The 56,912-nt window shown below is 61.8% G+C and carries 51 protein-coding genes and 1 tRNA gene (1 of these 52 only partly in view); 21 read left to right on the top strand and 31 right to left on the bottom strand.

Going from position 1 to position 56,912, the window contains the following annotated elements; genetic code table 11:
* Positions 1–6: 6 nt before the first annotated feature.
* Positions 7–2,322: an NADP-dependent malic enzyme gene (locus M2360_RS21680; RefSeq protein ID WP_280777470.1), complete on the bottom strand. Its 2,316-nt coding sequence runs from the start codon at positions 2,320–2,322 to the stop codon at positions 7–9.
* 318 nt (positions 2,323–2,640) lie between these two features.
* Between M2360_RS21680 and M2360_RS21675 the strand changes: the two genes are divergently transcribed.
* Positions 2,641–3,267 (top strand): LuxR C-terminal-related transcriptional regulator, encoded by a 627-nt coding sequence (locus tag M2360_RS21675; RefSeq protein ID WP_280777469.1) that lies wholly within the window; start codon positions 2,641–2,643, stop codon positions 3,265–3,267.
* Between the two features lie 26 nt (positions 3,268–3,293).
* Here the strand turns inward: M2360_RS21675 and M2360_RS21670 are convergent, their stop codons facing one another.
* Positions 3,294–7,070, bottom strand: a complete 3,777-nt coding sequence (locus tag M2360_RS21670; protein ID WP_280777468.1) for a PAS domain S-box protein — start codon at positions 7,068–7,070, stop codon at positions 3,294–3,296.
* A 349-nt stretch (positions 7,071–7,419) separates the two neighbouring features.
* Between M2360_RS21670 and M2360_RS21665 the strand changes: the two genes are divergently transcribed.
* Both M2360_RS21665 and M2360_RS21660 read left to right on the top strand, forming a co-directional pair.
* Complete coding sequence (locus M2360_RS21665; RefSeq protein ID WP_280777467.1) at positions 7,420–7,593, top strand: hypothetical protein; 174 nt, start codon at positions 7,420–7,422, stop codon at positions 7,591–7,593.
* 25 nt (positions 7,594–7,618) lie between these two features.
* A complete protein-coding gene (locus M2360_RS21660; protein ID WP_280777466.1) occupies positions 7,619–8,101 on the top strand; it encodes a BON domain-containing protein in 483 nt (160 codons plus the stop codon).
* A gap of 77 nt (positions 8,102–8,178) precedes the next feature.
* Here the strand turns inward: M2360_RS21660 and M2360_RS21655 are convergent, their stop codons facing one another.
* The gene (locus tag M2360_RS21655; protein WP_280777465.1) at positions 8,179–8,814 is read right to left on the bottom strand and encodes a LysE family translocator; all 636 of its coding nucleotides are present in this window, start codon (positions 8,812–8,814) and stop codon (positions 8,179–8,181) included.
* 121 nt (positions 8,815–8,935) lie between these two features.
* Between M2360_RS21655 and M2360_RS21650 the strand changes: the two genes are divergently transcribed.
* Positions 8,936–9,634, top strand: coding sequence for a YafY family protein (locus M2360_RS21650; RefSeq protein WP_280777464.1), 699 nt, complete (start codon positions 8,936–8,938; stop codon positions 9,632–9,634).
* 54 nt (positions 9,635–9,688) lie between these two features.
* Here M2360_RS21650 and glgX read toward each other — a convergent pair whose 3' ends face one another.
* Positions 9,689–11,767, bottom strand: a complete 2,079-nt coding sequence (gene glgX, locus M2360_RS21645) for a glycogen debranching protein GlgX (protein WP_280777463.1) — start codon at positions 11,765–11,767, stop codon at positions 9,689–9,691.
* A 128-nt stretch (positions 11,768–11,895) separates the two neighbouring features.
* On the opposite strand from glgX, the gene M2360_RS21640 reads away from it, so the two are divergent.
* Positions 11,896–12,117 carry a hypothetical protein gene (locus M2360_RS21640; RefSeq protein WP_280777462.1) on the top strand — a complete coding sequence of 74 codons (222 nt, stop codon included), beginning with the start codon at positions 11,896–11,898 and terminating at the stop codon, positions 12,115–12,117.
* 5 nt (positions 12,118–12,122) lie between these two features.
* Here M2360_RS21640 and treZ read toward each other — a convergent pair whose 3' ends face one another.
* Positions 12,123–13,970, bottom strand: coding sequence for a malto-oligosyltrehalose trehalohydrolase (gene treZ, locus M2360_RS21635; protein WP_280777461.1), 1,848 nt, complete (start codon positions 13,968–13,970; stop codon positions 12,123–12,125).
* A gap of 185 nt (positions 13,971–14,155) precedes the next feature.
* Positions 14,156–14,656, bottom strand: a complete 501-nt coding sequence (locus M2360_RS21630) for a ferritin-like domain-containing protein (RefSeq protein WP_280777460.1) — start codon at positions 14,654–14,656, stop codon at positions 14,156–14,158.
* Between the two features lie 407 nt (positions 14,657–15,063).
* Between M2360_RS21630 and M2360_RS21625 the strand changes: the two genes are divergently transcribed.
* Together M2360_RS21625 and M2360_RS21620 are read left to right on the top strand one after the other, a co-directional pair.
* A complete protein-coding gene (locus M2360_RS21625) occupies positions 15,064–16,104 on the top strand; it encodes a PRC-barrel domain-containing protein (RefSeq protein WP_280777459.1) in 1,041 nt (346 codons plus the stop codon).
* Between the two features lie 137 nt (positions 16,105–16,241).
* Positions 16,242–16,991 (top strand): SDR family oxidoreductase, encoded by a 750-nt coding sequence (locus M2360_RS21620; protein WP_280777458.1) that lies wholly within the window; start codon positions 16,242–16,244, stop codon positions 16,989–16,991.
* Between the two features lie 171 nt (positions 16,992–17,162).
* Here the strand turns inward: M2360_RS21620 and bioB are convergent, their stop codons facing one another.
* From bioB to glgA, 4 genes are all read right to left on the bottom strand, one after another.
* Positions 17,163–18,149, bottom strand: a complete 987-nt coding sequence (gene bioB, locus M2360_RS21615; protein ID WP_280777457.1) for a biotin synthase BioB — start codon at positions 18,147–18,149, stop codon at positions 17,163–17,165.
* Complete coding sequence (locus M2360_RS21610) at positions 18,146–18,721, bottom strand: biotin transporter BioY (RefSeq protein ID WP_280777456.1); 576 nt, start codon at positions 18,719–18,721, stop codon at positions 18,146–18,148. The genes bioB and M2360_RS21610 overlap by 4 nt, the downstream gene beginning before the upstream one ends.
* 135 nt (positions 18,722–18,856) lie before the next feature.
* A complete protein-coding gene (locus M2360_RS21605; protein WP_280777455.1) occupies positions 18,857–19,483 on the bottom strand; it encodes a GntR family transcriptional regulator in 627 nt (208 codons plus the stop codon).
* A 65-nt stretch (positions 19,484–19,548) separates the two neighbouring features.
* Entirely contained in the window at positions 19,549–21,021 is a 1,473-nt protein-coding gene (gene glgA / locus M2360_RS21600) for a glycogen synthase GlgA (RefSeq protein ID WP_280777454.1), read from the bottom strand.
* A gap of 374 nt (positions 21,022–21,395) precedes the next feature.
* Between glgA and M2360_RS21595 the strand changes: the two genes are divergently transcribed.
* Positions 21,396–21,956 carry a DNA-3-methyladenine glycosylase gene (locus M2360_RS21595; protein ID WP_280777453.1) on the top strand — a complete coding sequence of 187 codons (561 nt, stop codon included), beginning with the start codon at positions 21,396–21,398 and terminating at the stop codon, positions 21,954–21,956.
* Positions 21,957–22,109: 153 nt separating this feature from the next.
* Here the strand turns inward: M2360_RS21595 and M2360_RS21590 are convergent, their stop codons facing one another.
* Positions 22,110–22,394, bottom strand: coding sequence for a BON domain-containing protein (locus M2360_RS21590; protein WP_280777452.1), 285 nt, complete (start codon positions 22,392–22,394; stop codon positions 22,110–22,112).
* Between the two features lie 132 nt (positions 22,395–22,526).
* Here M2360_RS21590 and M2360_RS21585 point away from each other — a divergent pair, with 132 nt between their 5' ends.
* The gene (locus tag M2360_RS21585) at positions 22,527–22,757 is read left to right on the top strand and encodes a hypothetical protein (RefSeq protein ID WP_280777451.1); all 231 of its coding nucleotides are present in this window, start codon (positions 22,527–22,529) and stop codon (positions 22,755–22,757) included.
* Positions 22,758–22,870: 113 nt separating this feature from the next.
* Here the strand turns inward: M2360_RS21585 and M2360_RS21580 are convergent, their stop codons facing one another.
* From M2360_RS21580 to M2360_RS21570, 3 genes are all read right to left on the bottom strand, one after another.
* The gene (locus M2360_RS21580) at positions 22,871–23,059 is read right to left on the bottom strand and encodes a hypothetical protein (protein WP_280777450.1); all 189 of its coding nucleotides are present in this window, start codon (positions 23,057–23,059) and stop codon (positions 22,871–22,873) included.
* 69 nt (positions 23,060–23,128) lie between these two features.
* Entirely contained in the window at positions 23,129–23,374 is a 246-nt protein-coding gene (locus M2360_RS21575) for a hypothetical protein (RefSeq protein WP_280777449.1), read from the bottom strand.
* Between the two features lie 40 nt (positions 23,375–23,414).
* On the bottom strand, positions 23,415–23,729 hold the full coding sequence (locus M2360_RS21570) for a hypothetical protein (protein ID WP_280777448.1): 315 nt from the start codon (positions 23,727–23,729) through the stop codon (positions 23,415–23,417).
* A gap of 166 nt (positions 23,730–23,895) precedes the next feature.
* On the opposite strand from M2360_RS21570, the gene M2360_RS21565 reads away from it, so the two are divergent.
* Positions 23,896–24,615: a hypothetical protein gene (locus tag M2360_RS21565; protein ID WP_280777447.1), complete on the top strand. Its 720-nt coding sequence runs from the start codon at positions 23,896–23,898 to the stop codon at positions 24,613–24,615.
* 38 nt (positions 24,616–24,653) lie between these two features.
* On the opposite strand, the gene M2360_RS21560 is transcribed toward M2360_RS21565, so the two are convergent.
* Complete coding sequence (locus M2360_RS21560) at positions 24,654–24,887, bottom strand: hypothetical protein (protein ID WP_280777446.1); 234 nt, start codon at positions 24,885–24,887, stop codon at positions 24,654–24,656.
* Between the two features lie 551 nt (positions 24,888–25,438).
* Between M2360_RS21560 and M2360_RS21555 the strand changes: the two genes are divergently transcribed.
* The 3 genes from M2360_RS21555 to M2360_RS21545 all read left to right on the top strand — a co-directional run bounded on the left by M2360_RS21555 (position 25,439) and on the right by M2360_RS21545 (position 28,553).
* A complete protein-coding gene (locus M2360_RS21555; protein WP_280777445.1) occupies positions 25,439–25,948 on the top strand; it encodes a sigma-70 family RNA polymerase sigma factor in 510 nt (169 codons plus the stop codon).
* A 51-nt stretch (positions 25,949–25,999) separates the two neighbouring features.
* Positions 26,000–28,345, top strand: a complete 2,346-nt coding sequence (locus M2360_RS21550; RefSeq protein WP_280777479.1) for a glucose/quinate/shikimate family membrane-bound PQQ-dependent dehydrogenase — start codon at positions 26,000–26,002, stop codon at positions 28,343–28,345.
* Positions 28,346–28,415: 70 nt separating this feature from the next.
* On the top strand, positions 28,416–28,553 hold the full coding sequence (locus M2360_RS21545; protein ID WP_280777444.1) for a hypothetical protein: 138 nt from the start codon (positions 28,416–28,418) through the stop codon (positions 28,551–28,553).
* A 6-nt stretch (positions 28,554–28,559) separates the two neighbouring features.
* On the opposite strand, the gene M2360_RS21540 is transcribed toward M2360_RS21545, so the two are convergent.
* Positions 28,560–28,940, bottom strand: coding sequence for a hypothetical protein (locus M2360_RS21540; RefSeq protein ID WP_280777443.1), 381 nt, complete (start codon positions 28,938–28,940; stop codon positions 28,560–28,562).
* Positions 28,941–29,273: 333 nt separating this feature from the next.
* Here M2360_RS21540 and M2360_RS21535 point away from each other — a divergent pair, with 333 nt between their 5' ends.
* The 8 genes from M2360_RS21535 (at position 29,274) to M2360_RS21500 (ending at position 37,843) form a co-directional block, all read left to right on the top strand.
* Positions 29,274–30,440: a transporter substrate-binding protein gene (locus M2360_RS21535; protein WP_280777442.1), complete on the top strand. Its 1,167-nt coding sequence runs from the start codon at positions 29,274–29,276 to the stop codon at positions 30,438–30,440.
* Positions 30,437–31,027: an ANTAR domain-containing protein gene (locus tag M2360_RS21530; protein WP_280777441.1), complete on the top strand. Its 591-nt coding sequence runs from the start codon at positions 30,437–30,439 to the stop codon at positions 31,025–31,027. Before M2360_RS21535 ends, M2360_RS21530 begins: the two co-directional genes overlap by 4 nt.
* Before the next feature lie 36 nt (positions 31,028–31,063).
* Positions 31,064–31,957: a proline iminopeptidase-family hydrolase gene (locus M2360_RS21525; protein ID WP_280777440.1), complete on the top strand. Its 894-nt coding sequence runs from the start codon at positions 31,064–31,066 to the stop codon at positions 31,955–31,957.
* A 75-nt stretch (positions 31,958–32,032) separates the two neighbouring features.
* Positions 32,033–33,733, top strand: a complete 1,701-nt coding sequence (locus M2360_RS21520; RefSeq protein WP_280777439.1) for an ABC transporter substrate-binding protein — start codon at positions 32,033–32,035, stop codon at positions 33,731–33,733.
* Between the two features lie 94 nt (positions 33,734–33,827).
* Positions 33,828–34,859, top strand: a complete 1,032-nt coding sequence (locus M2360_RS21515; RefSeq protein ID WP_280777438.1) for an ABC transporter permease — start codon at positions 33,828–33,830, stop codon at positions 34,857–34,859.
* A gap of 10 nt (positions 34,860–34,869) precedes the next feature.
* Positions 34,870–35,841, top strand: coding sequence for an ABC transporter permease (locus tag M2360_RS21510; protein WP_280777437.1), 972 nt, complete (start codon positions 34,870–34,872; stop codon positions 35,839–35,841).
* A 2-nt stretch (positions 35,842–35,843) separates the two neighbouring features.
* Positions 35,844–36,860 (top strand): ABC transporter ATP-binding protein, encoded by a 1,017-nt coding sequence (locus M2360_RS21505; RefSeq protein WP_280777436.1) that lies wholly within the window; start codon positions 35,844–35,846, stop codon positions 36,858–36,860.
* Entirely contained in the window at positions 36,860–37,843 is a 984-nt protein-coding gene (locus M2360_RS21500; RefSeq protein ID WP_280777435.1) for an oligopeptide/dipeptide ABC transporter ATP-binding protein, read from the top strand. The genes M2360_RS21505 and M2360_RS21500 overlap by 1 nt, the downstream gene beginning before the upstream one ends.
* A 63-nt stretch (positions 37,844–37,906) precedes the next feature.
* On the opposite strand, the gene M2360_RS21495 is transcribed toward M2360_RS21500, so the two are convergent.
* The 15 genes from M2360_RS21495 to M2360_RS21425 all read right to left on the bottom strand — a co-directional run.
* Positions 37,907–38,596 carry a response regulator gene (locus M2360_RS21495; protein WP_280777434.1) on the bottom strand — a complete coding sequence of 230 codons (690 nt, stop codon included), beginning with the start codon at positions 38,594–38,596 and terminating at the stop codon, positions 37,907–37,909.
* A complete protein-coding gene (locus M2360_RS21490; protein WP_280777433.1) occupies positions 38,593–41,286 on the bottom strand; it encodes a sensor histidine kinase KdpD in 2,694 nt (897 codons plus the stop codon). Before M2360_RS21490 ends, M2360_RS21495 begins: the two co-directional genes overlap by 4 nt.
* Before the next feature lie 7 nt (positions 41,287–41,293).
* Entirely contained in the window at positions 41,294–41,863 is a 570-nt protein-coding gene (gene kdpC, locus M2360_RS21485; protein ID WP_280777432.1) for a potassium-transporting ATPase subunit KdpC, read from the bottom strand.
* Positions 41,864–41,865: 2 nt separating this feature from the next.
* Entirely contained in the window at positions 41,866–43,902 is a 2,037-nt protein-coding gene (kdpB, locus tag M2360_RS21480; protein ID WP_280777431.1) for a potassium-transporting ATPase subunit KdpB, read from the bottom strand.
* A 9-nt stretch (positions 43,903–43,911) separates the two neighbouring features.
* The gene (gene kdpA, locus M2360_RS21475; protein WP_280777430.1) at positions 43,912–45,621 is read right to left on the bottom strand and encodes a potassium-transporting ATPase subunit KdpA; all 1,710 of its coding nucleotides are present in this window, start codon (positions 45,619–45,621) and stop codon (positions 43,912–43,914) included.
* A 348-nt stretch (positions 45,622–45,969) separates the two neighbouring features.
* Positions 45,970–46,125: a hypothetical protein gene (locus tag M2360_RS21470; protein ID WP_280777429.1), complete on the bottom strand. Its 156-nt coding sequence runs from the start codon at positions 46,123–46,125 to the stop codon at positions 45,970–45,972.
* A gap of 106 nt (positions 46,126–46,231) precedes the next feature.
* Positions 46,232–46,306: transfer RNA gene (locus M2360_RS21465), tRNA-Val, on the bottom strand.
* A gap of 93 nt (positions 46,307–46,399) precedes the next feature.
* A complete protein-coding gene (amt, locus tag M2360_RS21460) occupies positions 46,400–49,639 on the bottom strand; it encodes an ammonium transporter (protein ID WP_280777428.1) in 3,240 nt (1,079 codons plus the stop codon).
* A gap of 150 nt (positions 49,640–49,789) precedes the next feature.
* Entirely contained in the window at positions 49,790–50,821 is a 1,032-nt protein-coding gene (locus tag M2360_RS21455) for a histone deacetylase family protein (protein WP_280777427.1), read from the bottom strand.
* Between the two features lie 69 nt (positions 50,822–50,890).
* Entirely contained in the window at positions 50,891–51,925 is a 1,035-nt protein-coding gene (locus tag M2360_RS21450; RefSeq protein WP_280777426.1) for an extracellular solute-binding protein, read from the bottom strand.
* Between the two features lie 15 nt (positions 51,926–51,940).
* Positions 51,941–52,747, bottom strand: a complete 807-nt coding sequence (locus tag M2360_RS21445; protein ID WP_280777425.1) for an ABC transporter permease — start codon at positions 52,745–52,747, stop codon at positions 51,941–51,943.
* Positions 52,740–53,660, bottom strand: coding sequence for an ABC transporter permease (locus M2360_RS21440; RefSeq protein ID WP_280777424.1), 921 nt, complete (start codon positions 53,658–53,660; stop codon positions 52,740–52,742). Before M2360_RS21440 ends, M2360_RS21445 begins: the two co-directional genes overlap by 8 nt.
* A gap of 4 nt (positions 53,661–53,664) precedes the next feature.
* Positions 53,665–54,750, bottom strand: a complete 1,086-nt coding sequence (locus M2360_RS21435; protein WP_280777423.1) for an ABC transporter ATP-binding protein — start codon at positions 54,748–54,750, stop codon at positions 53,665–53,667.
* A 247-nt stretch (positions 54,751–54,997) separates the two neighbouring features.
* Positions 54,998–56,665 (bottom strand): amidohydrolase, encoded by a 1,668-nt coding sequence (locus M2360_RS21430; protein ID WP_280777422.1) that lies wholly within the window; start codon positions 56,663–56,665, stop codon positions 54,998–55,000.
* A 109-nt stretch (positions 56,666–56,774) separates the two neighbouring features.
* On the bottom strand, positions 56,775–56,912 hold the 3' portion of the coding sequence (locus tag M2360_RS21425; RefSeq protein ID WP_280777421.1) for a glutamine synthetase family protein. The gene runs 1,221 nt beyond the window's last position; the window shows 138 of its 1,359 coding nt (coding positions 1,222–1,359); its start codon lies off the right edge, out of view; its stop codon occupies positions 56,775–56,777.

The raw sequence follows: 56,912 nt of genomic DNA, 5'->3' as shown, positions 1-56,912 counted from the left end.
AGTCCATCAAGCCTTGTTCGTCGCCTCGACCACTGCCAGCGCAGCCATATTGACCACGCCGCGCGAGGTCACCGAGCTCGACAGAATATGGGCGGGAAGCGCCGCGCCCAAAAGGATCGGGCCGACATGAAGCGCGTCCATCATGGTGCGGACGATGCCGAGCGAGATGTTGGCGGCGTCGAGATTGGGGAAGACCAGGAGATTGGCTTCGCCCGTCAGGGTCGAATTCGGCATGGCGCGCTTGCGCAGCGCCTCATTGAGCGCCGAGCCGCCCTGCATTTCGCCGTCCACTTCCAGATCTGGGGCGCGTTCGCGCACCAGGGCCAGCGCCTGGCGCATCTTGCTGGCGCTTTCGGAATCACGCGAGCCGAAATTGGAATGCGCCAGAAGCGCCGCCTTGGGCGCGATGTTGAAGCGCCGCATTTCCTCGGCCGCCAGAATCGTCATCTCGGCGACTTCGGCCGCGGTCGGATTATGCGTCACGAACGTGTCGGCGAAGAACAGCGCGCCGCTCTGGGCGGTGATGAGCAGGCTGAGGCCCGAGAAGGCGCAGGCGCCCGGCTTGCGGCCAATGATCTGCTCGACATCGCGCAGATGCCGGTCGAACTGGCCTTCGAGCCCGCAGATGAGCGCATCGGCGTCGCCGCGCTTGACGGCCAGCGCGCCGATGACGGTGTTGTTGGTGCGCACCATGGTGCGCGCAGCTTCCGGATTGACGCCCTGGCGACCGACCAGCGAGAAATAGAGATCGGCATAGTCGCGGAAACGCGGATCGTTTTCCGGATTGACGATGTCGAAATCCTCGCCCGGCTGAATGCGCAGACCATAGCGCTTGAGACGGGTCTCGATGACCTGCGGACGGCCGACCAGCACCGAACGGGAGATGTTTTCTTCCTTCATCACCTGGGCGGCGCGCAGCACGCGCTCGTCTTCGCCTTCGGCGAAGATCACCCGCTTCTGCGGCGCGGCTTTGGCGGCGGCGAAAACAGGCTTCATGACGAAGCCGGAGCGGAAGACGAAGCGGTTCAACTGATCGAGATAGGCTTCGTAATCCTGGATCGGCCGGGCGGCGACGCCGGTTTCCTCGGCTGCCTTGGCGACAGCGGGGGCAATGCGCAGGATGAGGCGCTGATCAAAGGGCGACGGGATCAGATAGTCAGGCCCGAAGATCGGCGTTTCGCCGGAATAGGCGCGGGCGGCGACATCTGAGGGCTCTTCGCGGGCCAGCCCGGCGATCGCCTTCACCGCCGCCATCTTCATGGCTTCATTGATGGTGCGCGCGCCGCAATCCAGCGCGCCGCGGAAGATATAGGGGAAGCAGAGGACGTTGTTGACCTGATTGGGGAAATCCGACCGACCCGTGCAGATCATCGCGTCGGGACGCACGGCGCGCGCCTCTTCCGGCATGATCTCGGGATTGGGATTGGCCAGCGCCATGATCAGCGGCTTTTCCGCCATCTGGCTCAACAGTTCCGGCTTCAACACGCCAGCGGCGGACAGGCCGAGGAACACATCGGCGCCGCCGATGGAATCGGCCAGCACCCGCTTGTCGCTGTCCTGCTCATAGACAGACTTCCACGGATCCATCAGCACCGGGCGGCCTTTGTAGACGAGGCCTTCAAGGTCGTGAACCCAGATGTTTTCGCGCTTGGCGCCGAGTTCGACCAGCAGGTTGAGGCAGGCGAGCGCGGCCGCGCCCGCACCGGAAGCGACGATCTTGACCTTGGAAATATCCTTGCCAGCGAGCTCCAGCCCGTTGAGAATGGCGGCGGCGACGATAATGGCGGTGCCGTGCTGGTCGTCATGGAACACGGGAATGTTCATCTTGGCGCGCAGCTGGCGCTCGACTTCGAAACATTCCGGCGCCTTGATATCCTCGAGATTGATGCCGCCGAAGGTCGGCTCGAGTGAGGAGATCACCTGCACCATTTCGTCGATCTCAGGCGCTTCGATCTCGATGTCGAACACGTCGATGCCGGCGAATTTCTTGAACAGGACCGCCTTGCCCTCCATCACCGGCTTGGATGCGAGCGGGCCGATATTGCCCAGTCCCAACACGGCCGTGCCGTTGGAGATCACCGCCACCAGATTGGCCCGCGAGGTGTAATCGGCGGCAGCCGCCGGATTGTCCTTGATCGCGAGGCAGGGGGCCGCGACGCCCGGCGAATAAGCGAGCGCGAGGTCGCGCTGATTGCCGAGCGGCTTGATCGCCTGGATCTCGAGCTTGCCCGGGCGCGGATAGCGGTGGAAGAACAGCGCCTGTTCGGCAAGATCGGCCGAGGCAGGAAGCTGCTGCGGCGTGGTGGGGTTGTTGTCGCTCATCAAATTCGAATCCCGTCTGTGACGCACAGACCTTTAGAGCATGACGCAAACAAATGGAAATATTTCGCATCAGGTAATCGCAAGCTATGGTCCGCTTTCAGGTGACCGCGAATATCATGATATTTCCGGTGTTTATCCGCCAAGATGTCCCACAAGACGCTTTAACCGGAGATTGAACTCCTATAATGAACCTAGTCATTGCTAGGAAAATTTCTGCACTTATTTTTAGAAGTAGAATTTCCTAAATTGATAAAAGCCAATTCCAAGTGGGCGGGAATGATAAGGGACGTTTTTTTCCGAGACATCAGCCGGCGACTGATGGATCGATGGGTTGAAATCCATCCTTCCGAAACGAACGATCCCGAAGGCCTTCTTTTCGGGATCGACACGCATATGACGCTGAAAATGCGTTTATTCGCGCTCACCCTGGAGGCGCACGAACCGCTTGAATGGAGTGTTGAGATCGTCCGCGGAGCCGGGCCTTTCTCGTCCCTGCTGCGCGAGGCGGATTTTCCTCGGAACGGCCCCCTTCGCGCCTTCGACGACCATGTCTATTTGCGCGAATATCTCGTTCCCTCATTTGAAAAAAGTAGAAATTCCCGACAACCCATCATTGAGAGCAGCATTGCATTCCTGCGGGGATTTCGACTTTCTCTCGATCGGATCGTCATGCCGCAAAGAAGTACGGGCTCGCCGAATTGGGCCGTGTGTCTGGAAAACGTGCGCTCGGTCAGGCAGCCCGCGCCACAAGTGGAAAATCTGAGCGTGGAGGAATCCATTATCAGCCAGATGCTGAGGGAAGGCCTGACAGCCAAGGAGATCGCCCGTGAAATGGATGTATCGCACCGCACCGTGGAGCATCGCATCAGCCAGCTGAAGGAGCGCTACAAGGCGCGCAATGTCGCGCATCTCACGGCTATCCTTTGCCAGGACGTCTTAGACTGACAACACCGGTCGCGCCGCAGCCCTGATCACGCCGTCACAGCCTCCTTGACGGCGCGCGCGAGATCGCGGGGATCATAGGGCTTGCGCAGCAGCACCGGCGAACGCCCCGTGTCGAGCGGCGGGGCGGCATTGTTGCCGGTGGCAAACACCACGCCGATATCAGGATCGATTTCCCGAACGCGCCGGGCGAGTTCGTCGCCGCTCATGCCCGGCAGTCCGAGATCGGTGAGCAGCACGTCAAAACGCCCCGCGGCCACCTGTTTCAACGCATCCTCGCCCGAGGCGGCTTCCACCACCTCATGTCCGTCGTCGGCGAGCATGTCGACCAGATCGAGGCGGATGAAGGGTTCGTCCTCCACTGCCAGGATACGCAAAGGCCCCGATGTCGCCGGCGCCACGTTTTCCAACTGCGGCGAGACTGAAGGCGCTGGCGTCGGCGCGGCCGGATCTGGCGGGACAAGGGCAATCTTTTCCAATCGCCTGCGGGATTCGATCTTCTGAGCGCGGTTGCCGAGCAGATGTCGAATCCGGCGGGCGAGTGCTTCGCGGCTATAGGGTTTCGACAACAATTCGACGCCTGGATCGAGACGTCCGCCATGCACGATCGAATTTTCAGTATAACCGGATGTGAACAGAACGGCGATATCCGGCAAACGCTCTTTCGCCTTGCGGGCGAGTTCCGTGCTCTTCAGCGGCCCCGGCATCACCACGTCGGTGAACAGGAGATCGATCGGCGCACCGCTTTCGATCACCGACAAAGCGCTCGCCGCATCGCGCGCCTTCAACACCCGGTAACCGAGATGGCCGAGAATATCGACGACGGTGGCGCGCACCTCGTCGTCGTCTTCGGCGACGAGAATGGTCTCGGTTCCGCCGCGCGGCGGACCATGCTCCATGTCGGTCAACAGGTCTTCGGCCTGCATCGACCGCGGCAGATAAAGCCGGATCGTCGTGCCGTGGCCGACCTCCGAATAAACCTTCACATGGCCGCCGGATTGCTTGACGAAGCCATAGACCATGGAGAGGCCGAGTCCGGTTCCTTTTCCGACCGGCTTAGTGGAGAAGAAGGGCTCGAACACTCGCTCCAAAACCTCTGGCGGCATACCGACGCCCGTGTCTGTCACCGCCAGCATCACATATTGGCCCGGTTCGACCTCGGGATGGTTACGGCAATAAACTTCGTCTATATAGGCGTTGCCCACTTCGATCGTCAGCTTGCCCTGCCCGTCCATGGCGTCGCGGGCATTGATGGCGAGATTGAGCACCGCGTTTTCGATCTGGGTCGGATCGACGAATGTGTTCCAGAGACCGCCGCTGGTGATGGTTTCCACCTCCACCGTTTCACCGAGCGTCCGCCGCAACATCTCGCCGATACCCTGCAGGAAACGGTTGATATTGACGACCTTCGGCTCGAGCGGCTGCCGCCGCCCGAACGCGAGCAGTTGATTGGCGAGCTTCGCGCCGCGATGGACGCCCCCGAGCGCATTCTGGATGCGTCTCGACGATTTCTCTTCGGAATCGAGATCCTGGGCGAGCATCTGCAGATTACCGGAAATTACCTGAAGCAGATTGTTGAAATCATGCGCGATACCGCCGGTCAGTTGGCCGATCGCCTCCATCTTCTGCGCCTGGCGCAATTGTTCCTCGGCCTGCTTCAAGGCCTGCGCCTGCTCCCTCTCGGCGGTGACGTCGCGGCCATAGGCGAAAACGAGGTCATCTTCGAAAGACAACCGCCAGGCGATCCAGCGATATGATCCGTCGATATGACGCATGCGGGTCTCGACAACCCTGGTGTAGGGACCGGTCTTGACATCCGCCAAGGTGTCGATGAAGGCGGCGCGATGCTCGATGGCCACAAAATTCGGCAAAAGGTGCGTGATCACCAGCCGCCCGCTATGGCCGAGAATGGTGGTCCAGGCCGGATTGACCGCCCGGACGACGCCGCCTTCGTCTGCAATGATGAGAATGTCCTGTGAGTTGCGCCATACGCGATCCAATTCGGCGGTGCGTTGCGCCACCTGGCGTTCGAGCGACTCGGCGAACTCTCCCAGAGCCATCTCCGCGCGCCTGCGCTCTACCGCCGTGCGTGTCCGCTCGGCTACGTCCCGTATCAGGCTGATTTCATCGGTCGACCAGGCGCGCACATTGCGATCATTGACATAGAGTAGCGCCACCACTCCGCCCTGTTCGTTGATTGGCAGATTGACCATGGAGCGAACGCCGATCTCCGCCAATGCGTCGACATGATTTCGCGTGCGCGGATCCTCGGCGGCATCCGAAAAAATCACCGCCTCGCCGCGCTTGAGATCTTCGATGAAATCGCCATAGTCTCGGAAATGGACGACGCCCGACACGGCCGGCACGTCGTCAGCTGTCCAGGCTCGCTCGATCACGATCGTCTCGGCGATCGGATCGATCGTGCCATAGCCGGCCCTGCAGACCTTGAGGGTCTTGCCGAGGATCTCGCCAGCGGCATAGGCGATATCGGCGGGGTCATCATACTTGCGGAAGCGGTCGTTGAGTTCGATCAGCGCCAGCCGCCGCCGCTCCTCATTGCGCAGATCTGTCACGTCGACATTGACGCCGATCATGCCCACAAAATCGCCGGCGGTGTCGAAGCGCGGCCGGGCATTGGTCTGCAGCAATCGCCATGCGCCCGCGCCATTGCGATAGCGCGCTTCGATAGTGAAGCTGCGATGCTCTCTCATGGCTGCCGCATAGTCGGGATGAACAGTCTCGGCGTCATCCGGATGGATCGTCGCGCTCCAGTCAAAATTGGCGACCGCATTCTCCGTCACGCCCCAGAACTGCCTCTGGGCGGCGTTGAGATAGACGCATCTGCCATTCTGGTCGCCCATCCACAGCATCACCGGGGCGCTGTCGGCAATCAACCGGAAGCGACGTTCGCTCTCCCGCAATTCGTCTTCGGCGCGCTTGCGGTGCGTGACGTCGTTGCCCTGCACGAAGATGCCGGTGGTCTTGCCGAGATCATCGAGAAGCGGTTCGAGCACGAAATCCACGAAACGTTCGTCCGGCGCCTCCTGGCCCGTCGGCTGCAAGAGCACCCGCGCATTTTCTCCAACGAAGCGCTGACCGCTGCGGTAGACGTCATCGAGAATGTCGAGATAACCCTGCGGGACTACCTCAGGCATGACTGCGCTTAGCGCCCGCCCGACCAGATCGTCGCGGCCGACAAAAGTGAGAAAGGCGGCGTTGGCGGTTTCGAAGACATGGTCGGAGCCGGAGGTCGTGGCCATGAAGCCGGGCGCACGTTCGAACATGCGCCTCAATCTTTCACTTTCCCCACGGATACGGCGCTGCGCCATGACCTTTTCGGTGGTCTCCACGACAATGGCGATCACCCCGACCCGCTTGCCTTCTTCATCAAGCACCGGGGAATAGTCGAGATCCATGAACACTTGCTCGGGACGACCATGCCGATAGAGGGTGAGTTCCTGGTCGCGATAGGCCAGCGTTTTTCCGGCCAGGCCGACTTTCATGACATAGTCATTGAAGTCCGCGACCTCGGGCCATCCCTCGCGCACTTTCGAGCCGAACAACTGCGGATGCCTGCCGCCGGCGAAGACGGAATAGGCGTCGTTATAGATCATATAGCCGTCTTCGTGCCACAGCATCACGATCGGCACCGGCGACTGCAGGAGGATGCTGCAGGCAGTCCTGAGACATTGCGGCCAGGACGGGATCGGCCCGAGCGACGTGTTCGACCAGTCGAACCGGGCGAGAATGTCGGCAGCCTGTCCGCCGCCGGACAAAAAGGCGAAGTCCGCTGCCGTATAGGTCATAGCGACCACCGCACAAATCGCGACATCATACGGCCACCTGATCTGGCGAAACAACTCTCGCCAGCATCGGACACCTTCCTGGCCATGCACTTCGAAATAATCTCGTCTTCAAATACGTGTCGCGGAAATCGCATCCACATCCCTCTGCTCACGCACTGCCCCGCGTGACACGTAATGCAGCCGAAAGAAGAAGGTTCCCGATCAAGACATGTTTTTTCACCGCGTCTCCGGCAAGAAAAGCAGTGACAAAGGGAACGCGGAAGCGCCTGCGCGGTTCCGTTGTCCGGCTCGAGGGAACCCCTCCCGGCACGCGGCGTTCTAGCCGCAGGCACTCAGCAAGGAGCAGCAGATGGTCGACACGCCGAGCCAGCCGCCGAAGGGACAGGCCGATAATGTCGTGAATCTCGAAGTCTATCGCCTTCGCAGGGAGGCGAGACGCATTCGCGGGCGCGGCTTCGAGCCGCCTCCGCCGCCTCCGGAGGCAGACCCTTCGCCGCCCGCCGAGGGGCAGAGACAGGATTGAACCCATCACAACAAGGAGACAACAGATGGCAGCCCCGACCAGGACCCCGCGACCCAAGCCCCGGGAAGAAGACTATCGGGATTACAATGAACGCGACATCTCCGACGGCTGGCCCTATGCCGACGCCGAGGTCGTGGCGAAGAAAAATGAAGCCTATGGCGTCGAATTCGATGACGAGGATAAGACGAACGTCGAGATTTCTGATGCGCCGGTGATCGACAGCGAAGGCGGACCAAGCCTTTTCCCGGAAACCGCCGAGAAGAATGTCGAAGACGACGGCGTCGAGGAAGCCGTCTATGAGCGCCTCACCAACACCCGCCGTTGGCAGGACAACCAGCTGACAGTGACGGTGCATGACGGCGTCGCCACGCTTGAAGGAGAAATCGAAACCGAACATGACCGGCAGCTGATCGACCAGATTGCCTTGGCCACGCCGGGCGTGGTCGACACGATCAACCGCATCATCCTGATTGGCGTCGACAGCCATATTCCGAGGGATGCGGACTGATCCCAGCCCGTTCTTGATCGCAAACGGCCTGCAGCGAGATGACGCTACAGGCCGTTTTGCATGGGAGCGGCCTTTGATCAGAGATCGTTCCAGCCGCGGAAGACGATATAGATCGCGATCGCCATCAGCATGGCCCCGGCCCCTCTGCCCACCCAGATCGTCAGTGTCGGCCTGTTGACAATCGCATCGCGACCGCGCGCCGCAGCCAGCGCAAACCCGCCATAAATCGTCAGCTGAACGAGAACCGTCATCATCCCCATGACAATGGCCTGCACCCAGTATGGGCCGTAGGAAGATTTGAGGAATTGCGGATAGACGGCAAGCGTGAACAGCCATGCTTTCGGGTTGAGAAGGCAGGTGATGAGCGCCTGAAAGACAATCCGTTTGAGCGGCAGTATGCCGCCGGCTTCGACCGCTCCAACGACGATCGAGCTCCTGGCCAGCGTGAAGCCGATCCAGATCATATAGGCGGAGCCGAGGACCAGCATCGGTCGGGCGAAAAACGGCATCCATAGCGTCAATCCGGCGACCGCGCTCACGCCAAACAGCGTGTGGCAGGCGCCGCCGGCCATCATTCCAGCCGTCGCCGCCAATCCGGCGCGTCGTCCGCCCGACAGGGTTTTGGCGATGACGAAAGCCATGTCCATGCCGGGAACAATGATGACGCCGGTGAGCAGAATAAGAAACAGCCAGAGATTTTCAGCATAAGTCATGTCAGTAGCGCGCCGCCTCTTTTGAACGTCGTGAAAATGGAATGCAGGCTTTCCAGCCTGTTGAAGCGTGTTATACCCAAGCCCAACTGACAGCGATGTGTCAGGAGTAAAGGCGAAGGCAATGCGCAAAGCGTCGAGGCTGTTCGAGATCATCCAGATCCTGAGAGTGGCGAGAGCGCCGGTGACGGCCGCAGACATTGCGTCACAGCTGGAAGTCACGGTCAGGTCTATCTACCGGGATATCGCCGCACTGCAGGCCATGCGGGTGCCGATCGCCGGCGAGCGCGGCGTCGGCTATATTCTGCGGCCGGGTTTCGACCTGCCCCCGCTGATGTTTTCGGTGGAGGAAACCGAAGCTATCGTGCTGGGCATGGCGATGATTGAGCGGACGGGAGATCGGGATCTTCTCAAGGCTTCGGAACGCGTCGTCGCGAAAATTGCTGCGGCCATGCCGGAGCCGCTGCGCCAATCCATGACCGCAAGAGCGCTGTACGCCTGGGGCGGAAGCGCGCCAGCGCCTGAGGGCGCGGAATACAAGTTGATTCGCACGGCCATTCGCGATGAGGAGAAATTATCGATCGACTATTGCGACGAGGCCGGTAACCGGACGTCCCGCACCGTCTGGCCGCTGGCGTTGATCTACTACGCCGAATCCGCCGTTGTCGTCGCCTGGTGCGAGTTGAGGCAGGCAATTCGCAATTTTCGTATGGACCGGATAGAAGGCAGTGCGCCGACAGGCGAGTATTTTCGGAAGCAAGGCGACCGGCTTCGGGCTGCATGGGTCGCGGGATGGCGCATACATCGAGCGGAAAGCGCTTAAGTCCATAGTCGCGCGCCCCCGTCGAATAGACGGAGGCGCTTACGTTAACGCGGATTACACTCGACGCAAAACCGCCAGGGAGCGCTCATCCATTTCAAAACGATGACCCGGCGCAAATTCATAACCGCGCCGCGCATCATCCTCGGTGGTCAGTTCGAGCCGCCAGGAATAGCCGCCGATGTCCGGGATCTGGAACTGCATCTGCTCGGGTTTCGGATTGAAGATCATCAGGCTGTGCGACCACAGCGCCTCGTCATCGACGAGATCGTCGCGGCCGAGATGCAGGCAGAGCGGATTTTCAGCTTCCCACTGTTCCGGCATGAGTTGGCCGCCGTCCTGGTTGAACCAGTTGACCACCATGCCGTCGCGCCAGTTCTCACGATGAAACAACGGCTGGCTCTTGCGCAGCGCGATCACCTTACGGGTGAAGTCGAGCAGCGTGCTGCAGGTCGGCGGAAGATTTTCCCAGGCGAGCCAGCTGATCTCGTTATCCTGGCAGTAGCCGTTGTTGTTGCCGCCCTGGCTGCGGCCCATTTCGTCGCCGGCGAGCAGCATCGGCGTGCCATGCGACAGGAACAAGGTCGCGAGGAAATTGCGCTTCTGCCGTTCGCGAACGGCGTTGATGCCTTCGTCCTCGGTCGGGCCTTCCGCGCCGTAATTGTAGCTGCGGTTGTCGTTGTGGCCGTCATTGTTGTCTTCGCCATTGGCCTCGTTATGCTTGTCGTTATAGGCGACGAGGTCGTGCAATGTGTAGCCGTCATGGGCAGTGATGAAATTGACGCTCGACCACGGCTGGCGCCCGCGCTGGTCGTAGATATCTCCCGATCCCAGCAGACGCGAGGCGAAATCCGGCGCCTTGCCGTCGTCGTTCTTCCAGTATTCGCGCACGCTGTCGCGATATTTGTCGTTCCACTCCGCCCAGCCTGGCGGAAAGCCGCCGACCTGATAACCGCCGGGGCCGATATCCCAGGGTTCGCCGATCAGTTTGACGCTTGCCAGCGTCGGATCCTGCGTCACGGCGTCGAAGAAGCCGCCACGCTGGTCGAAACCGCCGGGCTCGCGGCCGAGAATGGAGCCGAGATCGAAGCGGAAACCGTCCACTTCCATCTCCTCGACCCAGTGGCGCAGCGAATCCATCACCATCTGCAGCACGCGCGGATGCGAGGTGTTGAGCGTGTTGCCGGTGCCGGTGTCGTTGATGTAGTAGCGATGCTGGTCCGGCAGCGTGCGGTAATAGGAGAAATTGTCGATGCCCTTGAAGGAGAAGGTCGGCCCGAGTTCATTGCCTTCGCTGGTGTGATTATAGACGACGTCGAGGATCACCTCGATCCCCGCATCGTGGAAGGCGCGCACCATGTCCCGGAAGCCTTCGCGGCCGTTCGGGCCGAAATAGCGCGACGCCGGCGCGAAGAAGCCGAATGTGTTGTAGCCCCAGTAATTGCTGAGGCCCTTGTCCATCAGGTGGAAGTCGTCGAAGAACTCGTGGATCGGCAGAAGTTCCACCGAGGTCACCCCGAGCGCCTTGATGTAGTCGACGGCGGCCTTGTGTCCCAGGCCTTCGAAGGTGCCGCGCAGTGCTTCCGGAATGTTCGGATTGAGCTTGGTGAAGCCCTTCACATGCGTCTCATAGATGATCGCCTCGGCCCAGGGTATGAAGGGGCGCTTACCCGCACTTTTGCCCGCCCAGGGATCGACCACCACGCATTTGACCATCTCCGATGCGTTGTCGCGCGCGTCGAAGGTCAGATCCTTGTCTTCGGCATAGAGGTCATAGGCGAAATGGGCGTCGGATTTGACGAGATCGCCATGGAAAGCGCGCGCATAGGGATCGACGAGCAGCTTGTTGGCGTTGAAGCGGTGACCGTTTTCCGGGTCATAGGGACCGTGGACGCGATAGCCGTAGAGCGCGCCCGCCTTCAGCCCCGGCACGAAACCGTGCCAGATCTCGTTGGTGTTCTGCGGCAGCGTCAGCCGCGCGATTTCCATCGATCCCGTGGGATCGAACAGGCAGAGCTCCACGTTCTGCGCATGCGCGGAAAACAGCGCGAAATTGACCCCGCCCTCTTCGACATTGGCGCCGAGCCGCATGCCGTGACCGGTCTCGATCCTGAATTGATCCGCCTTCATATCCATGGTCGCCCTCTTTTCCTGAACTGAGCCAGCAACGGACGGGCTGGGTTTTGGTTCCTTGGTCTTCGCGGCTTCGGGAACCATCAGGCACGTCACGGGGTTGTGAAGCGTGGACCAGAGGAGGAGACATCATGAGCATTCGTTTCAGACAGCACCGCGCCGGCCCCCGCGCCGCATCACCCCGTCTTGCCTGGGCGCTGACCAGGATCGAAATCCGGCGCAACACGCCTCCCGTCCAGCCGCGCTGCCTGACGCCGGACGCCGTGGATCTGCCTTTGCCGAAGCGCTGTCATGAACAAATGTCCGTGCCGGCTTCGATCAACGGCGCCGATCTCACTCTCCGGCGTCCCTGAGGCGTCTATGTCGACTTGATCGCAAACAAAGCGCTCAAGGGCGGGAGAACTTCCCCTCGCGCAGAGCCTTCGCCGTATCGATGGAAAATCTCGCCCTCGATTGCCGGCAAGCGGGCGTCTTTGTCATCGAAATTGGCGCGGAGTTGCAGCTTCGCGCCATTCAGCCGCCAGTCCACAGCCAAATGTCCGTCCTCTCCCGCAAGAAGTCGCCCGGACCCGCGCCCGATATGGGCTAAGTATGGCATGACGAACCGGCGACGCAGACCGATCAGCGTCTTGATCTGTTCGAGCTGCTGCACCCCTTCTGGCGACTTGCGCCGGCTCCAATCGATTTTCGACTGCAAGAATGCGTCGGGGGAATTGGGGTCGATGAGATCATCAGGCCGCTCGCCCTCCTTCAGGGTCGCAAAGGCCAGGCCTTCCTGGATGCGGTTTTCACGCGCCTCCCGCGCAACCTCGCCCTGATGATCGCAGAAGAACAGGAAAGGCTGTGTCTCGCCATAGTCCTCGCCCATGAACAGCATCGGGATCTGCGGCGACAGAAACACAATCGACGTCAGGAGATCATAGAGCGCTTCCCGCTCCGGCTGCCGCAACCGGTCGCCATAGCTCCGATTGCCGATCTGGTCGTGGTTCTGGAGAAAATGCACATAGGCGGTGGGCGCGAGAGTGGCGGGCGCGGGCATTGACTGTCCGTCATAGATCAGTTCCGGCTCCAAGGTGCGCACATAGCCCTGGGCCAGCGTCGCCGCCATTTCCTCGAAGGGCCGCTCGGCGAAATCGGCGAAGTGCCCGGTCGTCGCCCCTGTGACGAAGGCGTGCATGGCGTGGTGGAAATCATCGTTCCAGGCAGCGTCATGGCGCTGTTCAACGGGCAGATCGCCGCTGAGAAAGATCGTCCGGTTGGAACTGTCCTCCATCACCAGATGCCGTTTGCGGCCGATGCATTCGGCATGGACCCGGGTGGCGAGCTCGGTGAGGAAATGCGCCTCCGTCTGGTCCTCGATCATATGCACGGCGTCGAGCCGGAGACCGTCGATATTGAATTCCGTCAGCCAGTACATGGCGTTGTCGATGAAAAAGTCGCGCACCGGCTTTTCGGAGAAGTCGATGCCAGCGCCCCAGGGCGTATCGCGCCCGGCGTCGAAGAAGGAGCGGGCATAGAGCGGCAACGAATTGCCTGCCGGACCGAAATGATTGTAGACGCAGTCGAGAAACACCATCATGCCCAGCCGGTGGGCGGCGTCAACAAAGGCCTTGAAATCATCGGGGCCGCCATAGCTGTGATGCGGCGCATAAAGCAGCACGCCGTCATAGCCCCAGCCGCGATCGCCGGCGAATTCCGCCACCGGCATCACCTCGATGGCGGTGATCCCGAGATCGGCCAAATCGGCCAGCTGGTCGATAGCGGCGCGGAACGTGCCTTGCTTCGTGAAGGTCCCGACATGGATCTCATAGAAGATCGCCTCTTCCCATGGGCGACCCATCCAACCGGTGTCGCCCCATTGGTAGGCGGTGGGGTCGGTGACGATGGAGGCTCCGTAGACGCCGCCATCCTGCGCCCGCGAGGCGGGATCGGCCACCACGGCGCCATCCGGGAGAACGAATTGATAACGCGCACCCGCGGCAATGCCGGCGGCCAGCAATTCGAACCAGCCACCGCCCGCCTTGGTCATGTCCTGATCCGCACCGTTGAGGCGAAGCGCAATGCTCTCTACATCCGGGGCCCAGAGGCGAAACAAGACTTCGCCCGCCCTGACATAATGGGCTCCCCAGCTGTGCGGATGCATGCGAAATTCAGTGAGGGGCGTAGAAGGGGCTACGCGATGAGGCGTCGTCTGTTCTTGCGTCATGAAATGACCTCCGGCGACGGCAGAACCGGCAGACGGCGCGGTGGTTCCCCGAGAAGAGGAGGTTTCAGAAGGTGTCGCGCATAGCAGGGCTGCTCGCGACTGGCCGCATTTATCCTCCAGCACCGTCGGCCCGAACATAAAAGCGGACCCCGACGCCGTTTGCGCCGGGATCCGGAAGACAAGCCTTAAGCGGCCTTCTGCTGGGCTGCAGCATTGACAGCCGTCTCGGCCAGCTTGGTAAGGTCCTCGTCGGTTCGGGATTCCTCTTCCAGCGTCATGTCGAGCAGCTTGACGGCGTCCTTATAGCCAAGCTGGTGCGCCCAGGCGCGCAAGGTGCCATATCGGGTAATCTCATAGTGTTCGACCGCCTGTGCCGAGGAAATGAGACCGGCGTCGAGAGCCGGCGAGCCCTTGAACTCGTCGATGATCTCTTCGCCTTCGGCGATAATGCCCTGGATCGCTTCGCAGGTCTTGCCCTGGGCGCGCTTGCCGATCAGTTCGAACACCTGCTGCAGGCGCTCGATCTGGCCCTGGGTCTCTTCCTTGTGCTTTTCAAAAGCCTGCTTCAGCTTCGGGTCCGTGGCGCTGCGCGCCATCTTCGGAAGAGCCTTCAGAATTTGACGCTCTGCGAAATAGATATCCTTGAGCGTATCGTAAAACAAATCATCGAGCATTTTCTGAGCCATTTTTTTCTCCTTAGGGAATAGTTTCCAATGAGGGAGAGAGATTGGATATATGCTTTGAAACGCCAAACTCCGCCCATCTGCGAAGGAGGCGTCAACCTCCGATCCGCATGTTTATCGCGTTTCCGACGCATGCCCTTCTTCATCGGGATGAAAGAGAAAGTTGCATGCGTTACGCGGCCCTCAAACGATAGGGATACGCGGAAAGTTCCTGATCTGAGACGAGATTCGTAGCAAACGAGCCTTATCTCACTGCCGACGGAAAGTCGTCTCCGTGAACACTTGGACGGAACCTTTCCCCTCCTGAGCAGTTTTTGAGACACGGCAACACGCTTCGGCGCGCCGATGGTTCAAAGTAAATGCGACAGCATGGAAACGACCTATAAAGATAAACTCAAGGAGATCGCGTGATGAAAAGCTTTTTGGCAACGACGGCAATCGTGCTCGTAATGGGCGGCGGCGCCTTTGCTCAGTCTTCGGACCAGTCGACCACGGCGCCCGCTGCGACCACCGGCAACTCGATGCAGTTCAGCGCATACCAGGCGGGCCCGACGGATGTTCGCGCCTCTGAATTCATCGGCCAGCGCATTTACGCGACCGAGCAGGACATGGCGGCGGACCAGGCCGTGCAGCCGGGCGCCGAGCGCGACTGGGATGACGTCGGCGAGATCAACGAAGTGCTGATGGACCGCCAGGGCGATGTGAAGGCCGTGGTGCTCGGCGTCGGCGGCTTCCTCGGCATCGGTGAAAAGAATGTCGCCGTTCCCATGGATCAGGTGAAGTTCGTCAAGAATGGCGACGGCGCCGACGATTATTTCCTCGTCATCAACGCCAACAAGCAGGCGCTCACCGATGCGCCGGCCTATCAGGCCCCGGAAGACACTGCCTCGAACGCCCCGGCCGCTGATGCGACCGATACCGCGATGGCTCCGGCCGCAACCGGCGCCGCCACCGGCATGAATTCCGGCGTCGACACCCAGGCGTCGAACACCGCAACGCCTTCGACGACGGCAACCCCTCCGGCTGCCGGACAGGCAACCAATGACGCCGCTGCGCAGCAAGACATGCAGACCACCGCCTCGACCAACACCGGCGCCGCCATGGATGACAACCGCACCCGCTTGACGCCGCCTGCCGTGACGCGTGAAGGCTACCAGACGGCCCAGCCGAGCGAACTGACGGCCGAAAAGCTGCAAGGCGCCACGGTTTATGGCCCGAAGGACGAAGACGTCGCCACGATCAACCGTCTGGTGATGAACGAACAGGGCCAGATCAAGGATGTCGTCCTCGATGTCGGCGGCTTCCTCGGCATCGGCGCGCGCGAAATCGCCGTCAGCCCGGAAGAACTGAACATCATGCGCAACACCCAGGGCGACGATGTCCGCGTCTATATCGACGCCAACAAGGACACGCTGAAGGCTCAGCCGGAATATAAGGCGTCCGCCGAGTAATCCGCATCCGTCAAGACAATCGAAGGGTCGCCGTTTCGGCGGCCCTTTTTCGTTGCCGTTGAACCCTACGGAAATCGGGTGTCGCGGCGCCCACGCGGTCCATATGCCTGAATCTCCAGACAAAAGGAGAACCAGTCATGGGCGTTTTGGACAACAAGGTCGCGATCATCAGCGGCGCGTCTTCGGGCATCGGCAAGGCGGCGGCGCATCTTTTCGCTGAGGAAGGCGCAAGTGTCATTCTAAACGCGCGCGGCCAGGAGGCGCTGGAGCGCGTCGCCGCCGAAATCCGCGCCGGCGGCGGCAAGGCGATCGCAATAGCAGGCGATGTCGGCCTCGCCGAAACTCATGCGGAACTGGCGGAAGAAGCAGAAAACCGTTTTGGCGGCCTCGACATCGCTTTCAACAATGCCGGCATGGTCGGGGCGATCAAACCGCTTGCGGAACTCTCGGTGGAAGATTGGCAGGCGGCGCTCACCGCCAATCTCACCGCCGCCTTTCTCGCAAGCCGCGCCCAGATCCCCGCCATGCTGGCGCGCGGGGGCGGCGCAATCGTCTTCACCTCGAGCTTTGTCGGCACGAGCGTCGGCCTTCCCGGCATGGGCGCCTATGCCGCCGCCAAAGCGGGCCTGATGGGCCTGGTCAAATCAATCGCCGCCGATTATGGCGCGAAGAACATCCGCGCCAATGCGCTTCTGCCCGGCGGAACCGACACCGGCATGGCCGGCGATCAGGCTCAGAAGGACTGGGCAGCCAGCCTGCACGCCATGAAACGCATCGCGGAGCCCGATGAAATCGCACGCGCAGCGCTGTTTCTTGCCAGCCCTGCCGCGAGTTTCGTTACCGGCGCGGCGCTTTATGCGGATGGGGGGAATTCGGCGGTAAAGTAAGCGACAGGATTGGTTCAGTCTCGGCCCCGGCTGGCCGGTCACATGCTTGAGCATGGCGCTATGAGAATAAGCGGACAGTGCGACTGCGCCCCAGACCATGCCTCCTCTTAAATTCTTTTCGGAAGCCGCGTCTTTAACGCGGCTTCCAGCCAAAACGACGCGCGCTTGCGGTCAACTCGCAGCGCGCTGCGTGCAGGTTGGCTCCCGTCTTGCCAGGTCTGCGAACAGATGGGCGTCCTCACCGATACCGGAATTCGGCGTGGTGAGCAGCGTGTCGCCATAGAACACCGAATTGGCGCCCGCGACGAGACAGAGAATTTGCGCCTCGCGGTTCAACGCCGAACGTCCGGCGGAGAGGCGAACCGTCGAACCGGGCATGACCAACCGCGCCGTCGCCACCATTCGAACCAGGTCGAGAGGATCGATGCGCGCACGGTTCGCCAACGGCGTGCCTTCGACCGGCACCAGGGCATTGATCGGCACGCTTTCCGGATGCGGCGCCATTGTCGCCAGGACCTGCAACATGGACGCCCGGTCGCGCATCGTCTCTCCCATGCCGATAATGCCGCCGCAGCACAGATCGATGCCGAAGGAGCGCACGATCGCCAGCGTCTCCAGCCGGTCCTCATACGTGCGCGTGCTGATGATCTGTCCGTAGAATTTCGGACTGGTATCGAGATTGTGGTTGTAGGCGGTCAGCCCCGCCGCCGCGAGGCGCTCCGCCTGATGCGGCTTCAGCATCCCGAGCGTGACGCAGGCCTCCATGCCGAGAGCGCGAACGCCGGCGACCATGTCGATGACGGCGTCGAACTCCTTGCCGTCCCGAACCTGTCGCCATGCCGCGCCCATGCAGAACCGCTCCGCCCCCGCCGCCTTGGCCGTTTCAGCCAAGGCGATGACTTTCGCCGGGTCCATCAGCCGATCGCGGCTCAGGTCGACTTCGCGATGATGGGCAGACTGCGGGCAATAGGCGCAGTCTTCAGGACAACCGCCCGTCTTGATCGACAGAAGGCTCGCTTTCTGGACTTTGTTGGGATCGTGATGTTGCCGGTGTACGGCATTGGCCCGGCCCACGAGTTCGAGCAACGGCGCGTCCTGAAGATCGAGGATCTCTTCAACCGTCCAGTCGTGCCGGATGACACCATCTAAAGCCGTCATTCGCTTTTGCTCCGGAGGCGGATGCCCAAGGCAGGAAGCGCTGCGCTGCCCAAAGCCACCACGGCTATTTTGACCAGATCACCCGGCAGGAAAGGCAAAACGCCGACCGCAAGAAGCTGAGCCGGCGGAACATAGAGCGCCAGCCAGGCTGCGCCGAGCCCGTAGATCACAACCATTCCCGCAAGCATCCCGCAGGTGCGACCGATCACTCCCTTGCCTGAAGCCAGCACGCCGACAACCCAGGACGCAACGAGAAAGCCGAGCAGATAGCCGCCGGTGGGGCCGACCATGTAAGCGAGGCCGATACCGCGTTCCGGCGAACCGGAGAACACCGGAAAGCCAGCTGCGCCCGCGGCGAGATAGGCGAGAAAGATCGAAACCGCCATCCGCGGCCCGAACGCAACGGCGAAGGCCATGACGGCCATCGTGTGGAGCGTCATCGGAACCGGCCAGAAGGGAATCTGCACTCTTGCGGCAAGCGTCATCACGGCCGCGCCTGCAATGATCATCACCCCCGTGCGGATGGCTTTGGATCCAGGCCTTGCGGGCCGCTTCGCAACGATATCCGACATTCCATATCTCCTTTAGTCCAAATTATAGATAATTTTTAGAATCTATCGCTAAATGAATCCACAAAAATACAATCGTGGCAATAGCCGCGTGCGGCGCGTGATCATTTTAGAATGTGATGGGAAACGCTGGAGCGTCTATTTGGGCTTTTTCTGCCCGATCGTCTGGACGTGACGCGCAAGCGTGGTTGCCGCGATTTCGGTCTGCCCGGCTCTCAACGCGTCGAGGATGGCGCGGTGGTCGCGGTCCGTCGGGGCCTCCCATTCGGCGCGCCAGCCGGAAAAAAGAAAGCGGGCGCTTGCCGTATGCAGATCATCGATCGCCTTCAGCAAGCGGGGCATGCCGCATGGAGCCAGAAGGATGCGATGAAAGGTCCGATTGGCCATTTCCCACGCCTGAACGTTCAGCGCTCGATCCCCGGCCCGGTTGGCTTCTTCGGCCTGATCCAGAATGGCTCTGGTCAAATGCGGGACCGCATTGCGCAACGCCAGAGTTTCGAGAGCGGCGCGCATTTCAGCCACCTCGCGCACTTCGTCGACGCTGAAGCCGGCGACGCGGACGCCGCGACGCGGCTCGCTGACCACCAGCCCCTGTGACTCCAGTCGCTTGAACGCCTCGCGAACCGGAACATGGCTCGCGCCGAATTCTTCGGCGATATGATCCTGCCGCAGCTTGGCGCCGGCCTCGATCTCGCCGGCGATAATGCGAGCGGCGAGCGTTTTGCTGATCTGGGCGGCAATCGTGTCTGATTTGGCGGTCGTCATGATTTTATAGATAATTCGGATGAGACCGCCTGTCGATCAGCGATTGACCGGAAATGAACCGCGCCTCACCCCACCGCCAACCTGATCTCATACCCCGTCGCGCCAGACCGGCTGACCAGGCTGCGAAACAGCGCTGCATATCTCCCCGCGCTTCGTTCCCAGGAGAAACGCGCCTTCATCGCCTGGGTCTGCAATTGCCGCCACTGGGCCGGATCGGCATAGACGTCCATGGCGCGGCGGATGGCGTGGCAGAGGCCGTCGGTGGTGACGGGATGGAACTGGAAGCCGGTGGCGACCTCGGCGTTCATGGCGGCGTCATTGGCGTCGATGACCGTTTCGGCCAACCCGCCGGTGCGGGAGACGACGGGGATCGCGCCATAGCGCAGGCCGTAAAGCTGCGTCAGGCCGCAGGGCTCAAAACGCGAAGGCTGGATGATGGCGTCGGAACCTCCATGGATCAGATGCGCCAGTTCTTCGCTATAGCCGATATTGACGGCGATGCGGCCGGGATGGCGGGCCTCCATGGCCTGCAGCATGGCTTCGATCTCGGGATCGCCCTTGCCGCAGATCACCAGCTTGCCGCCGTTGAAGACGAGGTAGTCGGCGGCATAGGCCACCATGTCCATCCCCTTCTGCCAGGTCAGACGGCTGATGCAGGAAAAGATCGGCGCGTCGTCGTCATGCAGGCCGAGCCGGGCGTTGAGGGCGCGCTTGTTGTTCGCCTTGAGATCGAGCCTGTCAACGTCAAAGGCCTGCGGCAGCAGCGGATCATGGGCGGGGTCCCAGACATCTTCATCGATGCCGTTGAGAATGCCGCGCATATCCTCGCGTCGGTAGCGCAGCACGCCGTCGAGCCCCATGCCGAAGCGCGGCGTGAGAATTTCGCGCGCATAAGTCGGGCTGACCGTGGTGATGAGATCCGAGGTCATCAGCCCGCCTTTGAGGAAGCAGATGTCGCCGAAATATTCAAGGCAATCCATGCTGAAGGCGCTGGGCGGCAGATGCAGGTAAGGCAGCAGCGCCGCCGGATACTGGCCTTGGAAGGCGATGTTGTGAATGGTCAGCACCACAGGCTTGTCGCAGCCCATGTGACGCATGTAAACCGAGGTCAGCGCCGACTGCCAGTCATGCGTATGCACCAGATCTGGGCTCCAGCCGGGCAGTTCGCCATTGGCGATCAGCGCGCCGGCGAGCGACAGCGCCGCAAACCGCTTCCAGTTGTCCGGATGGTCGACGCCATGTTCATTGACATAGGGGCCGCCGGGACGGCGATAGAGCGCGGGAATATCGAGCACGAACAGCGCAGCGTCGGGCGTTTGCACGAAATGCAGCGCGGCGTCCTCGCCGAGGATCTCGTCGAAACGGAACAGCGGCGGCTGCGCCGACATCAGCGACTCGAACACCGGATAGCCTGGAACCAGGGTGATCGAGTCGACGCCGAACACCTTCAAGGCCTTCGGCAGAGATCCTGTCACATCCGCGAGCCCGCCAGTCTTGATATAGGGAAAAACCTCAGAAGTGACGGACAGGATTTTCATGGGCGTTTCCCACTGATGGGTTCTGAACTCTGCGGCATGCTGCCCCCCGGCTAGGTTCCAAAAATGAAATCTGGTATCCGCTACAACTTCGCTGGGCTTTTCCGGTTCCTCCGCTGGCGCCGAATCATGTCCATTTTGTCGGAGAATCCGTGATCAAGACAGTATCATCAGATTGAAGTTATTAAAATATTTTTGACGGCCGCAGGCAATGCCGCGATATGTTCGCTCCCGATCAAATCAATCTTCGTCGTGACTTACTGAGCAACGTCGACGGCCGGGGCGCGACCGGTAAGTTTGTAATTCAAGTTTACGAAATACAATATTCTGGCGTTGGGATAGACAGCTTTCGTTTCGTTCGTGGAGAGTGACAGATCATGGCGTCCGAGTTGACCGAGACAGGCTTTTTTGATCGCCGCGCCGAAAACGTGGCTCGAGATCTTCTGGGAGTGACGCTCGGGTTTTGCGGCGTCGGCGGCGTCATCGTCGAGACCGAGGCCTATCATCGCGACGATCCCGCCTCGCACAGCTATCGCGGCCAGACGCCGCGCAACGCCGCGATGTTCGGCCCGGCCGGTCGCGCCTATGTCTATCGCTCCTATGGCATGCATTGGTGCCTCAATATGGTGTGCCAGCCCGGAAGCGCGGTGCTGATCCGCGCGCTGGCTCCGACATTGGGGCTGGAGGTCATGCGCGCGCGGCGCGGCGGCCTCGCCGACCGGCTGCTCTGCTCGGGGCCTGGCCGGCTCGCCGCCGCGCTCGGCGTCACGGGCGCCGAAGACGGGGCCGATATAATGCAACCGCCCTTTCGCCTCGAACCGCGCCCGAGAGAGCCCGACATTGTCGCTGGGGCCCGTATCGGCATCACCAAGGCGGTGGACGAACTCCTCCGCTTCGGCGTGAGGGGCTCGCCCCATCTGAGCAAGCCGTTTCGATAGACAGATACAGGACAGGGGCCCGGAGGCGACCTCAAGACCTTCGCCGCCAGCTATCGCAACACCTATTTGATGCATCAGGTGCGAGCGAGAAGCCTGACCAACATCGATTGAGGCGCAGCCCTGCCCCGGGCCCGCATCCGCTGCAGACTGGGATCAGCCGCCGCGCGACGTGTCGCTCCGCCAACGGATCAGGTTTCTCACCCGCGTTGGGCCGGCAACGCGCGAGGCTATGTCGCCGGCGATCTCCGCCTCCTCGGGATAGAGCACCACGCCGTCGAGAACGATCTCGCCGTCCGTTTCGGTCACCGCCACCTGGGTGGCGTCAAGATCGCCGGCGCGCGCCAGGGCGTCGGCAACTTTCGCCTCCACCCCGCCAAAGCCGGCGGGCTTGTCGATTTCCGGGGTCTGGCCATGAAATGTCTGAGGTTTGAACACCATTTCGCGTCTCCTGTCTGCGTGTCGTGACAACAACCGACAGCCGCACCCTCCGGTTCCGCGCCATGACGCCACAGCAGTTCGGGAACCTCGGCGGCATGCAAGAGTTCTGCATAGGACAGTCAGGAGAAAACCATGAGCGATGACCGCCAAGCCAAGGACCGCATTCGCAAGGACGCCGAAGGCCAGTTCGCGCCCAACCAGGGCGACCGTAAGGCGAGCGGCGTGGCCAGCGCCAAGCCCACCGTGATCACCGGACAGGAAGACGCGACGGACGCGAAAAACCCGGGCCAGAAAAAAGGCCCGGGCGATTGGGACATCAATTATGATGAGCGGGACACGGACAAGCCGCATTCCGATCATTGAACACCGCGCCTCACGCATGTCGCCCCAAAACGGGCGCCGGTTTCGGGACGACAACATGCGGCATATCGAAGGCTCAAGGCGCAAGGAGCGACTCTTAAAGAGCGCCACACTCTTCAGACGTGGCGCGGCGGCGCCCTGGTCTCGTCTGGATTGGGCAGGGGCTGCTCGTCGGGCAGACGATCAGGCTCGGGTTCCTGGATCGGCGGATCCGGCTTCCACACCGGAGGCGGCATCACATCGGGCTCCGGGGTCTGGGTCGACCCCGGCTGAGTGGACGACGGGAGCGGTTCGTATTTCAACATCGCAAATCTCCTTCCTTATTGAAAAACGACAAGCGGCGGGAGTTGTTCCCTCCCGCATGTATCAGTCGATCAGGCCTGTTTGGCGCGCTGACGCGCGGCGTCGACGATGCGCCTGATCTCGTCGGCATGCGCTTGTTCGAGCGCAAAGGCCTCGCTGGGCAGGACGCCGGGGTCTTCCTGGCCGTTCATGAACAGGGTTTCCTGCGCCAGGCGCTCAAGGATATCGCCGCCATCGCCCCTAGCCAGCGCGGCGACGAGAGCGGTCAGCACCTCTCGATGCGCGTTGAGACGTCGTTCGAGTTCGTCGGCATCCATTGGCGGCCTCCTGGGCGTGAGATGTGAGCCCATGACGGGCTTATGGAGAAGCGGGCGGCGGCGGCGTGATCGCCATGGGATCGTTCAACTTGGGCGGTTTTTCCACAATATCCGGATCGCCGAGCCCCTTGGGTTTCAGCACGCTGTTGCAGTCCTGGAGCCGCTCGGTCAGCGGCTCGGCCGGAGCCGCCTGGCCATCGGGACGAACATGACAATTTTCCTGTCCGGTTGCGGGCATATCCAGCGCTTCCTGCGGGGCGTTCTGCGCACGGGCGGCGACGCTTGCCGACACCAGCAACGCGCCGCCCACGGCCATCGACGCTGCCCACTTGTGAATCATCTTGAGAGAGGACATGACATTGCTCCCTGTTGCCCTAGGGAAACAAAATCAGCGGTGGAAACGTTCCACCTTACAAAATCCGCCGCCGGCGCAAATCGCACTAGCTTTGCGCCATGCGAACACCCATAATATAACCGTCGCCTAACAAACGACGGGCGCAGACTTCGGAGGAGAGACGAGATTGGCCGGGTCAAGAACATCAGGCGAAAATCCCGGTGCGAACGACCGCGAGGCGACGGGCCCGATCGGCCCGAACAGCATCTCCGGACGCGCCGGCAGAGGCCTGAAAACGGGCGCCCCCGTTGTCGCCGGCAGGAAACTGCTGGTGCTTGAGGACGATTACATTATCGGCGAACAGTTGGCCTCGGAACCCCTGGCGGATGGTTACGCCGTCTCCGGACCGCATAGAAGCGTGGAAGAGGCGTTGATCGCGCTCAGCGCCGACCAAGACATCACAGCAGCCATTCTCGATCTCAATCTGAATGGCAGTATCGACTTCGATCTAGCCGCCGAACTCGCGGCCCGAAAGATCCCCTATATCTTTTACACCGGCTATGAGAGCGCGATCGTGCCCGAAGCATTTCGCGACGCCGAGCGCGTAACCAAGCCAGCACCCTGGCCGGTCATCCGAAAGGCCTTGGAAAGGGCCGAGGCCGAGGCGAACAATACGAAATCCGACGCGCCGGACAATGAACGCAACTTTCTCGCGCTCCTGCCGCTTCTGCGTCAGCGGGCGCGGCAGATCACGCCGACGGAGGACTCTGCGGAAACTCTGGTCGAGCGGACGCTGGAGCGCGCAATCGAGGAAATCGAAAACTGCCCGCCCGATGTTTCGGTCGAAAAATGGCTGGTGACCTTGCTGGAAAACACCGGCATCGGCGAACGGCGCCTGATCAACTAACAGAGCTGCAACAGCGCCCGAACCGGCGCCCGGATTGATCAATCGGGCCTTCGCTCATCCTGATCGCTGTCGTCCGTGGCGTCTTCGCGCAACATCGACGGAGGAGGCTCGGGAACGGCGAATGCGTGTGTCGCGCCCTCGCTCTCGAGTTCCGCTACGTCAGGCAGGATGAGCCCTGGGGCTTCGGGCAAGGCCTTGTCGACAGCCGCTTCAGACAGCTTGTCCCGCTGCTGTTTTTGTGGGTCTCGCTCGGCTTTTTCGTGTCCGGTCATGATCCTTTTCCCTGTTGCATATCGGTAGTCTTACGGAAGGGGTGAGGCCGGACCGGACGGGTAGGAAGCTCGCCTGCCATTTCGTTGGCCATGAGGTGAAAACGGAAAAACCCTCATGTTCTTCAGCGCCGTCGTGTCCGTTTGACACGGCCCAAGACCTCGCCTTTACAACCGACCGCCTCGACGATTGTTCCAGGACAGCGTCGGGCGTGGCAGAGCCTGCGCTCGGACCACAATCTGCCAAGCCGCCGCCGAAGAGCGTCACAATGCGCCGGCGATCGGCTGCAAAATTTATGTCCATCCCAAAATACTCGATCTCGGACTTTCCGGCGCCGAAAATCCGCGCCGCTCGCGCTCCAACCTTCTTGCCCCCCCTGACGCTCCGCGCGGACTGAGCCGCAAGGAAACGCTTCTTCTCCATTTCTACCGGAAAATACGGCGGCGACGCCATAGGCCGCCCGGTCTTCAGAAATTTCGGACGCTGGGGGAACCCGGCGTATTGCAGCGACGTTGAGCCGCCATGCGTGTTGAAAACGAGAGGAAACGCTCACATGACTGCGTCGCAATCTCAGGGGGAGGCGATACGCGCCGAAATCGTTGAACTCATCCCGGCGCTCCGCGCCTTTGCGCGCTCCTTCTGCCGCAATGCCTCGGACGCCGACGATCTCGTTCAGGAGACATTGCTCAAAGCCATCGCGAATATCGACAAGTTCGAACCGGGAACAAGATTGAAGTCCTGGTTGTTCACCATCATGCGAAACACGTTCTACACCCGGATCGTCGTCGCCAAGCGCGAGGCTCCCGGGTCGGACGCATGCGTTTCGGACGACAGCGCCATTTCGGCCACGCAGGAATGGACCATTCGCGGAAAGGAGCTCGAGCGCGCGCTCGCCCGTCTGCCCATGCATTATCGCGAGGTCCTGCTGCTGGTGGCGGTGATGGGCGAAAGCTACGAGACTGCGGCGCAGGTTTGTGATTGCGCGGTGGGAACAGTGAAAAGCCGGCTCAACCGGGCGCGGCGCCAGATTTCGTTGGAAGTCGACGGAGACCTGTCGGCTTGAGGCCTAAAGGCTGGAGGGGTCTGCGTCTTATCGATAGAGGACGGATATATGCTGATACTTGCCTTGACGGCGCTCGTGAGCGCCGCTTCCGGCGTTGTGCTGCTGGTTGGCGGCATCAATCTTCTCACCCTGGGCGGCAGCCCCTATTATGCGATCGCCGGCGCGGTGTTTGTCATCGTGGCGGCGCTGTTGGCGATGCGTCGCAAGGAATCCCTGGCGCTTTATGGCCTGTTCACGCTCTGCTCGCTCGCCTGGGCTGTCTGGGAAGTCGGCTTCGACTGGTGGCAGCTCGGTCCGCGCGGCGGGTTCATCATCGTCTTCGGCCTTTGGCTTCTGACCCCGTTGGTGCGCAGGCGCCTGGGCAGCCCGGCCGAACGGGCCGACGGCCGCGCCGCCTCGTCTCTCACTCTCGGCGTGCCGCTGCTCGTCTCCATCGTCGTGGCCGTCTATGCGATGTTCCAGACGCCGCATGACCAGCCAGGCGTGCTGCCCGATCCGCCGCCGCAGGTTCAGGCCTCCACGCCCGACACTATCGACCCCGGCGAATGGCCGCGCTACGGCCGCACCCAACTCGGCCAGCGCTATTCGCCGCTTGCGGAAATCACGCCCGCCAATGTCGGCTTGCTTGAGGAGAAGTGGCGCTTCGAAACCGGCGACAAGAAGGGCCCCAAGGATGTCGGCGAAACCACCTATCAGGTGACGCCGCTCAAGATCGGCAACACGCTCTATCTCTGCACGCCACACAATTGGGCCATCGCGCTCGATGCGACCACGGGCAAAGAAGTCTGGCGCTTCGACCCAGGCGTGAAACTCGATTCCGCGCGCCAGCACCAGACCTGCCGGGGAGTCACCTATTTCAACGACGCGGAAGCCGCCATCGACGCACCCTGCAAGGAGCGGGTTTATCTGCCGGTCTCCGACGCGCGGCTGATCGCGCTCGACGCCAAGAACGGCCAAGTGTGCACGAGTTTCGCCAATCAGGGGCAGTTGCAGCTCGAACAGGGCATGCCCTACAATCCCAGCGGCTATTATTATTCCACCTCGCCGCCCGTCATCACCGCCGACAAGATCATCATCGGCGGCGCCGTCAACGACAATTATTCGGTCAAATCGCCCTCCGGCGTGATCAGGGCCTTCGATGTCCGCACCGGCGCGCTGATCTGGAACTGGGACAGCGGCAATCCCGACCAGACCGCCCCAATCGGACCGGGCCAGACCTATACGCCGAACTCGCCCAACAGCTGGTCGGTCTTCTCGACCGACGAAGCGCTCGGTCTCGTCTATATCCCGCTCGGCAATCAGGTGCCCGACCAGCTCGGCATGAACCGCAGCCCGGCGGTCGAAAAGTTCTCGTCCTCGATCGTCGCGCTCGACGTCAACACCGGCGCGGTGCGCTGGGTGCGCCAAACCGTGCATCACGATCTCTGGGACATGGACGTGCCCGCCCAGCCGGCGCTGTTGGACATCACCCGGCCGGATGGGACAAGCGTTCCCGCCCTTGTCGGCCCCACCAAACAGGGCGACATCTATGTGCTGGACCGCCGCTCGGGCGAACCACTGATCCCGATCGAGGAAGTTCCCGCCCCTCAAAAGACCATCCCGGAGGACCGGGCGTCGCCAACCCAACCGCGGACCGGCCTCACCTTCAGGCCGCCGCCTCTTCAGGAGCGGAATATGTGGGGCGTGTCGATGTTCGACCAGATGGCCTGCCGCATCTCGTTCCACAAGCTCAACTATGAAGGCCAGTACACGCCGCCGTCGCTCAATGGCACGCTCGTCTATCCCGGCAATTTCGGCGTGTTCAACTGGGGCTCGGTCGCCGTCGATCCGGTGCGGCAGGTGATGTTCGGCATGCCGACCTATCTCGCCTTCACCTCCAAGCTCGTGCCGCGCGCCGACATCCCGCCGAAGGGCGCCGACGAGAAGGGATCGGAACAGGGCCTCAACCGCAATGAAGGCGCGCCTTACGGCGTCTATATGGGCCCGTTCCTCGGTCCGCTCGGCATTCCCTGCCAGGCGCCGCCCTGGGGTTACGTGGCTGCGGCGGACCTTCGCACCGGCAAGATCGCCTACAAGCATGTCAACGGCACCGTCTATGACATGACGCCGCTTCCCCTGCCCTTCAAGCTCGGCGTTCCCGGCATCGGCGGCCCGATCATCACCGGCGGCGGCGTCGCCTTCCTCGGCGCGGCCGTTGACAACTATATCCGCGCCTATGACCTGAAGACCGGTCGCGAACTCTGGAAGGGCCGCCTTCCAGCCGGCGGCCAGGCGACGCCGATGACCTATACCGACGCGTCGGGCAAGCAGGTGGTGCTGATTGTCGCCGGCGGCCATGGCTCGGTCGGCACCAAGACGGGCGACTATGTCATCGCCTACAGCCTGCCGGCGAAATAGACCGAAAGGCCAGGAACATCGGAAGGAGCGGGATGTTGGATCGTCCTGCTTTTTCATTTGGAGAACCGTCATGCCCGAAGAACCAAGACCCGCCGCCAACGAGAACGCCGCCGAAGGCGATCCGGCCGTCATCGATCGCGAACTTGCCAGGCGGGAGCAAAAGGAAGCTCAGAACAACAAGCGAGACATTCAGCCCAAACGAAGCTGAACCACCTCAGGACACGTCCGGTCCATTTTCGTCGGACGGATGTCGTCTTGGAGGCGCGAACGTCGTCGTATTCTCTTCCGGATCAATGCTTCGGCCGACCTCGACGGGAAAGGGAGCTTCCCCCTCGTAGCCATCGAACATGTGAATTGTTCCGGGCGGTGGAGGAGCCTCGTCCGTCCATTCGAAATAAATCCGGCGTGCGAAAAAACAGCCTGCAGCAGCAGCGCCCGCATAGGCCGCGATCACCGTCCATGCCCAACTTGAACCGAGCATCCTGGCAAGCCATGGCTGGATGTAACGCAAATAGCCAAGAAGCCCGAACCCTAACCCTAACCCAGCGGGCGCATACAGCGCAAAAAGTAGAATTTTCACACGGGGCGGAAGCATTTAGGGCGTCATCAACTCAAGGATTTGAAAGCGTCCATTCCATACAACCTGGTTCTCAGGAAGAAAAGTCTCACCTCTTGCAATGCCTAATTTTTCTACATACTTTCCTGTTGACTACTTTATCAGCCTGACATAGCCTGATCTCCAAATGGCGCTGATCGCCAACGGCAACCGAGCCCCTTGTCCCGCTGAACGGCGGCAAGGGGCTTTTTTTATTGTTTTTCTGCCGGAAATCGATTGGCGCTCCCGAACTTCAAGGCATGAGGCCGCGATGTCGCATCCCACGGTTTTTAGGCAGGCACGACACCCCTCGTCTTCAGGGAGGGCGCTGTGATGACCCGGCAAACGGTTCCGCTTGCCATTCTCTACTCGACCTCGGGGCCCTATGCCGCGCTCGGTCGCGACGCGGTCGACGGTGCGATGGCGGCGGTCGCGGAAATCAATGCCGACACATCGACGCGTTTCGTCTTCGAGCCGCGCATCGAGGATCCGGCGGGGATGGCCGAACGCTATGCCAGCCTCGCCGAGGCCGCCATTCGCGAGAGCGGTTGCCGACACGTCGTCGGCGCGATCACATCCTGGAGCCGCAAGGAAGTTTTGCCGGTGGTGGAGCGGCAGCGGGCTTTGCTTTGGTATGCATTTCCCTATGAAGGCTATGAAGCCAGCGACAGCGTGCTCTATCTCGGAGCTTGCCCCAACCAACATCTGCTGCCGCTGTTCGACCATGTGCTGCCGCGTTTCGGACACAGGCCCTTCGTCATTGGCTCCAATTATATCTGGGGCTGGGAGAACGGCCGCATCGCCCGTGAATTGACCCAGGCCGCCGGTGGAGAGATCGTCGCGGAACGCTTCATGCCGCTCGGCTCCGAGGAGGTCGAGCATCTGATCGCGGAAATCCGCCAGAAGAAGCCGGATTTCGTTCTCAGCAATCTCGTCGGCCGGTCGGCCAACGCCTTTATCCGCGCCTATGCGGAATTGCGTGCCAACGACCCCGCCTTTGCGGCCGACCGTCGGCCTCTCGTCGCCTGCAATCTGTCGGAATCGGATCTCGACGGTTTATCTCCGGCGGCAAAGGCCGGCCATCTCACTGTCGGCACCTATCTTGCCAATCTCGACACCCTCGCCAACCGCCGCTTCAAGGAAAAGATCGCAGCACGGCATGGTGAGGACCGGCGCATCACCGGTCCCTTCGCCTTCGCCTATATGGCCGTCTCCATACTCGGCCAGGCCATCATAGACGCCGGCACCGACGACGCCGGTGTGATCCGCGCGGTTGTGACCGGCAGGCGCTTCGAGACCCCGATCGGCGACGTCGCCATCGATCGCCGCACCCATCATGCCGCGCTCGCGCCGATTTTCGGACGATCCGAAGGAGACGGATCCTTTTCAATTTTGGAAACCTCTCGCACCCCTGTGGCGGGTGATCCCTATCTTCTCAGCGCCATCCATTCATCAACGCGCATGGGCTTGTCCACCAGCGGATTGAAGGTGGTCAAATGACGCGCATCGAACGGCCGTCATTCCTGAACTGGCGCGCGGTGATCCTGCACCGGCCGCATCCTTCGGTCGATACTCTGACCCGCCAGCTGTCGTCGCTCCGTATCGAATCTCGCCAGATCTGGCCGCAACTCGATGAGACGGACGCCCAGGCCGATGTCGTCTTCTTCGATGCCGATATGGGCCATGACGAGCAGTTTCCCTGGCCCCGCGGCTTCGCCCCGATGCCGATGATCGCATTGATCGGATCGGAAGCGCCTGGCCGCATCGAATGGGCGCTGGCGCAAGGCGCCAATGCGCATCTTCTCAAACCCATCAGCTCCACCGGCGCCTATAGCGCGCTGTTGATCGCCGCGATCGGCTACCAGCAGATGCGGGCGCATGTCGATGACATCAGGGCGCTCGAGCAGCGCCTGCGCCAGCGGCCGCTGGTGGTGAAGGCCGTGCTCCGCCTGATGCAGGCGGGCAGCGCCGACGAAGCCGCGGCGCTCAAGCGGCTGCGCGCAATCGCCATGGAATGGGGCATGACCATCGAGGACGCGGCGGACGCCATCTGCCGCGACGACAAGCGTATGCGTTCGGGCGGCTAGGCCCAGCGACAGACAGAGCAAGAGAGGGAGCATAGAGTGTCCATCACCGAAGGTTTCGCGCCATATGGCGATTACCAGACCTGGTACCGGATCACCGGAGATCTGAAGTCCGGCAAGCCGCCGATGATCGTTGCGCATGGCGGCCCCGGCTGCACGCATGACTATGTCGACAGCTTCAAGGACATCGCCGCCACCGGCCGCGCCGTGATCCATTACGACCAGGTCGGCAACGGCAAATCCACGCATTTGCCCGAAAAGGGCGGCGACTTCTGGACGGTGGAATTCTTCAAGAAAGAGCTGCACAATCTCATCGACCATCTCGGCATTCGGGGCGGATATTGCCTGCTCGGCCAATCCTGGGGCGGCATGCTCGGGGCTGAATTCGCGGTCGACCAACCGGCGGGGCTCAAAGCGCTGATCATCGCCAATTCACCCGCGGCCATGCATACTTGGATTTCGGAAGCCAACCGGCTGCGCGAGGAACTGCCAGCCGAAGTGCAGGCGACGCTGTTGAAGCACGAACAGGCGCAAACCACTGACAGCGCCGACTATATGGCGGCGACTGACGTCTTCAACGAACGCCATGTCTGCCGCGTCGTGCCGATGCCGGCCGAGGTCAAGCGCACCTTCGACGCCATTGCCGAAGATCCCACCGTCTATCACACGATGAACGGCCCCAACGAATTCCACGTCATCGGCACGATGAAGGACTGGTCGATCGTCGGCCGTCTGTCGACCATCAATGTGCCGACGTTGCTGATCTCAGGCCGTTTCGACGAGGCGACGGTTGCCTGCGTGCAGCCCTATGCCGATGAGATCCCAGATGTCCGCTGGACGATTTTCGAACAGTCCAGCCACATGCCACATGTCGAGGAGCGCGAGGCCTGCATGACTGAGGTCGCCGCCTTCCTAGACGACAAGGCCGCCTGATATCGCCGCCCCTCACCGGGCGGCGGCGCATGCCCAACAAAGGTTCATACACAACAAGAACAGAGGGAACTGCTGATGACATCGACCTTTTCGAGAATAACGCGGCGCGCCGGCATTTTGGTCGCCGGCCTGCTTCTGGCGCAGACCGCGCTTTCGGGCTTCGCCCATGCTGAAGAAGACCGCGCCAAGCTGATGGCCGAGCATCGGGGCGGCACGATGACGCTCGCCGCCGTCTCGGCCGCCGGCACCGTCGATCCGGCCATCAATTATACCGGCCAGTTCTGGCAGATCTTCCAGATGACCTATGACGGCCTTCTGAAGTTCAAGCAGGCCGGCGGCACGGAAGGCTTCAAGATCGTCCCCTCGCTCGCCGAGGCGATGCCCGAAGTCAAGAATGACGGCAAGACCTATGTGTTCAAGATCCGCAAGGGCGTGAAATTCTCCAACGGCAAGGAGGTCATGCCGTCAGACGTGCTGGCCTCCTTCCAACGCATCTTCAAGGTGAAGGGCCCGACCATGGGCAGCTTCTACAACGGCTTTGTCGGCGCTGACAAATGCATCGAGAAGGGCGAGACATGCACGCTCGACGGCGGCGTGATCGCCGATGACGCGGCCGGCACGGTCACCATCAATCTCGTCGTTCCCGATGCGGAATTCTTCTCCAAGCTCGCCGTGCCGCATGCCAGCATCCTACCTGCAGACGCGCCCGCAGCCGACGCCGGCACCACGCCAATTCCCGGCACCGGCGCCTATATGATCGAAAGCTACAATCCCAACGACAAGATGGTGCTGAAGCGCAATCCGCATTTCAAGGAATGGAGCGTGGACGCCCAGCCGGACGGCTATGCCGACGAGATCGTCTACAAATTCGGCATGACCGAGGAAGCGACAATCAACGCCATCATCAACGGCCAGATCGACTGGATGTTCGACACGCCGCCATCCGATCGCCTTCCGGAGATCGGCGAGAAATACGCCAAGCAGATCCATCTCGATCCGCTCGCCGCCTTCTGGTACGCACCGATGAACACCAATCTCGCGCCTTTCGACAATGTGAAGGTTCGCCAGGCTCTCAACTATGCGCTGGACCGTGACGCGCTGGTTGGCCTGTTTGGCGGCGAGGCGCTGGCCCAGCCAACCTGCCAGATCCTGCCGCCGGACTTCCCCGGCCGCGCCGATGACTGCATCTACACCAAGGATCCGGGTTCGGAATGGTCGGAAGCCGACATGGACAAGGCCATGCAGCTGGTCGAGGAATCCGGCACCAAGGGCCAGAAGGTGACGGTGATCGCCGAAGACAACGCCGTCTCCCGCTCCATCGGCACCTATCTGCAGAGCGTGTTGACCGATCTCGGCTACGACGCCTCGATGAAGGCGATCTCGCCCAACATCCAGTTCACCTATATCCAGAACACCAACAACAACGTTCAGATCAGCGTCACCCAGTGGTATATGGACTATCCGGCCCCGTCGAACTTCCTCAATGTGCTTCTGTCCTGCGACAGCTTCCACAAGGGCAGCGACTCCTCGATCAACATCGCCGGCTATTGCAACAAGGATCTCGACGCCAAGATGAAGGCGGCGATGACCCTGTCGCTGACCGATCAGGACGCCGCCAACGCCGAATGGGCCAAGATCGACAAGGGCTTCATGGCTGAAGCGCCGCTCGCGCCGCTGTTCACGCCGAAAAGCGTCAACTTCACCTCGGCCCGGCTCGGCAACTATGTCTTCAACAAGCAGAACCGCTGGATCGCCTCCCAATCCTGGGTGAAGTGACCAGAAGGACGGCGGAGCCACGCTCCGCCGTCGCCAAAGACGCGCGACGGCGGCAGGATCGCCGTCACGCCGACGCTCCCTGCAAGGAAAAGACATGAACACCCTTACCGAGATGCTGCCCGACGCGGCAGGCAAGGCTGAACCGGCGCGCGCCGGCGCTGGTCCCTGGCGGCGCGCCTGGACTTTGCTGAAGCGCGACAAGCCGACGATCGCCGCGGCGCTCCTGCTCTGTCTGATCATTCTGTCAAGTCTTGCTGCGCCGATCTATGCGCGCCATGTCGCCGACACCGATCCGTTCCGCTCCAATCTCAGCGGAAAGATCAAGATCGACGGCAAGAAGGTCAAGGTCATGCAGGCCTCCACCGAAGGTCTCGGCCTCGGCGTAACGCCGATCGGGCCGACCTGGGAGGCGAAATACTTTCTCGGCGCCGATACGCAAGGGCGCGACGTCGCCGCCCGCCTGCTCTATGGCGGCCGCAATTCTCTGCTGATTGCGGGCTCGGCGACGGCCATCTGTCTGACGCTGGCGGCGCTGATCGGCGTGACCGCCGGCTTTTTCGGCGGCGTCGTCGATATGGTGCTGTCCCGCATCCTCGATATTCTCTGGGCTTTTCCTGTCTACCTGCTGGCCATCTCGCTCTCGATCGTGCTGATCTCCAAAGGCATCACCATCGGGCCGCTCGAGATCAACGCCAACAGCCTGCTGTTGCCCATCGGCATTATCGGCATCATCTATGTGCCCTATGTCGCCCGCCCTGTGCGCGGCCGGGTGCTGGCGCTGAATAACAGCGAATTCGTGCTCGCGGCAATCGGCTTAGGCATTCCCTCCTGGCGGATCCTGTTCAAAGACATCCTACCCAATGTCTCGACCATGCTGATCGTCTTCATCCCGCTGATGATGGCGCTGAACATCGTCACCGAATCCTCGCTGTCCTTTCTGTCGATCGGCGTGCAGGCGCCGGATGCAAGCTGGGGCACCATCATCCAGGATGGGCAGACATTGCTTTACACCCGTCCCGCCGTCGCGCTCGCGCCGGGCATTGCGATTGCGCTCACCGTGCTGACGCTCAATGTGATCGGCGACAGCATCCGCGACGCGCTCGATCCGCGCACCAAGATCGTTTGAGGAGGCCAAGATGGGTTTTGCTATCCTTCAGCGACTGGCGCAGATGATTTTCGTGATGTTCGGCATCTCGGCGCTGGTCTTCCTGATCTTCTTTGCGACACCGGGTTCCGACCCCGCCGCCCGCATCGCCGGCCGCAACGCCTCACAGGAAACCATCGCGGCGATCCGCACCGAATTCGGCTTCGATCGCGCCCTCCCCGTTCAATACGTCATCATGATGAAGCGCCTGTTCGTGACGCAGGATCTGACCTCCTTCGTCAATCGCGGCATGCGCATCGCGCCGCAAGTTGCGGACGCTGCGCCGGTGACGCTGTCGCTGGTGTTCGGCGCCGCCGTACTCTGGGTCGTCGGAGGGATCGTGGTCGGCGTCCTCTCGGCGATGAGCCGTGACACGCTGCTGGATCGCGGGCTGATGATCGTGGCGCTGATCGGCGTCTCCATGCCGGTCTATTGGCTCGGCGAGGTGATGAACCTGATCACCCAGAGCCGCTTTCACGACACCTGGCTGTTTTCCTGGGTTCCCGCACTCGGCTACAAGCCGCTGTTCGAGGACCCGGTCGGCTGGTTTACGACTCTGATCATTCCCTGGTGCACGCTGGCCTTCCTCTATATCGGCCTTTACGGCCGGGTGCTCAGGGCCACGCTCGTCGAAGCCTATCAGGAAGATTTCATCCGCACCGCCCGCGCCAAGGGTTTGAGCCCGACCCGTGTGATGCTGAGGCATGCGCTCAGGACCTCGCTCATTCCTTTTGTGACCATGTTCGGCCTTGATTTCGGCGCGCTGGTCGGCGGCTCAGCTCTGCTGACGGAAGTGGTGTTCGGTCTCAACGGCGTCGGCCGCCTCACCTATCAGGCGCTCCTCAATCTCGACCTGCCGATGATCCTGGGGGCGGTGATGTATGCCTCCTTCTTCGTGGTGCTCGCCAACGCGGTGGTCGACATCGTCTATGTGCTGATCGACCCGCGCGTGAGAGGCAACTGAGCATGGAAAAGCCCCTTCTTCTCGACGTGAACGGCCTGACCGTCTCCTTCCGCACCGATCGCGGCGATATCCGCGCCGTCGACGACGTCTCCTTCAGCCTGCGCGAGGGTGAGATCCTGTCAATCGTCGGCGAATCCGGCTCAGGCAAATCCGTGACGCTGCAATCGCTGCTCGGCCTGCATGATCCCAAGACCACCCGCGTCGACGGCGCAGTCGCCTTTCGCGGCAAGCGCATTCTCGACATGCCGCAAAGCGCCATGCGCCGCATTCGCGGCAAGGAGATCGGCCTGATCTCGCAGGATCCGATGACGGCGCTGACGCCTGTTTACACGATCGGCTGGCAGATCGCCGAACAGATCCGCGAACATGAGCGGATCTCGGCCCGCGCCGCCCGCGCCCGCGCCGTGGAACTGCTGGCTGAAGTCGGCTTCTCCAATCCCAATGAAGCCGTCGACCGCTTCCCGCATCAGCTGTCCGGCGGCATGCGCCAGCGCGCGGTGATCGCCATGGCGATTTCCTGCCAGCCCGCGCTGTTGGTGGCCGACGAGCCGACCACCGCGCTCGATGTGACCGTGCAGGCGCAGGTTCTCGATCTGCTCCTGCGGCTGCGGCGCGACCATGGCGCCGCCATCATCCTGATCACCCATGACATGGGCGTGGTCTCCGAAGTCGCAGACCATGTGGCGGTGATGTATGCCGGCCGCATTGTCGAGCGCGGCAAGACGGCCGATCTCTTCGACAATCCGCTACATCCCTATACCTGGGGTCTGATGGCCTCCATTCCGCCTCTCACCGGCGTCAGGCCGGACAGACTCGTCTCCATTGGCGGCATGCCTCCTTTGCCCGGCTCGATCCCGGAAGGCTGCGGCTTTGCCCCGCGCTGTCGCTTCGCGCAAGCCGATTGCCGGAAACGGCCGCCGCAGAGACGACACGGCGATCAGAGCGCGCTCTGCATCCTCGACGGCGACGAGCGCCTTGAAAAACGCCGTGAAATCCTCGGCGCGCAGGAGTATGCATAATGGTCGACACCACAGGCGTCCCTCTCCTCTCCGCTCGCGACCTCACCAAGAATTTCATCGTCGGCAAGACCATGCGCCCCGGCTCGGGCCGCACGCTGCATGCGGTCGACGCCATCAGCCTCGACGTCTATCCCGGCGAAACGCTGGGGCTGGTCGGCGAATCCGGCAGCGGAAAATCGACCCTCGGCCGCTGCCTCACCCGTCTTTACGACGTCACGTCCGGGGAACTCACCTTTGACGGCGAAAGCATTGCCCGCGCCGATGTGCGCGCCTTGAAGCCCGTGCGTCGGAAGATGCAGATGATATTCCAGGATCCCTCCGCCTCGCTCAATCCGCGCCGCCGCATTCGCGACATGCTCTCGGAAGTGCTGAAGGTCCATGCGATCCGCAGCGGCGCAGGCATTGACGACAGGCTCGCGGAACTCATGGAGATCGTCGGTCTCAGGCGCGACTATCTCGACCGGTATCCGCACGAATTTTCCGGCGGCCAGCGCCAGCGCATCGGCATCGCCCGGGCGCTGGCGGTCGAGCCCCGGCTGATCGTCGCCGACGAGCCGGTATCGGCGCTCGACGTCTCGGTCCAGGCGCAGATCGTCAATCTCTTCGCCGATCTCCGCGACCAGTTGCAGCTGACTTATGTGTTCATAGCCCATGATCTCGCCGTGGTGCGCCAGGTCTCAAGCCGTGTCGCTGTCATGTATCTGGGTTCGATCGTCGAGATCGGCGATACCGACGCGCTGTATGAAACGCCACAGCATCCCTATACTCAGGCGCTGCTGTCGGCCATTCCCCAACATGGCAGTCATGGCAAACGGGAGCGTATTCTCCTCAAGGGCGACCTCCCGAGCCCGCTCGATCCGCCAAAAGGATGTAAATTCTCGACGCGCTGCCCCTTGGCGCAACCCCGCTGTGGCGAAGAACGACCGAGCCTGACCAAAACCGACACAGGCAGGGCCGTCGCCTGCCATTTCCCGCTGACCTGAACACAAATCCCGCGCGACGCTGGTAGAGGCGTCAAGCTGCGCCTTTATCATCGACACGTGGCGTCAATCCTGTTCGGCCATTCGATACCCCACGCCTGGCTCCGTGCGCACGATCCGAGGATGCGTCGGATCGCGCTCGATCTTCTGGCGAAGCTGGCCGATAAAGACGCGAAGGTAGTGAAGGTCGTCGCCGTGAGCCGGTCCCCAGACCGTGGTCAGAAGCGTGCGGTGGGTGACGACGCGACCGGCATGGCGGGCGAGAAGAAGAAGCAGATCGTATTCCTTGGGCGTGAGATGAACCGTCTCGCCATCTCGCAAAACAAGCCGCTTGATCGGGTCGATTGTGAGCCCGTCCGCCTCCATGACGGTTGGGATGGCGTCCCGGCGCCCGCGATGGCGAAGCGCAGTGCGGATGCGGGCGGTGAGTTCGCCGATGCCGAAGGGTTTTTCGACATAGTCGTCTGCGCCGATATCCAGCGCGGCGATCTTTTCGCTTTCCCGGTCGCGGGCCGACAGGATCACGATCGGAATGTCCGACCAGCCCCGGAGACTGGCGATCACATCCTTGCCGTCCATGTCCGGAAGACCGAGGTCGAGAATGACGAGATCCGGCGCCTGGGTGGCGACAGCCTTCAGCGCCTCGGCGCCCGTTCCAGCCTCGATCACTTCATAGCCGGCGGCCGAGAGCGACGGTTTCAGGAAGCGTTGGATCTGGGGTTCGTCATCCACCACCAGGATGCGGGATTGGTTCATAGAACATGGCCCTTTGTTTCTTCGCTGCCCGAAAACCGCATGACGATGCGCGTGCCCCGCTTCTTGAGCGCCGGACTTTCCGCATGGATCCTGCCGCCCATGGCCTCGACGAAGCCGCGCGCAATCGACAGTCCAAGTCCCGTGCCCGGCGAGCGACCATCCGGTTTTCCCCGGCGATAGAATTTTTCGAAGATGCGGTCCAGATCCTCGGGCGGAATGCCGCGGCCAAGATCAGTGACCGAAATCACCACGTCCCTGCCGTCCCGTCGGGCATAGACGTTGATCGGTTCGTCACCGCCATATTTCACGGCGTTGTCGAGAAGGTTGAACAGCACCTGGCCAATGAGAACGCTGTCGCCGCGGATCAACGGCAGGTCGGCTGCGATGCCGGTTTCGATCACACGTCCGGGGGCATGCTTGCGGGTGCGTTCGACGGCGGACTGCACGACGTCGGCGACGTCCACCCAATCCTGTTTCGGTTTCAGCGTGCCTGCCTCGATCCGCGTCATGTCGAGGAGATTGGCGACGAAGCGGCTCATCCGGCCGCTTTCCTCCTCGATCGATTGCATCAGATCGTCTCGGTTTCCAGCTGTCATCCGGTCGCCGAACTGGCGAAGTCCGGTGACGGCCCCGGTGATCGTGGCCAGAGGCGTACGCAGATCATGCGAGATCGACGACAGCAGGGCCTCGCGGTAACGCTCGCCCTCCAGCCGCGCCGCCTGCTCCACCGTCTCGTCGGCAAGCCGCGCCCGGTCCAGCGCGATGGCTGTCTGGTCGAGGATGGCGGTCAGCGAGCGCTCGGCATTGAGGTCGAGCCGGTCGCCCGCGTGCTCGACGCCACAGACGCCGACAATACCGTGGGGGCCCAGCAGCGGCCGGAATTCAAAGCGGCTGTTCGGGAGTGTGCCGGTGCCGTGGCCTGCCGGCTCGCGCTTGTCATGCGTCCATCGGGCGGCCGTCAAGTCGATGACGTCGAGTTCGGCATCCGGCGGCCAGGCCGCGGCGACGCCGAGATCCCCCTTGCCCGGGACCAGCAGAACCACTTTCCGCTTCAGACTCGCCTGGAGTTGCGAGACGGCAAGCCAGATCGCGTCCTCGCCCGTCGCCGTGCTCGCGAGCTTGCGGGAAAAGTCGTAGAGCGATTGAAGCGCCGTCGCCCGGACCCGCGCAATTTCCGCCTGCTCGCGAATGCGGGAGGCAAAGCCGCCGGCGATCATCGCCACGGTGAGGAAGATGAAAAGCGCGAAGACCTCGTGCGGCGCGGCGATGGTGAAAGTGTGGATGGGGTCGATGAAGAAGAAATTATAGGCCAGCGCCGACAGCACTGCGGCAAGAAAAGCCGCGACATAGCCGCCTATCACCGATGCGCCGAGAACCGCGAGCAGGAAAAGCAGCGAGATGTTCGGCAGATCGATGAAGAACTCGATGCCGATGCCGATCATCGTGGTCACGGCGACAGAGCCCAACGCCAACAACGCCGCCTGCCGGACCGCCGTGGCTTTCGGCAGGCGGAACGGCGCGCGCCGGCTTTCCACCGTGTGGCCAACTTCCGGGGTGACGATATGCACACCCAGGCCAATGGCTTGGCGCGCCAGCGCATCCGGCAACGACCGGGCGAAAAGCGCCCGCATGCGGCTGCGCTTGCGCGCGCCGATCACGATCTGCGTGGCGTGTTCGCGGCGGGCGAGCTTGAGGATTTCCTCGACGAAATCATTGCCGATCACCCGGCGTGTTTCCGCCCCGAGCTGCGAGGCGAGGTGAAACAGCGCCTCGATCCGCTGCAAGCGTTCGGGCGTCTCGACTTCACGATCGGCTCGCTCGATCGAGACGACCAGCCATGGGGCGTTCAGTCCCGAGGCGAGACGGCTGGCCACGCGCACCACCTTTTCCGACAGCGGATCGGAACCGACGCAAACCAGGAGACGCTCACCCGTGGCCCAGGGGCCATCGATCGCGTTCTGCTTGAGATAGTCGACCATCTGATCGTCGACCCGGTCCGCGGTGCGGCGCAGGGCAAGCTCGCGCAGAGCGGTCAGGTTGCCGAGGCGAAAGAAGCGGTCGACGGCGCGGTTGGCGCTGTCCGGCAGATAGACCTTACCCTCCTTCAGCCGCTCGATCAGCTCTGATGGGGCGAGATCGACGAGCAGCACCTCGTCGGCCCGTTTGAGCACGATGTCAGGAACACGCTCGCGGACGATGACCCCGGTGATCTGGGCGACGAGGTCGGCAAGACTTTCAAGATGCTGGATATTCAGCGCAGTCCAGACGTCGATGCCCGCGGCTGTCAGTTCCTCAATGTCCTGATGCCGTTTCGGGTGACGGCTGTCTTCGGGGTTGGAATGAGCGAGTTCGTCGACGATGACGATGCGCGGACGCCGTTCGAGCGCCGCATCGAGATCGAACTCTTCCAGCATCCGGCCGCGATGGGCGACCCTGCGGCGCGGCAGAACCTCGAGCCCGTCGAGCAACGCCGCCGTCTCGCTGCGGCCATGGGTCTCGACCAGGCCGACGACCACGTCGATCCCATCGGTTTTGAGGCGTTTGGCCCGCGACAGCATCGCATAGGTCTTGCCGACGCCGGGAGCGGCGCCCAGGAAAACCGTCAACTTTCCCCGGCGGTCCTTATCCGCCAGGGAAAGCAGGGCATCGGGATCGGGACGTCGCTCGTCCCTGCGGTCGTCATCCGCCATCAGGCTCTCACATCTTCAGGGCGTCGAGCGCCAGATTCAACTCTAGCACATTGACCCTTGCTTCCCCGATAACGCCGAAAGCAGGTTTCTCGATCCGGCTGTCCACCAGCGATGCGACGCTGGCCGGCGGAAGGCTGCGCGCTTTGGCGACCCGTTCGATTTGCGCGCGCGCATAAGCGGGCGACATGTCGGGATCGAGACCGGAGCCGGACGCGGTGACCGCATCGGCGGCAATGGGCTCAGCCATGCCGGTTCCGGCGAGCCGGGCGACATCGGCCGCGACGCGATCCTTCAGCTTGACCGAGGTCGCGCCGAGATTGGAGCCTGAAGAGGCCGCCGCGTTGTAGGGTTCCGGCCCTGTCGCCGAGGGGCGCGGCCAGAAATAGCGATCAGACGAGAAGTTCTGGCCGATCAGGGCGGAGCCGACGATCTTTCCGTCTCGCTCGATCAGGCTGCCATTGGCCTGTGCGGGCATCACGGCCTGGGCAACCCCGTTGATTGCCAAGGGATAAGCCAGACCCGTCAGGACGGTCATGGCGACGAGGAGGGTGAGTGCGGGTCTGAGATGGTTGAGCATGATTACACCAGATGAAGCGCGCTGACGGCAAGATCGATGACCTTGATGCCGGCGAAGGGAAGGACGAGCCCGCCGAGACCATAGACCAGCAGGTTGCGGCGAAGCAGGGAGGCTGCGCCCGACGGACGGTAGGCGACACCCTTGAGCGCGAGCGGAATGAGCGCCACGATGATCAGTGCGTTGAAGATGACCGCCGAAAGGATGGCCGACTGCGGCGAGGCAAGCCCCATGACATTCAGCGCCTCAAGGGCCGGATAGGTGGCGACGAACAAAGCCGGGATGATGGCGAAGTATTTCGCCACGTCGTTGGCGATCGAAAACGTCGTCAGCGAGCCGCGCGTCATCAACAATTGCTTGCCGATCTCGACGATCTCGATGAGCTTGGTCGGGCTGGAGTCGAGATCGACCATGTTGGCGGCCTCGCGGGCGGCCTGCGTGCCGGTCTGCATCGCAACGCCGACATCGGCCTGGGCGAGCGCCGGGGCGTCATTGGTGCCATCGCCGCACATGGCGATCAGACGGCCGCCCTGCTGCTCACGGCGGATATAGGCAAGCTTATCCTCCGGCGTGGCCTGGGCGAGGAAGTCGTCGACGCCGGCTTCCGAGGCGATGGCCGCAGCCGTCACCGGATTGTCGCCCGTGACCATGACCGTGCGGATGCCCATGGCGCGGAGCGCGGCGAAGCGCTCCTTGATACCGGGCTTGACCACGTCTTTCAGGTGGATCGCGCCGAGCAAACGGTCGCCATCGGCGACGGCGAGCGGCGTGCCGCCGGTGCGGGCGATCTGGTCGACGGCGCGGCGGAATTCAGCCGGCGCATCCTGTTCGGTGAGGCCGGTGAATTTCAGCACGGAATCGACCGCGCCCTTGCGCAGGCGGCGGGCGCCGATATCGACACCCGACAGCCGCGTCTCGGCGGTGAAGCCGATGACGGCGTCAAAGTTGACCGTCGGCATGGCCACGCCGAAGTCGCCGGTGGCGAGCGCCACGACCGAGCGTCCTTCCGGTGTTTCGTCGGAGAGCGAGGCGAGAAGCGCGGCCTCGGCCAATTCCGTGGGCGTGACGCCCGGCGCGGCGAGAAAATCGCTCGCCATGCGGTTGCCGAAGGTGATGGTGCCGGTCTTGTCCAGCAGCAGCGTATCGACGTCGCCGGCCGCCTCGACGGCGCGCCCCGAAGTGGCGATCACGTTGAAGCGCACCAGACGATCCATGCCGGCAATTCCGATCGCCGACAAGAGGCCGCCGATCGTGGTCGGGATCAGCGTGACGAGCAGGGCCGCCAGCACTGTGACCGAGAGCACCGTGCCGGAATAGCCGGCAAGCCCCCAGATTGCGACGCAGACGAAGAGGAAGATCAGCGTCAGGCCCGACAGCAGGATCGACAGCGCGATCTCGTTGGGCGTCTTCTGGCGTTGAGCGCCTTCGATCAGCGCGATCATGCGGTCGACGAAGGAGGAACCGGGCTGGACGGTGATTCTGACCTTGATCTCGTCCGACAGCACCTCCGTGCCGCCCGTCACCGCCGAGCGATCGCCGCCGGATTCGCGGATCACCGGAGCGGATTCGCCGGTGATGGCGCTTTCGTTGACCGAGGCCACGCCTTCGATCACCTCGCCGTCGCCCGGTATCAGTTCCCCGGCTGCGACGACCACGACGTCGCCAACCTTGAGACTTGAGGCGGCAATGGTCTCCGTCTTGCCATTGGCGGCGAGCCTGTTGGCGACGAGTTCCGATTTGGTCTTCTTCAGGCTGTCGGCCTGGGCGCGACCACGGCCTTCGGCCACGGCTTCGGCGAAGGTGGCGAAGAGGACGGTAAACCAGAGCCAGGCGGCGATCTGGCCGGAAAATCCAGCCTCGCCGGGATTGCTGACGAGGTCGCGGATGAGGAGGATCGTCACGACCGCAGCGACGATTTCGGTCACGAAGATGACCGGATTGCGCAACAGTTTGCGTGGATCGAGTTTGACGAATGCGTCGCGCATCGCCGGAAACAGGATCGACGGGTCGAGAAGACCGGGAGCCTTGTGGTCTTTTGACATGATGGTTCCTTAGAAGGTCTGGCCGGCGAGCATGGCGAAGTGTTCGACGACAGGGCCGAGCACCAATGCGGGCAAAAATTGCAGGCCGCCGAGAACGAGGATGATGCCGATCAACAGGCCCACGAAGAGCGGACCGTCGGTCGGAAACGTGCCGGCGGACGCCGGTGTCTTCACCTTTGCGGCGAGCGAGCCGGCGATAGCCATCACAGGCACGACATAGGCGAAGCGACCCAGCAGCATGGCGATGCCGAGCGTGGTGTTGTACCAAACCGTGTTGCCGGTGAGCCCGCCAAAGGCCGAGCCGTTATTGCCGGCCGCCGAAGTGTAGGCGTAGAGGATTTCCGACAATCCGTGCGGACCCGCCGTGCCGATGCTCGCCAACGCAAAGGGCAGCATGGCGGACACCGCGGTAAAGCCGAGGATGACCAGCGGCAGGATCAGCACGGCGAGCATGGCGAATTTCATCTCGCGTCCCTCGATCTTCTTGCCGAGGAATTCAGGCGTGCGGCCCACCATCAGGCCGGCGACGAAGACCGACAGCAACGCGAAGACGAGCATGCCGTAGAGACCGGAGCCGACGCCGCCCGGCAGCACTTCCCCGAGCTGAATCAGGAACATCGGAACAAGACCGCCGAGCCCGGTGAAGGAGCCAAGCATGCCATTGACGCCGCCGTCCGACAGCCCCGTGGTCACAGCCGCATAAAGCGCGGTCATGGCCTGGCCGAAGCGGACTTCCTTGCCTTCCATATTGCCGAGCGCGGGATCGACGCCGAGCGACGTCAGGATCGGATTGCCCTGGGCTTCTGCCCAATATGTCACGGCGACGCCTGCTGCCAGCAGGACCGCCATGGCCGAAATCAAGGCCCAGCCCTGCCGCCGATTTCCGACCATCTGGCCGAATGTGTAGACCATCGCCGCTGAGATCGACAGCATGGCGAAGATGTTGAGATAGTTCGACCAGGCGGTCGGATTCTCGAATGGATGGGCGGCGTTGACGTTGAAAAAGCCGCCGCCATTGGTGCCCAACTGCTTGATGGCTTCCTGCGAGGCGACCGGTCCGAGAGAGATCACTTGCTTGGCGCCTTCGAGCGTGGTGACGGTCGCCGAGGCGTCAAGCGTCTGGGGCAGGCCCATGGCGACAAAGGCAATGGCGACCACGATCGAGATCGGCAGCAGCACGTAAAGTGTCGCTCTCGTCATGTCGACCCAGAAATTGCCGAGCGTGGCCACACGCGAGCGCATGAAGGCGCGGGTGAAAGCGACGGCGAGCGCCATGCCGGTGGCGGCCGACAGGAAATTATGCACGGTAAGGCCGGCCATCTGCGAGAAATGGCTCATGGTCGTCTCGCCGGCATAGTTCTGCCAGTTGGTGTTGGTGACGAAGGACACCGCCGTGTTGAAGGCGAGATCGGCCGGCACAGCTGCAAAACCCTGTGGATTGAGCGGCAGATAGGCCTGCAGCCTGAGGATCGCATAAAGCGTGACGAAGCCGATGAGCGAAAACGTCAACATGGCGAGCGTGTAGCCGAGCCAGGTCTGTTCCCGTTCGGGATTGACGCCGCTCAGGCGATAGAGGCCGCCTTCGAGACCGCCAAGGGCGGGCGACAAAAAAGTCCTCTCGCCGGCAAACACCCGGGCCATATAAAGCCCGAGCGGTTTGATGGCGAGGAGGACGGCGAGGAAGAGGAGGCTGATCTGCAGCCATCCGATGAGGGTCATGATGCGCTCCCGATCAGAAACGCTCGGGACGCAGAAGCGTCACGACGAGATAGACGCCAAGGGCGACAGCGACGAGAAGGCCGAAGAGAGGTTCTAGCATATTCGCCTCCCTCACAGCCGATCGAGCGCGCGAGCATAAAGCGCAAGCACAAAAAGCGCCCCGCAACCGAGCGCGATAAAGATGAGGTCGGACATATCCGGTTCTCCTGTTGATAGGACGACAGGATTAACGGCGTTTCGGGTCAGGCTTCGATTGGGAAGAACCGAGGCGCAGGTAAAGAAAAGATAAGGAGAGGCCCGAAGGCGCGAGCCCGGCAAAGGAAACGGGACAATCCTATCGACCGCCGCTCACCGCTCGACACGGCTTGCGCCCCGAACATCCTGTCGACAGCCTGCTTTTTTGAAAACCTGCGCGGGCGCGACGACCGACGTCAAGAAGACAATGACCATCAATCCCCGGTCGGCTTCACGCTCGATGTCATCGGTCCAGAACACCGCCATCATGCGCAAAGCAACAGCGGCCACCAAAATCCCGCACCCAGATCCCAAAATCCCGCACCTTAAAAAAGGTGCGAAGAAATCAATCGGTTGAAAGTGGTTTTTAGAAGGATGGTGGGCGTGACAGGGATCGAACCTGTGACCCCTTCGGTGTGAACGAAGTGCTCTCCCGCTGAGCTACACGCCCATCCTGTTGAAAAACCAGCCGGAGCTCGCTTCTCGTTTGCGGTGCGCAGCCTCTAACAGCTTTGCCAGGGGAATGCAAGCGCCGGCATTGTTATCATGCGGTTTTCTGGAACGAGATCTCCGAGCCCGCGAGTTTCAGCCGGTCGGCCGCGTCCTTGAGGTCCTGGGTGAAGGTGGAGGCGGCGCTCGCGGCGGACAAAATCACCTCGGCCACATCGGCGTCGACGCCTTTTGCGCGCGATTCGGCGGCCACTGGCTTGCCGAGCAGGAAGCCCTGCAATTCATGGCAGCCGATCTGGGTCAGGAAACGGGCGGCTTCGATGGTTTCGACGCCTTCGGCGACCAAGGTCATGCCCAGGCCGCGCCCGAGGGCTGCGATGGTGCGGATGATGACCCCCGAGCTTTCGGCTTCATCGAGATTGGCGACGAAACTGCGGTCGATCTTGATCGTATCGAAGGGAAACCGGCTGAGATAGGACAACGACGAATAGCCGGTGCCGAAATCATCGAGGGCGATTTCAAAGCCCTTGCGTTTGAGATCCTGCAGGATAGCCAGCGCGCGGGCGTCGTCGTCGATCAGCACGCTTTCGGTGATTTCCAGTTCCAGCCGGTCTGTCGAGACGCCCGCCCGGTCGACGATCGCGACAAGCGAATCGACGAATCCCGGCTGGCGGAACTGCAACGGCGAGACATTGATGCTCAGCTTTCCCTCGGGCAGTTGCTCGGCAAGCAACCGGCAGGCTTCGGAAACGACCCATAGGCCGATCGGCACGATCAGGCCGGAGGCTTCGGCTACCGGAATGAAGTCCGTTGGGCTGATCATCTGGCCGTCAGCGTCGCGCCAGCGCAGGAGCGCTTCATAGCCGGATATCGAGGCGCTGAGCGTATCCACGCGCGGTTGAAGATAGAGTTCGAACTCCCGGCGCTCCAGCGCCTGGGCGAGCTTGGCTTCCAGTTCCCGTCGCTTTTCGGTCAATTCGTTCATACCGGGCCGGAAGATGGTCCATCTGTTCCGACCAGCATTCTTGGATTCGTAAAGCGCAATGTCCGCCAGCGCGATCAGGTCATCCGGCTTTTCCGCATGGTCGGGGCAGCGCGCCATGCCGATGCTGACGCTGACAGGGCAGGCGACGCCGCCGCCAATGTCGACAGGCGTGCGGAAGGCGCGCACCAGCCGCAGGCCAAGATCGGTCAACTGATTTTCGAAGGCGGCATTGAGGATGATGACGGCAAATTCATCGCCGCCGAGTCGGGCGACCATCGTATGGGCGCCGGAGACCTCGCTCAGACGGCGCGACACCTCGCAGATCACCTTGTCGCCCGCCTGATGCCCGTAGACATCGTTGATGTCCTTGAAGTGGTCGATATCCACCAGCGCGAGCGCGTGCGACGCGCCCTGCTCCGAAGACGCGGTGCGTCGCGCCAGTTCCTCATTGAACAGCACGCGATTGGGCAGTCCGGTCAGCGGGTCGTGCTGCGCCATGTAGCGAATGCGTTGTTCAGCGGCCTTGCGCTCCCGGAGATCGATGATGCAGACCACGCGAGCCGGTTTGGCGCGGTAGAAAATGCTGCGGCTGCGCACCTCGATCGGAATATGTTCGCCGTCCGCGCTGACCATCATGGTTTCAAACGTCTGCTCACCCTGGGCGCCCAGGCGCGGCTTCAAGCGTTCGGCCTCTTCGGATGTGACGAAATCCAGCAGGCCTCGGCCGATCACCTCATGACGGGGACCGCCGAAAAGCTTGCTGAACTGGTCATTGGCGTCGACGATCGTGCCGCCGATATGAACGAGAATGGCTTCGAGCGCGGCGTTGGCCAGCGCCGCCACGCGATCGGCCTCCTGAAGGTCGCGCTTGGCGTGCTCCACTTCGAGCCGCTCTTTTTCGCGCGCCTCCAGCGTATCCATCAGCCTGTTGAACAGGCCCGTCAGCGTCTCGGCCTCGCCGCCATTGTCGTCGGGAAGTCTGTGCTTGAGATTGCCGGAGCCATTGAGCAGGTCCGTCAACGCCGTCTCGACATGGCCGACGCCCAGACGGGTGTCATGTTCGGCGACATTGAGGCCGATATCTTCCGCCTCTGGGCTCACGCGGATTGGCGAGACTTTGTCGAGCAGCCAGAAAAAGGCGTAGCCCATCGAAAACGCCCAGACAAAATTGATGGCTGAGCCGAGCAGCTGAATTTCGAACTGCGCCCAACGACCGCCATTCGGCAGATTGTCTACAGGCGCGAGAAAAGCCAGCAGCAGCGTGCCGACCAATCCGGCCACCGCATGGACGCCCACGGCCCCCACCGCGTCGTCGATGCGCAGATAGCGCTCAATCGCATGGACGCTATAGATAGCCGCCGCCGCGCCGACGGCGCCGATGGCGAGCGCGCCCGATGGGGTGAGGATATGACATCCGGCGGTGACCGCGACGAGGCCGCCCAACATGCCGGTGAACGATTTTTCGGGCAGGATCACGCCGTTGCGCAGCCCCATGACATAGCCGACGGACGCGCCCATGCCACCCGCCAAAACGGTGTTGAGGATGATCATCGGCACGTCAGCGCTCATTCGCAGCGTCGAGCCGCCATTGAAACCCAGCCAGCCAAAGAACAGCAGAAACGCGCCGGTGGTCGACAGAACGGGGCTATGGCCGGAAATGCGGGTGATTTCGCCGTTTTCCAGAAACCGGTTACGGCGCGCGCCGATCACCAGGCAGGCGGCCAGCGACACCCAGCCGCCGGTCGCATGGACCACGGTCGAGCCGGCGAAATCGACAAAGCCGAGATTGGAAAGAAAAGCTCCGGAGTTTGGCGCGAGCGCACTGCCCCAGGCCCAATGCACGAAGACCGGATAGATCACCGCCGACATGAAGATGGACCCGGCGACATAGGCGCTGAGCTTCATCCGCTCCGCCACAGCGCCCGAGACAATTGTGGCCGCTGTGCCGCAGAACATCACTTGGAAAACAAAGAAACCTGCTTCCCAAGAATCCAGGTCTCCGAGCATCAAAAAGTCGTTGCTAAACCCGATCAACCCGGCTGCCGATGGCGCGAAAGCGATCATGAAGCCGACGGATGCGAAAGCGACGATGCCGAAGACGAAATCGAGCAGATTCTTCTGCGCGACATTGATCGAGTTCTTTGAGCGGACCATGCCGGCTTCAAGAAGCAGGAATCCGACCTGCATCATCATGACCAGCGAAGAGGCCGTCATCAACCATGTCAGGTCGATCTGCGCCTTGTAGGACATGACGTCCTCGCCCGCCGCAAGAGCCGGCCCGCTCCACATGACGGCGGCGAACAGAGGAAAAACTGCAAACAGGCGACGCGAAAAAAGAACTCTGTACATGTGCCATCCCGGTATGGTCCGGCGAAAACTAGCCCTACGACATTAAATTATCGTTTCATTTTGGTTCATCCCCGCATTATCCCGCTGATACTTCTGCGAAATTTAGAACAGTCAAAGATAAGAAGGGCCGGCGCGAGCCAGCCCACGATCTTATGCGTCCTCAAAACCCTGCAGCACGCCCACGGCGTTGACGCCAATATCGGCCACTGCATAGCCGCCTTCCTGGACGAAGAGCGTCGGCAGGCCGAGCCTGGCGATACGCGCGCCGATCTTGGGGAAGTCCTCGGTCGTCAGCTTGAACTTGCTGATCGGGTCCTTCTCGAATGTATCGACCCCGAGCGAGACGACCACGACGTCGGGCGCATAGTCGGCGAGCTTGCGGCAACCGTCTTCCAGCGCCTCGTTCCAGACGTCGAACGTCGTGCCCCAACGCATGGGATAGTTGAGGTTGAATCCCTCGCCCTCGCCTTCGCCAATCTCGTCCTTGTGGCCGAGGAAATAGGGATATTCCTGCATCGGATCGGCGTGGAAGTTGATGACCTGCACATCCTTGCGACGGTAGAAGATCTCTTGCGTGCCATTGCCGTGGTGATAGTCGACATCAAGGATCGACACCCGCGACGCGCCCTGATCGAGGAACCACTGCGCGGCGACGGCGGCGTTGTTGATGAAGCAATAGCCGCCCATGAAACCCGCGCCGGCGTGATGGCCCGGCGGACGGCAGAGTGCATACGCCGCCTTCTCGCCGCCCTTGACCAACGCGGCCGCCGTCAGCGCCACGTCATGCGACGACTTGATCGCATCCCACGAGCCTTCGACCATGCCGATACCGGCGTCGAAGGAGTAATAGCCGAGCGCGCCGTCGATGAAATCAGGCACGACATCGCCGCGAAGACCGCGCGTCGGCCAGGTGAAGGGCAGCGCCGTGCCGTCGCGCCCGGCCTCTTTCCACCGCGGATAGACGGTCGGCAGGAAGTCGAGAAAGTCCTTACGATGGACACGGGCGGCGGTGTCGAGCGTGTAATCGTCCGGACCGAGGATCGGGCCGAGCCCGACGTCCAGGATGCGTTCATGGATGAACTGTGCCCGCGAGGGCATCTCGAAGGCGGGCACGATAGCGCCGGCGACGAGTTCCAGATTGTTGGCGTGACCCAGATGACGGGGCGAGAAAATCGTTTTCATGGCGCGGAATTCCGTTGAATCAAATACCCGCCGCGACCTTTGCCGCGGCGGGCGATGATGAGTCGGACCTTACTTCTGCAGTTCGGTCCAGATCTTGGTGTAGAGATCCTGCGTGGCGGGATCGCAGAGTTTCATAAACTCGGCCTTGGCCTTTACTTCGGCCGGCGGGTTGAGTTCGGGGGCGCCCTTCATGTCGGCGGGCATGAACTTGTCGGAGCCAGCGATGCCGTTGGAATAGCGCGCAAAGGCCGAGATCATCGCCGCATTTTCCGGATCCATGATGAAGTTCTGGAACAGCTTGGCGTTTTCAACATTCTTGGCTTCCTTCAGCACGACGACGTTGTCGGACCAGAAGGTGATGCCTTCCTTCGGATAGAAATAATGGATGTTCGGCTTGGCGAGCCGCTGGCGCAGCGCCGAACCGTTCCAGTCCGAAGTGGCGGCGAAATCGCCCGCCGTCATCTTTTCGATGGTGTTGTATTCCATCGCCACCCAGTTCGGCTTGGCCTTGACCAGCGTGTCGCGGGCCTTTTTCAAGATCGCCTTGTCGGTTTCGCAGAGCTTACCGCCATTGTATGCGATAGCCGCATACAAGACGTCGGACATTTCCGGCACGATGTTGATCTTGCCCTTCAGCTCTTCCGGCGGATCGAACAGAATTCCCCAGCTGTCAGCCGCACCCTTGTAGACGTCGGTGTTGACCACCACGCCAACCGAACCCCACTGCCACGGAACCGAATATTTGCGCTCGGGGTCGAAGTCCGGATTGGCCCATTCGGGAGAAATGTTCTTGGCGTTCTCCATCTTGCCGGGATCGGTTTCCTGGATCAGGCCTTCCTTGATCCAGATCGGCAGGTGGCTCTGGCTGGGCACGGCGATGTCGAAGCCGGTGCCGCCCTGGCGCACCTTGGCAAGCGCGGTGTCGTTGGAGTCGTAGTCAGTGATGGTGACTTTGACGTTATACGTCGTCTCGAATTTCTTGATCAGTTCGGGGCTGGTGTAGTTGCCCCAGTTGTAGATGTGCAATTCTCCGTCGGCATGGGCAAAGCTCGCCGACGCCATCAGCATGGCGAAGCCCGCCAGCATTTTCCGTCCCAGTGTCATCTTGGTTCCCTTCCTTTATGAACTGCGTTTTCTGTTGATGAAGAAGAAGATGGTCACCGCCACCAAGGACAGCAGCAGGAACATCGTGGAAATGGCGTTGACCTCAGGCGTCGTGCCGCGGCGGATCTGGCCGAGCATATAGGTCGGCAGCGTATCCTGCCCGCCGGATTTGACGAATTCGGTGATCACGACGTCGTCAAGCGAGATCACGAAGGCCAGCATGAAGCCCGCGATGATGCCCGGCCAGAGCAGCGGCAGTGTGATGTAGCGGAAGGCCTTGACCGGCGTCGCATAGAGATCCGCCGCCGCCCGCTCGAGCGTGGTGTCCATGCTTTCAAGTCGGGCGCGCACCGGCAGATAGGCGAAGGGCACGCAGAAGGCCGTATGCGCGGCGATCAGATAGCCCATGCCGGAATAGCCGGTCCACATCTTGAGCCGCGAGAAGAAAATCAACAGCGCCACGGCCGTGACGATTTCAGGCACCATCAGCGGCAGGTTGAGGAAGGCGTATTTCGCTGTCATGCCGCGATAGGGCGCGGTGCGGGTCATGGCCACGGCGGCAAGCGTCGCCACGGCGGTTGCGACAAGACCCGCGACGGTCGCGATCTGGAAGGAGCGCCCCGCCGCCTCGATCACCTGGATATTGCCAAGCGCGGACCGATACCAATCCAGCGAAAAACCACCCCATTCGGAGATGCTTTCACCGGCGTTGAAGGAAAACACGACCAGCACCGCGATCGGCACATAGAGCGCGAAGAAGGAGAACAAGGCGATCGTGGTGAAGCCACGCTGGCGGCGAACGTCAAACAGCCGGTTAGCCATGGCTCTTCTCCATCGAGCCTGAATTTCTGACATAGGCGATCAGCGCAACCATCACCAGCGCCATCATCACGATGGACAGCGCCGCGCCAAGAGGCCAGTTACGCCCTTGGCCGAATTGCAGTTCGATCAGGTTGCCGAGCATCAGGTTCTTGCCGCCGCCAAGGATGGAGGGCGTCACATAGGCCCCAAGCGAGGGGATGAAGACCAGAATGGAGCCCGCAATCATTCCCGGTTTGACCAGCGGAATAATGATCCGCCGGAGCACGTTGAACGGCGTGGCATAGAGATCGTATCCCGCTTCCACCAGCCGGAAATCGATCTTCTCCATACTGGCGTAGAGCGGCAGCACCATCAGCGGCAGATAGACATAGACCATGCCGGCAAGAATCGCGCCGTCGGTAAACAGCATCTGGATCGGCGAGCCGATGATTCCGAACTTCATCAGCAGAGTGTTGATGAGGCCCTGATTGCGGATCACCTCCAGCATCGCAAAGGTGCGGATGAGCAGATTGGTCCAGAACGGGATGGTGATCGCAAACACCCAGAGATCACGGCTGCTCGCCGGGCGCGTGGCGATGAAATAGGCGGTCGGGAAGCCCAGAAACAGCGTCAGCAGCGTTGTCAGCACCGACAATTGCACCGAGCGCAGGAAGATCGACACATGGGCATCAGCGATGGTCAGCGTATCGTCGAAAATGTCCCGTTGCAGAACTACGCCGACCCAGGATTCGGTCGAGAATGTCCACTCCACGTCGCCATATTCGCCCGGCGTCAGGAAAGAATAGACCAGAACGATGAGCAGCGGGCCGGTGGCGGCAAACAGGATGATCAACAACGCCGGCAGCGACAAAAGCCAGCGGTTGCGAACATCCCGTTTTTGCTGCGCCTCGATGAGAGCCTCGTGACGCGCCATGGTCTCAGCCCCTCAACACGCGGATCGCCGCGTCCGGGAAGGTGACGGCAAGCGTCTGGCCTTCTTCGACGGCGCTGTCCTCGCCGGGCCGGTTCTGCTGACGAACGGTGAATGTCGAGCCGTCGACAAGGCGAAGATTGTAATAGGTGTCGGTGCCGAAATAGACGATTGAGGCGACCTCCCCCGAAAGCGTCCCACCCTCCCGGCTCAGACGACTGTGTTCGGGCCGGATCATCACCGTCACCTCATCACCGACGGACGCACCCTCGGGCAGAGGCCCGGTGAGCGCCACGCCGCAAGCAAGATCCACTTTCGCGCCGGCGCCCTCGGTCGCGTCGATTTTGCCCTTGAGGAAATTCGTCTCGCCAATGAAATCGGCCACGAAGCGATCCGCGGGCCGATCATAAATATCACGCGGCGCGCCGACCTGCAGGATGTGGCCCGCCGACATGACCGCGATGCGGTCCGACATCGTCAGCGCTTCCTCCTGGTCATGCGTCACGAAAATGAAGGTGATGCCGGTTTCGGCCTGGAGCCGCTTGAGCTCCACCTGCATTTCCTTGCGAAGTTTGTAATCCAGCGCCGACAGCGGTTCGTCGAGCAGCAGGACCTTTGGCGCCGGCGCAAGCGCCCGGGCGAGCGCCACGCGCTGCTGCTGGCCGCCGGACAACTGACTGGTGGCGCGGCCGGCGAGATGCTCCATGCGCACGAGCTTGAGCATCTGGGCGACCCGCGCCTGGATCTCCGCCTTCGGCTTGCCGAGCATCTTCAATCCGAAGCCGATATTGTCGGCCACCGACATATGCGGAAAAAGCGCGTAGTTCTGGAAAACCGTATTGATCGGCCGCTGGAAGGGCGGCATCTCGGCGATGTTTTCGCCATACAGAATGAGATCGCCTTCCTGCGGAAACTCAAAACCGGCGATCATTCGGAGCAGCGTGGTCTTGCCGCAGCCAGACGGCCCCAAAAGCGTAAAAAATTCATTTTGCCGGATCGAGAGATTGGCCTCCCGCACGGCCGCCACGCGGTAGTCGCCATGGCCGTAATATTTTGTAACGCCGCGAATATCGATCGCGATTGTGTCACTCATTCTGACTCACATCCCAGGTTTCGGTGCGCATCGTGATGACGCTCTCCGCCCACGCAAATAGCCTCCAAGATGAGGCGCCAGCATGAAGATGTTCCCCGGATCGCTTTGTTTTTTCTCAATTTTTGAAATGCTGTTTTCAGCGATCGCCCAGTTAACTGACCACAGCGAAACGAAATTGACAACTCTGTTTTCGGCGCCCCAGACCTAAAATTTTTTAGTCTGAGACGCGAAAGCGTTTGCGAGGGCCTCAGGCCGAATAGGTGACGCGACCGCCGCAGATGACGAGCGCCGGCGAGACGCCATGAATATCCTCTGGATCGCGGGCTTCGAGGTCGGCGCCGAACAAAGTGAGATCTGCAAAATAACCTATTTTGATCATGCCCTTGCGATCTTCGCCGAATTCGGCATAAGCGCCTTCCGCCGTATAGGCCGCGAGCGCCTCTTTAAGCGTGAAACGCTGTTCGGGATCGCTGTCCTGCCACTTGTCCCGCGTCATCGCCGCCTGCACGGAATAGAGGGGATCGATCGGCGACACCGGCCAATCCGAGGCGAAGGGGATATGCGCGCCGGCGTCCTTGATCGTCCGCCAGGCATAGGAATAGGGCCACCGATCGCGTCCGATCATCGAAATCGTCGGCTCGAGCGACAGCGACATCACCCCGGGCGCATGCGCGGGCTGCATCGAGGCGATGACGCCCAATTCCTGGAAACGCGAGATATCGTCTGGATGGATGACTTCGATATGCTCGATCCGGTGGCGGCTGTCGCGCGGGCCATTGACCTCGCGCGCCTCCTGATAGGCGTCGAGCACGGCACGCACCGCGCCATCGCCGATGGCGTGGACGGCGATCTGCAGGCCCCGGCGGTCGGCCTCGATCACCACGTCGCGGAACTGGTCGGGCTCAAACAGGCTCTCGCCATAGGCGTCGGGCTTGTTGGCGTAGGGCTCCAGCATCACTGCCGTCCAGCTGTCGATGACGCCGTCATGGAACAGTTTGACGGTTCCGGACGACAGGAAATCGGAGTTGTAGGCTTCCGCCATCGCCGACGCCTTTTCCAGCATCGGCAGATCCATGAAACTCTTATAGTGGAAGGGAATGCGCACCCGCAGCGGCAGAAAGCCGTCGCGCTTCTCGATCTCGGCGAGCAGTTCCAACTGATAAAGATTGCCGTCCATGCATTGCAGCGAGGTGAAGCCGTGCCGGGCGCAATAATCGAGCCCCCGCCGCATCACGGCGATGTCCTTCTCGTATTCGTCGCCTTCAGGATAGGGATCGGGCTCGCCGCCGGTGGCGAGCCCCAGCCGGTAGCGCTCGAAGCCCGAAGCGCGCAACAGGGGACCAAAGGCCTCCATCTCGCGCAGCTCACCGGTCGCAAGCCCGTCCTCGCCCATCACCACTTCATTGCCCGGACGAACCTTGAGCCCATGCAGCAAGCCGCCGAATTCCAGCGCCTTGGTGTTGGCCCAGAGCGTGTGATGATCATGGGCGAAGACCGCAAAGGGGCGCTCCGGGAAGATCCGGTCGAGGTGATGACGCGTCATGCGCTCGTCGCCCAGGACAGTGTAATTGGCGCCCTGCCCGTAAAGCACCGCTTCATCGGGCATAGCGGCGCCGTAAGCGAGCGCCTTTTCCTTGAGCGCCTCGAAACCTTCGACGCCGGCGAGCTGCAGATGGTCGAGCTCTGCGGCGCCGGAGAAGAGGTGCAGATGGTTTTCCGAAAGCCCGGGCGTCAGCGTCTTGCCGCCTGCGTCGATGATCCGGGCGCTCTTGTCCGCAATCGCCCGCATGTCGGCATTTGAGCCCACGCCAACGACCTTGCCGTCGGCGACATAGACCGCTTCGGCGCGCGGATTGGCCGGGTCCATGGTCAGGATGGACGCGTTTTCGATCAGGATGGGGGTGATGCCGGACATGAGCGACTCCGAAGGCTGGCTGATTCTGGTTAGGCTTAGCAGATCCCCATAAAAACCACAGGCGCGCGCCAGAGGGCGCACGCCTAAAAAAGATCGGGGCTCAGACCTCTCAAATCCGCGGCAGATAAGTGCGGTAGTCGAAGTCGGAGACGGTGCGAAGAAAGGTGAGCGCTTCCTTGCGCTTGGTGTCGGCATAGAGCTTCTGGTAATCGCGTCCGAGAATGTCGCCAATGAAGGCGGAGGACGC

It is taken from the genome of Rhizobium sp. SG_E_25_P2 (genome assembly GCF_029892285.1).
GTDB lineage: Bacteria > Pseudomonadota > Alphaproteobacteria > Rhizobiales > Rhizobiaceae > Rhizobium_E.
This window is presented reverse-complemented; position numbering and strand designations above follow the sequence as displayed.

What these genes read in the sequence shown, in the direction of transcription:
- M2360_RS21545 (WP_280777444.1), top strand. Translation starts at nt 28,416, where the DNA reads ATGCCCGAAGAACCAAGACCCGCCGCCAACGAGAACGCCGCCGAAGGC.
- M2360_RS21575 (WP_280777449.1), bottom strand. Translation starts at nt 23,374, where the DNA reads ATGGATGCCGACGAACTCGAACGACGTCTCAACGCGCATCGAGAGGTG.
- M2360_RS21445 (WP_280777425.1), bottom strand. Translation starts at nt 52,747, where the DNA reads ATGGCTAACCGGCTGTTTGACGTTCGCCGCCAGCGTGGCTTCACCACG.
- M2360_RS21505 (WP_280777436.1), top strand. Translation starts at nt 35,844, where the DNA reads ATGGAAAAGCCCCTTCTTCTCGACGTGAACGGCCTGACCGTCTCCTTC.
- M2360_RS21510 (WP_280777437.1), top strand. Translation starts at nt 34,870, where the DNA reads ATGGGTTTTGCTATCCTTCAGCGACTGGCGCAGATGATTTTCGTGATG.
- kdpC (WP_280777432.1), bottom strand. Translation starts at nt 41,863, where the DNA reads ATGCTCAACCATCTCAGACCCGCACTCACCCTCCTCGTCGCCATGACC.
- M2360_RS21630 (WP_280777460.1), bottom strand. Translation starts at nt 14,656, where the DNA reads ATGGCTCAGAAAATGCTCGATGATTTGTTTTACGATACGCTCAAGGAT.
- M2360_RS21450 (WP_280777426.1), bottom strand. Translation starts at nt 51,925, where the DNA reads ATGACACTGGGACGGAAAATGCTGGCGGGCTTCGCCATGCTGATGGCG.
- M2360_RS21490 (WP_280777433.1), bottom strand. Translation starts at nt 41,286, where the DNA reads ATGGCGGATGACGACCGCAGGGACGAGCGACGTCCCGATCCCGATGCC.
- glgX (WP_280777463.1), bottom strand. Translation starts at nt 11,767, where the DNA reads ATGGATATGAAGGCGGATCAATTCAGGATCGAGACCGGTCACGGCATG.
- M2360_RS21435 (WP_280777423.1), bottom strand. Translation starts at nt 54,750, where the DNA reads ATGAGTGACACAATCGCGATCGATATTCGCGGCGTTACAAAATATTAC.
- M2360_RS21570 (WP_280777448.1), bottom strand. Translation starts at nt 23,729, where the DNA reads ATGTCCTCTCTCAAGATGATTCACAAGTGGGCAGCGTCGATGGCCGTG.
- amt (WP_280777428.1), bottom strand. Translation starts at nt 49,639, where the DNA reads ATGTACAGAGTTCTTTTTTCGCGTCGCCTGTTTGCAGTTTTTCCTCTG.
- M2360_RS21515 (WP_280777438.1), top strand. Translation starts at nt 33,828, where the DNA reads ATGAACACCCTTACCGAGATGCTGCCCGACGCGGCAGGCAAGGCTGAA.
- M2360_RS21625 (WP_280777459.1), top strand. Translation starts at nt 15,064, where the DNA reads ATGAAAAGCTTTTTGGCAACGACGGCAATCGTGCTCGTAATGGGCGGC.
- M2360_RS21585 (WP_280777451.1), top strand. Translation starts at nt 22,527, where the DNA reads ATGAGCGATGACCGCCAAGCCAAGGACCGCATTCGCAAGGACGCCGAA.
- M2360_RS21530 (WP_280777441.1), top strand. Translation starts at nt 30,437, where the DNA reads ATGACGCGCATCGAACGGCCGTCATTCCTGAACTGGCGCGCGGTGATC.
- M2360_RS21610 (WP_280777456.1), bottom strand. Translation starts at nt 18,721, where the DNA reads ATGTCGGATATCGTTGCGAAGCGGCCCGCAAGGCCTGGATCCAAAGCC.
- kdpB (WP_280777431.1), bottom strand. Translation starts at nt 43,902, where the DNA reads ATGTCAAAAGACCACAAGGCTCCCGGTCTTCTCGACCCGTCGATCCTG.
- M2360_RS21440 (WP_280777424.1), bottom strand. Translation starts at nt 53,660, where the DNA reads ATGGCGCGTCACGAGGCTCTCATCGAGGCGCAGCAAAAACGGGATGTT.
- M2360_RS21675 (WP_280777469.1), top strand. Translation starts at nt 2,641, where the DNA reads ATGGATCGATGGGTTGAAATCCATCCTTCCGAAACGAACGATCCCGAA.
- M2360_RS21495 (WP_280777434.1), bottom strand. Translation starts at nt 38,596, where the DNA reads ATGAACCAATCCCGCATCCTGGTGGTGGATGACGAACCCCAGATCCAA.
- M2360_RS21430 (WP_280777422.1), bottom strand. Translation starts at nt 56,665, where the DNA reads ATGTCCGGCATCACCCCCATCCTGATCGAAAACGCGTCCATCCTGACC.
- M2360_RS21655 (WP_280777465.1), bottom strand. Translation starts at nt 8,814, where the DNA reads ATGACTTATGCTGAAAATCTCTGGCTGTTTCTTATTCTGCTCACCGGC.
- bioB (WP_280777457.1), bottom strand. Translation starts at nt 18,149, where the DNA reads ATGACGGCTTTAGATGGTGTCATCCGGCACGACTGGACGGTTGAAGAG.
- M2360_RS21470 (WP_280777429.1), bottom strand. Translation starts at nt 46,125, where the DNA reads ATGATGGCGGTGTTCTGGACCGATGACATCGAGCGTGAAGCCGACCGG.
- M2360_RS21595 (WP_280777453.1), top strand. Translation starts at nt 21,396, where the DNA reads ATGGCGTCCGAGTTGACCGAGACAGGCTTTTTTGATCGCCGCGCCGAA.
- M2360_RS21500 (WP_280777435.1), top strand. Translation starts at nt 36,860, where the DNA reads ATGGTCGACACCACAGGCGTCCCTCTCCTCTCCGCTCGCGACCTCACC.
- treZ (WP_280777461.1), bottom strand. Translation starts at nt 13,970, where the DNA reads ATGACGCAAGAACAGACGACGCCTCATCGCGTAGCCCCTTCTACGCCC.
- M2360_RS21555 (WP_280777445.1), top strand. Translation starts at nt 25,439, where the DNA reads ATGACTGCGTCGCAATCTCAGGGGGAGGCGATACGCGCCGAAATCGTT.
- M2360_RS21620 (WP_280777458.1), top strand. Translation starts at nt 16,242, where the DNA reads ATGGGCGTTTTGGACAACAAGGTCGCGATCATCAGCGGCGCGTCTTCG.
- M2360_RS21670 (WP_280777468.1), bottom strand. Translation starts at nt 7,070, where the DNA reads ATGACCTATACGGCAGCGGACTTCGCCTTTTTGTCCGGCGGCGGACAG.
- M2360_RS21580 (WP_280777450.1), bottom strand. Translation starts at nt 23,059, where the DNA reads ATGTTGAAATACGAACCGCTCCCGTCGTCCACTCAGCCGGGGTCGACC.
- glgA (WP_280777454.1), bottom strand. Translation starts at nt 21,021, where the DNA reads ATGAAAATCCTGTCCGTCACTTCTGAGGTTTTTCCCTATATCAAGACT.
- M2360_RS21605 (WP_280777455.1), bottom strand. Translation starts at nt 19,483, where the DNA reads ATGACGACCGCCAAATCAGACACGATTGCCGCCCAGATCAGCAAAACG.
- M2360_RS21520 (WP_280777439.1), top strand. Translation starts at nt 32,033, where the DNA reads ATGACATCGACCTTTTCGAGAATAACGCGGCGCGCCGGCATTTTGGTC.
- M2360_RS21680 (WP_280777470.1), bottom strand. Translation starts at nt 2,322, where the DNA reads ATGAGCGACAACAACCCCACCACGCCGCAGCAGCTTCCTGCCTCGGCC.
- M2360_RS21560 (WP_280777446.1), bottom strand. Translation starts at nt 24,887, where the DNA reads ATGACCGGACACGAAAAAGCCGAGCGAGACCCACAAAAACAGCAGCGG.
- M2360_RS21535 (WP_280777442.1), top strand. Translation starts at nt 29,274, where the DNA reads ATGACCCGGCAAACGGTTCCGCTTGCCATTCTCTACTCGACCTCGGGG.
- M2360_RS21650 (WP_280777464.1), top strand. Translation starts at nt 8,936, where the DNA reads ATGCGCAAAGCGTCGAGGCTGTTCGAGATCATCCAGATCCTGAGAGTG.
- kdpA (WP_280777430.1), bottom strand. Translation starts at nt 45,621, where the DNA reads ATGACCCTCATCGGATGGCTGCAGATCAGCCTCCTCTTCCTCGCCGTC.
- M2360_RS21540 (WP_280777443.1), bottom strand. Translation starts at nt 28,940, where the DNA reads ATGCTTCCGCCCCGTGTGAAAATTCTACTTTTTGCGCTGTATGCGCCC.
- M2360_RS21590 (WP_280777452.1), bottom strand. Translation starts at nt 22,394, where the DNA reads ATGGTGTTCAAACCTCAGACATTTCATGGCCAGACCCCGGAAATCGAC.
- M2360_RS21665 (WP_280777467.1), top strand. Translation starts at nt 7,420, where the DNA reads ATGGTCGACACGCCGAGCCAGCCGCCGAAGGGACAGGCCGATAATGTC.
- M2360_RS21640 (WP_280777462.1), top strand. Translation starts at nt 11,896, where the DNA reads ATGAGCATTCGTTTCAGACAGCACCGCGCCGGCCCCCGCGCCGCATCA.
- M2360_RS21660 (WP_280777466.1), top strand. Translation starts at nt 7,619, where the DNA reads ATGGCAGCCCCGACCAGGACCCCGCGACCCAAGCCCCGGGAAGAAGAC.
- M2360_RS21455 (WP_280777427.1), bottom strand. Translation starts at nt 50,821, where the DNA reads ATGAAAACGATTTTCTCGCCCCGTCATCTGGGTCACGCCAACAATCTG.